The following is a 55118-nucleotide window of genomic DNA, read 5'->3' on the forward strand; positions in this document are numbered from 1 at the left end:
TGTTTCAGTCGGAGGAAAGTCTATCAGTAAAGAGAATGAGAGATCAAAGTGGTCATTTTAATTGAGCTGGATAACGGACATTTCAATTGAGCCTTGACAAATATGAGATCAGAAGAAATCTGGCATCTTATGGGCATCGTTGGCGTTGGCCTGAATGCTAATGACCTCTGAGTGTGTCTTCTCAAGTGCTGCTATCATCACGCTGATCGTCTCACAGTGCATGGCTTACCGTTTTGCCCTGTTGATATAAGCCTGTAAACCCTCAGCAAGAAAATCAAACACCGTTTTACAGGCCCGGCTTTGGCGTAAATCCTCATGCATCACCAGCCAGGTGTCCAGATGAAACGCAAAGTAATCAGGAATTATGCGTGGACACTGGGATCCTGATGGTACAACGATGACCACAGCTATAAAGCACGTCGCGGAGCATGCCGGTATTAAGGCGAAGGTGAAGTCATTTCCATGGTGGCTGGTTTCTGCAATGAGTCCGTTTAACACCACGCTGCGTGAAATGCGGGAGATGCGCTATCTCTGGGAGCAGACAATAGAGATGGATAATTCAAAACTGATCGCCTTTTTAGGTCATGAACCGCAGACCCCCCTTACCGAGGCCGTGCGTTCTACATTAGCAGGCCTGGGGTGTATTTAACATAACCTGCACGTTTAGAAAAGGTTGAAAGACATCTGATATACTTCAGCTTTTGAAAAACGCTGCCGTAAGCAAATGGAAATTGAATTAAATAAGAGTGTTAAAGAGAGAGTTTTCCATGCTGTCATTTTTGAAGTGACGGCCAACGTTGTCATCGCGCTGTCTCTCGCCAGGCTGATGAACGTGTCGGTACTCCAGTCAGGCTCATTGTCCGTGATATCCGCCCTTACCGCCACGGTCTGGAATTTTATTTTTAATAAGCTCTTTGACTCCCTGCAGAAAAAACATCAGTTTCAGCGCACATTTCTCGTTCGCGCAATCCATGCGGTTGGTTTTGAAACGGGACTTATCATCTCCTTAATCCCTGTGGCAATGGTTATGCTGAACCTGACCGTGGCTGAGGCATTTTTTGTTGAGATTGGTCTGGTGCTGTTTTTCCTGCCCTATACGATGCTGTTTAACTGGCTTTACGACTACCTGCGCTGGACGTTCGTTAGACGGAAACGTACGGCGTTATAGCTATAGTAGATCAATGTAAAAAATGAAGAGGAAGAAAAATGCGAAGTCTCCTGGCTAAAGGAATTTGTCTTGCGTTAGCGTTGTCCGCCGCCGGGACGGCGCTGGCCGCTCAGAAAGAGAGCCATGACGACAAGCTCAACGGGATAACCATTTTCGCTCAAAAAGAGTCTCAGGGAAGCCAATGGGACAGTACAACGGGCGAAGCAAAATATATGGTCAGCTATAAAGTTACGCTTGATAACGCGTCGGGTAAAAGTATTGAACCGGGCAAAGATAATAAGATGTGTTTCTTCCTGTTTGATAAAAACGGAAAAACATTTATGAGCACCGGCATTGAGCTTGAGATGTTGAAAAAATACAACCCGCGGGACAACAGAACAGGATTGGTCTATTTTTCCAGCTCAAACCCTGCCGTTTTAAATATGCCATTTGTCCGCTTCGGCATCGGAAAAGACTGCATAAATTGATGACTGTCACATTGACACGTTCTTTCGTATGTTCGCCCCACTCTCCTTCTATACTGGTTATCTCTCCATCTCATAAAGGAAGAAACCATGTTCGATCATGTGAAATTCGGCGTCAGTGATTATGAAAAAAGTAAAACCTTCTTCCTCCATGCGCTTAAGCCGCTTGGTGTAGAACTCATTGATGAAGGCACGCCAGACTACGGTGTCGAAATGAGTTCAGGCGACGTTTCGCTTTGTCTTTTTCAGACAAATGATAAACCTGCTCCTCTGCATCTGGCGTTTGTGGCCGACACGCGCCAGCAGGTCGATGCATTTTACCATGCCGCCCTGCGCGCCGGCGGACGTGATAACGGCGGGCCGGGGTTGAGGTCATACGGTGAAAATTACTATGCCGCGTTTGTCATTTCGCCTGATGGCCATAATATCGAGGCGGTGTGCCATGCGCCGGAAAGTCTGTAGCTCAGCCCTTCTCTCAGAAGCGATTAAATGATCTGTTATGCATCTTTTTGCACGATAATGCACGAAAGAGTTTCATAACGCGGCCTCAATCCCGTATGGTATCGGTAGTAAACGTGCAACTTCATGCAATAACACTGACAGAGGTACCTATGACACAACAGCTAATTTTAATTGCCGGCCCCTATCGCAGCGGAACCGAAGGCGTTCAGGCACGTATTGATGAGAATCTGGCGCGTCTCGAAAGCGCAGCACTAGCCGTTTACCAGCGGGGTCACATCCCGGTCATTGGTGAATGGCTGGCTTTGCCGTTGGCAAAAGCCGCAGGATCGAAAGCGGTTGGTGATGAAATCAGTGAAGCGATGCTGTACCCCGTTGCTCACCGGCTAATAGCTAAATGTGATGCCATTTATCGTATTGCCGGTCCGTCTAAAGGTGCCGATATGGACATTGAGGTTGCCCGCAAATATGGCCTGAAGGTTTATACCGCACTTGAGAACATTCCTGAGGCTTAAGGCAGTCCGCCAGCCAGCCTGTGCTCACAGGCTGGCTATCAGAGAGTGACACTCTCTGAGGTCAACACGACGGATACTCCCTTTTCCGATACCGCGCGGATCCACTCCTTATCGGTATTGTCTTCCACGACGATGGTATTCACCGATGACACATCGCCAATCACAAACGAAGACGCTGTGTTGATCTTTTCAGGAGAAGCCAGCACAACCGTCTCCGCGGCTCTGCCGGAAAATGCACGTTTGATGCACGCTTCTTCGAAATCGCCGGTTGTCAGCCCCGCCTCAGGATGGATCCCGGTCACGCCCATAAAGAACAGATCTGCATGAATATTTTCGATGCCTTCGATGGCCGCAGCGCCGACCGCAACAATGGAGTGCTTATACAAGCGACCGCCGATCAGAATCACCTCGATGGACGGATGATCCACAAGCCCCAGGGCGATGCTCGGACTGTGCGTAACCACCGTGATGCGCAGATCTGGAGGGAAAAGAGTAATCAGCTCCGAAGTAGTCGTGCCACCGTCAACGATCACCACCTGGCCTGATGAAATCAGCTGCGCGCCTTTGCGGGCGACCCGTTTTTTCGCATCCATTTTCACGGATTGCCGTTCGGCAAAGGGAGCAATAGCAGAAGATGACGGCAGCGCGCCGCCGTGAACGCGCTGCAAACGCCCTTCTGCCGCCAGCTCGCGCAAATCACGCCTGATGGTGTCTTCAGAGACATCAAAGAACATGCTGAGCACTTTTGACTGGACCTGGCCTTCGGTGCCGAGCTTTTCGAGGATCAATTGTTTTCGCTGACTGGTGAGCATCATGAATTCCTGATATTGCATGTTTTATCTTGAAGATGCACGATAATGCTGTTTATGATAATTACTCTACGTAAGGAGAAACAAACGTGCAATCAAAACGTGCAGATGTGCGCATCATTGACAGTGAAACCCTGTCAGATAACTGGTACAACCTTAAAAAGTACACCTTCGACCTGCAGCGCCGTGACGGCGAATGGCAACGACAGCAACGAGAGGTCTACGACCGTGGCAACGGCGCGACTATTCTTCTCTACAACCGTGAGAAAAAGACGGTGATCCTGACGCGCCAGTTCCGCTTCCCTGTCTTTATCAACGGCCATGAGGACAATCTAATCGAAGCCGCTGCGGGGTTGCTGGACAACATGGATCCCGAGAGCCGCATCAAAGCAGAAGCGGAAGAAGAGACAGGATTTCAGGTTTCGAGCGTGCAGAAAATCTTTGAAGCCTATATGAGTCCAGGCTCCGTCACGGAAAAACTCTATTTTTATCTTGCCGAGTATCAGCCAAAAGACAGAACCGGCGCAGGCGGCGGGATCAAGGCTGAGGGAGAAGATATCGACGTGCTGGAAATGACGCTTGAAGAGGCATTATGCGGCATTGAAACAGGCAAGATTGTCGACGGTAAAACCATCATGCTGCTTTATCATATTGCTCTGAAAGGCATTATGTAGCCTGCGGGTTAAAATCCTGATTTGAATCTGGGTCGGTACGCTTGTGCAATACTCAAATGCAAAGCGGAAAACCTCCTAAATTTTGCAGCCTACTATATTTAGTTAACGATCTCGGGATTTGACAAAATCTTCAAAAATTCACTGAGTCATCTGCATTTTCCATTAGAAATGCCACACGTTCGCCAGGCTACCAGTTGAGGTAGCCTGTCTTATCTGTTGGCTGGATTAAAATGCGACTCGCTACAGATAACGAAGCATATTATACTTGCTCCTCCATTCGAACAGGAGGCAGCAACTCACGTGAAGGATACATATTACAGCGACATAACGATCAATACGCTAATTCAGAGTGAGCTGGACGCGTTTTTTGAGGATTTCAATGGGATCGTCTTCGCCTACGCCATTATGAACAAGAAAGATCCTTCACAGATGCGGATAATCAATAACAGCCCCGAGTGGTTTGATATCTACCTCGACAGAAAATACCAGTTCATTGACCCTGTTATCATTCGGGCTTTGCGCTGTGTTGAAGATTTTTTCTGGGAAAGTGATGTCATCCTGTCTGATGGTTATAACCTGACGCGCATTTTCAACGAAAGCGTCCAGTATGATATCTACCAGGGGCAGACGTTCCCTCTGCATGACTATCTTAATAATCTTGTCGTCTTATCCGTCATCAGTCCTAAGCATTCTGGTATTGATATAGAAAAATATCGGCCACAATTTCTAAGCTTCCTTGTTCAACTGCATCAGAAGACACTCAATCTCTATAGCCAGCATCAACAGAAAAAGAATGTTTTTCTGTCGCCACGTGAGAGACAAATCCTTAAATGGGTCAGCGCCGGGAAAACCTACGCAGAAATTTCTGTTATTTTGTCTATTGCTGAACGCACCGTAAAATTCCATATGGGGAATGTAATGAAAAAACTCGGTGTGAATAATGCCAGACACGCAATTAAACTTGGAACAGAACTACGATTACTGGACGACTGAGCCTCAGCCACTGGTTATAAGTGGCGTAAATGCTCCAGCATTTCGCGAAGCCAGTGACTGGATTTATCTTTTCTAATAATGTCTTCAATAATGTTGATACTGGCAGGCATAAATATATAGTAAATAACCTCTCCTTTTTCAGACAAGCCGCGTTGAATAACTTCAACTTTCCAGTTTGCATGGCGAAAAATGGCATACATACCACGACTGACTACTGCATACATTCCATGATATTTATTCTTAATGCAATAAATATTCATCGCAAGAAACAATGCCTTACTGGCGGGCACGCCCTGCAGACTTGAGGAGTCTCGTCTTTCTTTATCTAAAAATAAACGGCTAATTTCACAGCAGGGAACATCTGTCGGTAAAATAATGGTTTCGGCAAAATAATTGTGAAAAATTTCACTTATCATTGTCGGATGCGTCGAATTAATGAATCGCGCGCCGCATAACAACTCTCCCTCATACATACCCAACAAGTATGTCGTGTTTGGGTTGTCAAATTGATCCTTTTCCATATCTTCAACGCATTCAACTTTCCAGTCGAGTCGGTCCCGAAAGGTTTTTCTCCTGAGTCGGAAGAGTTCGCGGGCTAATGCTGACGGTAAATCATCGTAATCATGCAAAAAAAACTCAATAACAGAATTCATTGCTCTTATTCCTGATAATAACACCTGAAACTATTATCCCCTGTCTTTTAGGACAGCTTTCATTGTGCATGGTATTCCTTATACTTGAAAAGTACCCGGCCACTAAGTCCTCGTGAAACTCAGTGGCCAGGAGGTCAAAGACCTACGAAACACCAGGGATATATCCATTCATGATTATCTAATATTTATAGTTTCGGGTACAGAGCGTAAGAAGCACTTAGCCGATAAAATATTAAAAAACGATAATTATAAAATAATTACAATTAAAGTATTGCCCCTTAAGAATTTAAGGGGTAATATTCCCTTTTTCTTATTTTTCCCCTATTATCTCTGTTCTTACTGCTGTGCTACTCTTGCAGAAGCATGCTAAACGGAGTACCAAAATGGCCGACTGGAATCCTTCTCTTTACCTGCAATACGGCGCGGAAAGAACGCGTCCTGCCGCAGAACTGCTCGCCAGAATTCCTCTGGATGAGGTCTCCACCATCGCTGATTTAGGCTGCGGGCCGGGAAACAGCACCGCGCTGTTGAAGCATCGCTGGCCTTCGGCGCACATTACCGGGGTCGACAAATCCCCTGCAATGCTCGAGGAAGCAAGAGCCGCATTGCCTGGCTGCCATTTTGTTGAGGCCGATATCCGCCAGTACAAGCCTGGCCAGCCGCTGAGCCTGATTTATGCCAACGCTTCGCTGCAGTGGGTTCCTGACCACTACGATCTCCTTCCTCATCTCGTTTCTTTGCTCACGCTTAACGGCGTATTAGCGATCCAGATGCCTGACAACTGGCTTGAACCCACTCACGTAGCGATGCGTGAAGTGGCGCTGGAGCAAGACTACCCTGACCGCGGCCGTGAACCTCTCCCGGGTGTGCATGCCTATTACGACATCTTGTCGGAGGCGGGCTGTGACGTGGATATCTGGCGGACAACCTATTTCCATAAAATGAGCTCGCACCAGGCCATTATTGACTGGGTAAGTGCCACCGGCTTGCGTCCGTGGCTGCAGGAACTGAACGAGAGTGAGCAGAAACGTTTCCTGAAACGCTACCATGAACTGCTGGAAGAGCAGTATCCGCTCCAGGAAAATGGGCAGATACTGCTCGCTTTTCCGCGGCTATTTCTCGTAGCGCAACGCCAGCCCTGACGGGTTATGACCTGGCTTCTTTCAGCAGCTGCTGAATGATCTTTTCCTGCTGCGCATAATCTCCTTCGCCAAAGGCGGTATAGCGTAGCTGGCCTTTGGCATCGAAATAGTAATGCGCTGGCCAGTACTGGTTCCCGAAAGCGTTCCAGATTTGATAGTTGTTATCCGTCACCACCCGATACGGCAGCTGCCATTTCTCCACCGCGGTTTTTACCGACGAAAGCGGCTTTTCCCAGGGATATTCCGGCGTGTGAACCCCAATCACGACCAGCCCCTGAGACTGATACTTCGTGGCCCAGTCTTTCACATGGGGAAGCGTATGCTGGCAGTTAATGCAATCCCACGTCCAGAAATCAATTAATACCACCTTCCCTCGCAGAGATTCAGACGTGACAGGGTCACCGTTTATCCACCCTGTTCCCCCGCTTAACGAAGGCAGCTGGCTGCTGGGCTCTGTCATCACGACCGGCCGGAGCTTCACCGGCGCGGCTGTGGGTTTCGCCATCGTCAAAAGTGTTGTCTCCAGACGATCCGCAACGCCGTTTGCTCCTTTCAGAAGCGAAGTCATTCCTGTCGCGTTAAATACGACTGCCGCCAGCATCGCCACGCCAGCCCCCTGCCGCAGCCTTTCCATCAGCGCCGATTTTGCTCTTAACGGCGCAATCAGCGTGCGGCCGCCGAAAACGAGCAGGCTCAGCATCAGCGCGCATCCGCTGCCGTAGGCCGCCAGCAGCGCGCCCGTCGTAATGGCCGAATGGCCCGCGATATTAATGCTGAAAATGGCGCCCAGTATGGGACCGGCGCAGGGAGACCAGAGCAGCCCCACCGCGAGCCCGGCCAGAAAAGCCGATGCCATACCGCGCGTTTGCCCGCTTCGGGTGTTCAGGACATTTCCCGCGCTGACGGCCGGACCCGCAATACGCTGGGCGAATGACGGAAAAATTAAGGCCAGCGCGGCCGTGGCCAGAATGACTAGAGCGATCCAGCGCCCGACGATGGTTGCCTCTGCGATCCACTCGCTGGCGACGGTGACGGCCATCGCCACCAGGGTGAACATCACGATCATCCCCGCGAGCAGGGCCAGAATATGTCGTCGCTGTCCCTGAAAACCGGCGAACAGGAGCGGAATAACCGGGAGAGTACATGGGCTGAGCAGGCTTATCACCCCGCCCAGAAAAGCGATTACCAGAAACATAGACACCTCACAATACAAGTCCTGCGACGCTGCAGTGAGGCTATTTCATCGTGCGGATGTGTTCAGGATATGTGTAAAAAAGCAGGTTTTGTCTGACTCTGTATCACCCAGGCCGGGAGATACAAAGCCGTACAATTAACGGCGCGGTAGCGTAATGGAGACATCCAGTCCGCCTCCGGCCCGGTTCGTCAGGTTGAGCTTTCCTTCAAGCTGAGCGGTGAGCTGCGCGGCAATCGCCAGTCCGAGTCCTGTTCCGCCGGTATCGCGGTTGCGCGATGTTTCCACCCGGTAGAACGGCTGTAAAACCGCCTCAAGCTCGGCTTCAGGGATCCCCGGCCCGTCGTCCGTGATGTGGATAACCCCCTCCCGGTCAGACGAATCATCGATGGCTATTACAGCGCGTTCGCCGAATTTGAGCGCGTTATCCAGCAGGTTAGTCATCACCCGGCGGAGCGCCTGGGGACGCGTAACGATTGGCAGCCGGGCATCGCTTGCCTGAAACTGCACGTTTTTACCGATGTCCTGATAATCGCAGGCGATGCTGTTGACCCAGGCGTTTAGCTCCAGCTTCAGCGGGGTCTCTTCCAGCGATTCTGATGACCGGGCATACGCAATCCCCTCCCGCACCAGACGCGTCATGTTATCAAGGTCGTTCAGAAGCTTGTCGCGAAGTTCTGGTTCCCCTGCCATTTCGACACGGAGCTTCATGCGGGTAATCGGGGTCTGGAGATCGTGAGAAATGGAGGCCAGGATCTGCGCGCGCTCCCTGAGATAAGACTGAATGCGTGCCTGCATTGCGTTGAAGGCATGCGCTGCCCGCTGCACCTCAAGCGGACCTTTCTCCGTCATTGGCGTGCTGGCCGCCGGATCCAGCGAATCCACCGCGCGGGTAAATTGTGAAAAAGGCCGCACCACCTGCCGCACGGCAATCCAGGCGCACGCAGCCAGCAGCAGCAGCTGCAGAATCAGCACAACGGGCAACCAGCTGGCGACCGGCGGCATGCGCGGGATCAGGTCAATGGTCAGCGGCGCGCCGTCGCGCAGCGTCAGATGCGCCTGGATGTGTGAAACGGCACCAGGGACGGCGGTGAAGCTGAGCGGGTACTGTGTCGCGAGCGTCGCTTTTAAGGTTCGGATGGCGTCCTGCGAACGCCTATCCGTCGGCGCGTTGCCGGGCTCTCCCGGCCCCAGAATATAGCGATAGTTACCCCGTTCGAGGCGCGGAAGCCAGGCCGCGCGTTCGCTGGCCGGTAAGCGGTCTAAAATGGCGACGCTGGTTGCGACGTCGTTTTCCAGATTACCGAGCATCACCGTTCTGGCGCTGTGCATTCGTTCAATCATGACCAGCGTCAGGCTCAGGGCGTTGGCCAGCAGCATGCCGGACAGCACGACGAGCAGCAAGCGGGCAAGCAGCGAGCGTGGCCAGAACCTCATTCGTTAGCCTCTTTGATGCTGACCGGCATCGTAAAAACGTAGCCTTCGCTGCGCACGGTCTTGATATAGGCGGGCGTGCGGGCATCTTCGTTCAGGCGCTGACGGACCCGGCTAACCAGCAGGTCGATAGAACGTTCAAACAGCTCGGCGTCGCGCCCCTGCGTGAGGTTGAGCAGCTGATCGCGGGTCAGCACCCGCTGAGGATGGTCAAGGAAAACGCGCAGCAGGCGATACTCCGCCCCGCTGAGCGCGACGATCACCCCTTCCGGATCGATTAAGTGACGTGCAACGGTATCGAGCTGCCATTCACCGAACATCACCAGCCGCCCGGCTTCTGTCACCTGCAGATTGGGCGGCATCGTGCGAAAACGTCGTAAAATCGCTTTGATACGCGCCAGCAGTTCGCGGGCGACAAACGGCTTCACCACGTAGTCATCCGCGCCCATCTCCAGACCCAGGATCCTGTCCGTCTCCTCATTGCGGGCCGTCAGCATCAGGATGGGCAGATCTTTATATTTCCCGACGCGTAGCTCTCGACACAGCGTAAGGCCGTCGTCGCCGGGCATCATGACATCCAGCACCACCAGGTCGATATGCTGTTTATCCAGCACGACGCGCATCTCTTTACCGTTGGCCGCGCCCGTCGCGCGATAGCCAGACTTACCGAGATAATCGACAATCAGTTCACGAATATCCCTGTCGTCATCGACGACAAGGATATGATCAATATGCTCCACCGAAATCTCCAGACCGAAGGTTAACGTACTGAAAATAGCACATTTCAGAGCTTGTCCGCGTCAACGACGGCCTTGACGAAATCCTGCGGATCTTCCTGAGGCGGATTGTGCCCCACGTTTGCCCCGAAGGTGCGGTGCTCATATTTACCGGTAAATTTACCCGCGTAGGCCTGCGGTGCCGGATGCGGCGCGCCGTTGTTCCCACCTTCGATGGTGATCGTTGGAACGGTGATATTCGGCAGCGTGGCCAGTTTCTGCTCGTAGCTGTCGTATTTACGCTCGCCTTTTTCCAGCCCTAAACGCCAGCGATAGTTGCTGAGCGTCACGGCGACGTGATCCGGGTTATCGAGGGATTTGGCGCTGGCGTTAAAAACAGCATCGCTAAATTTCCAGTCAGGCGAGGCCTGAGACCAGATTAAGCGCGCGAAGTCATGCGTGTTTTTGGCATAGCCCTCAGCACCGCGCGCGGTGGCGAAATAGAACTGATACCACCACTGCTGCTCCGCTTTTGGCGGCAGCGGCTGTTTGCCAATCTGCTGGCTGCTGATGAGATACCCGCTCACCGACACCAGTGACTTAACGCGCTCTGGCCACAGCGCCGCAACGATATCCGCCGTACGAGCGCCCCAGTCATATCCTGCAAATACCGCCTGCTTAATATTCAGGGCATCCATCAGGTTCACAATATCTTTCGCCATGGCTGAAGGCTGGCCGTTGCGCGGCGTTTTGGCTGACAGGAAGCGCGTGGTGCCGTAGCCGCGCAGAGAAGGCACAATCACCCGATAGCCTTTTGCCGCCAGCGCGGGCGCAACGTCGGCGTAGCTGTGAATATCGTACGGCCAGCCGTGCAGTAAAATAACCGGCTGGCCATTTTTCGGGCCGATGTCGACATAACCGACATTCAGATCGCCGGCGTTAATTTGCTGTGGATGATCAAAGGCTGCCGCGAAATTTGTACCGGTGACTTCAGCCTGACAGGACATCACGGTGCCAAGAGAAACGGTCAGTGCGAGAGTTGAGTATGCGAATTTGCTAAACATGTTGGTATCTCCGGTTGAGTACAATTCACGGGGATATAACAACACGGCAATGTATAGCGGATATGTGCGAAAGCGGGTTTATTGCAAGCCTGTGTATGTATCCGGGACGCAGATACAGTGTGATACAAACACAGGCGTTGTCGCCTTAAAGGGAGAGGCGATAGCGGACGTAATCGTCAGCTTGACCGTATTTGTCATAGAGTTTACGCGCCGGGTTATTCTCACGGGTGACCCAGTACAGTTTTGACCACCCTTCGCGCTTGCCTTCCTCAATCAGAGCATCAATGAGCGCCTTACCGGCTCCCGCCCCGCGTTCTTCGGCATCAACAAACAGATCTTCCAGGTAGCAGACGGGGGCCGTTGACCAGGTTCCTTCATGCAGAATGCACATCGCGAAACCGATGACCTTTTGGTCCTTCTCGACCACCCGGCAGAACATCCGGGAATGCGCTGAGAGCGCCCTTTCCCATGTCGATGCGGTGACGGATTCCTCGAGGTAGCAATCATAAAAATGGGTATAGCCATCCCAAAGCGGTCGCCATTGGGAGTAATCGTCTTCGCATAGAGGTCTTACCGTGACAGCCATGTGTTCCTCACATTACAAATCGATCGCCATTTCGAAACAGCGTAAATCAGCCCCCGCCATACGCGAGTGATGATAGGTTTCGCTCAGCGTCACAAACCCCAGTTTCTGATAAAACGACTGGGCGTTAGGCGTTGCATCCAGCCTCAGGCGGGCTATCCCCCGGCTGCGGGCCTCATTTTTTAGCGCCTCGATAATCCGGGTCGCCATGCCTTTACCGGATGCAGCGGGCAAGGTGAATATCGCCTCCAGACAGTGGGTATCCAGATCCAGATAGCCGGTTGCCGCAATATCACCCTTTTCATCTTCCACCACGTAAAAAGGGTATTCAATGACCATCTGCCGATAGCGTTCTGGCATAAGATCCGGTGTCCAGCGCGCAATGACGTCGGCGCCGTAGCTGGTTTTACAGCCGTGACGAATCGCCTGATTGCGAATATTCCAGAGTATTTCGGCTTCCTGCGGGTTAGCTTTTCGTAAAGTCATACCCCCCCTTTAACGGCTTTTTAGTCGCATTTCCCGTGCCAGTCTGGCAAGACGCTGAGTACGACAATAGAGCGTAAACAGCACAAAGCCTCTGCTGTTCATAACCATCCGACAAAGTAACAGCGCGGATGATGCGATGACCAGTGGCCAAAGACCTCCGTCATGAGAAAACAGGAGATATAGCCCCTGAATAAGGGTCGCTATCAATAGAATGATGAACAATGCCATAAAGCTCAACAATCCAGACGTCTTACCTCGAGCCAGGAGTACGCTTATCACAATGAGTGCGCCTGTCATCGTCAATGATGGTACGAAAAAGCTCAATGCATGATGTAAAGGTGACAACCCCTGCAATGCGCTGAGAAAAGGCAGAAGGTTTAACGCAAACGCCACTAAAAAAAGAGGTAACAGCACCGCTACCGGATAAGGATTTTGACGCGGAAGCTCGCTGAGAGGACGCGAAAAATACCGTTCCAGCTCTGGCGTGGAATGATTAAAGAGACGGGTATCACGATGAGCAATAGCCTCCTCTATCTCTTTGCCATGCTGCAGGAGATCCTGGAAAACCTGTCCGGTTAAAAGAGACACAAAACTCATCAATATTTCGCCATTAAAGAAATGATGTCCATTTCTGGTAGGTAATAAACCCAGCGCGCCTCAACTGAATGTGATAGAGATGAAAATACCAGAACACAAACAAAAGCATAACGCTTAAATATGGAGATCAGCGGATGACGATACCGACGCTCACGACAGAACGCTTACTGCTAAAACCTCTGGTTGCTGAAGATGCGGCCCAGATACAAAAGCTTTATCCGCGCTGGGAGATTGTCCGCTATATGGTCTCTTCTGTGCCCTGGCCCTACCCGGACAACGGCGCAGAGAACTATGTCAACAACGTGGCGCTGCCGGATATGGCAAAAGGGATCGCCTGGTTCTGGAGCATCCGTCGTCGCGAGGTTCCGGATGAGTTGATGGGTATTATCTGTTTGTATGACGTCGAAGATAACAACCGTGGATTCTGGTTGGCCCCGGAGTTTCAGGGCCAGGGATACATGCGCGAGGCCAGCATTGTCGCGACTGATTTCTGGTTTAATACCCTAAACAAACCCGTATTGCGCGCGCCGAAAGCCGCCGCCAACAGCCGCTCCCGGCGTATTTCAGACAGTAGCGGCATGCGGCTTATCAGAACGGAACAAAAAGCCTACGTCAGCGGCATGCTGGATTCTGAACTGTGGGAAATCACCCGCGACGAGTGGAACGCCCGTCAGGTCAGCTGATAATGCTTATCCGGCATCAGCCTTTCCGGAATGTTCTCTTCATCGTTCATCTGCAGCAGATCGCGTTCCATCATGTTGCAGATGGCGTCCAGGGGCAGATCGTTATCTTCTGTGCCGAACGGGTCTTCCAGCTCTTCCGCCAGGGTGTCCAGCGAGATAAAGGTGTAGGAGATCAGCGCCGAGACAAAGGGCGTCATGTAGTGCAGATCCACAACCAGCGCGAACGGCAGCATGATGCAGAACAGATATACCGTGCGGTGCAAAATCAGCGTATAGGCAAACGGTACCGGCGTTGTCGCAATACGCTCGCATCCGGAAAGGACGATGGACATATCGTTCAGACGGTTGTTCAGGCTGTGGAACAGGATGTCTGAAAGCTGGCCGTTTCGCCGCCGCACGGCCAGCCACTCCCCCATGATCAGTAAAATACGGTTCGCCGGCGAGTTGGCGCTCATCACGTGGCGTAAATCATCCGAAGCAAGATAGCGAGAGAGCTTTTCGGCGTTCAGCTCCCGGCGCAGGGTCATACGCAGACAGTTGGCAAAAGCTATCTGCAGGCGAACAAATTCCCCCAGATGCTTATCGTCAGGCAAGGTGTTTTTTACCTCGCGAAACAGCGAGCGTGCCGCTATCATCAGCTGCCCCCACAGCAGGCGAGCCTCAACGTAGCGTGAATAACAGGCGTTGTTTCTGAAACCGAGAAAGATAGCGATCGCCACGCCGAGAATGCTAAATGGCGCCACGGTAAATTTGATGCCCAGCGAGGTATACCACGGCAGCATCAGGATAACGGCGATAGAAAGCAGGAAGTTGAGCAGCAATCGGGTATAGATCTTAGGCAGTACCGAACCGTGCCAGACAAAAATCAGTTGTAGCCAGTGCTGTTTAGGACGAACAATCATAGTGAGTTTCAAGCAGGAAAAGAGCGTGACTATTAAACGTGATCCCCCTCACGGTTGCAAGCATGTTAACGGAACATTGAATTTTATGACCTGTTTAGCGATAACCGCACGGTGCTGCATGTGGTTTTAAAAAAAGAGCAAATAGTATGTTGTAACTAAATTAAGATGTAATTAAACCCGGCCGAAGCCGGGTGACGTCATTAGCACAGGGGTTTCACCGCTGCGCGCATTCCCTTCAGGAGAATGGCGTCAAGATCCAGTGTGACCTGGTCGACAAGTCCGGAGACCTGCGTGAGATCCTGTTCCCAGTGCTCGCTCACGCTCAGCACAGATTGCACCAGCTCACGGGTGCTCAACTGCTGGTCGCGATGCTGTGCCCACAGCTGCTGATAACGTTCCAGCCAGAATGCATCATCCTGTACCGGGTAGTTTTCCCCGTTACGCTCCCCGTGATAAAACGCTATCAATCCAGCCAGCGCAAACGTCAGACGCGCTGGCAATTGTCCGCTTGCCTTCTGCCCTGCCAGCAGCTGCGGCAGGATGCGGGTACGGTATTTTGTCATGCCGTTGAGCGCGATGGAGAGCAGCTGGTGTCTGATGTAAGGGTTGCGAAAACGCCCAGTTACCGCGCTGGCGAAAGATTCCAGCTCGTCACGCGGCAGATCGAGGACAGGAATAATCTCCTGATAAATCGCTTTTTCGACAAACGCGCAGATCTCTGCATCATTCATCGCCTCGCCCACCGTATCCAGCCCGGCCTGGAATGCCACCGGCACCAGCGCCGTATGCGCGCCGTTCAGGATAGCGACTTTGCGCTCTTTGTAGGGCCTGATGTCGTCGACAATCAGCACGTTTAACGGGTACTTATCCAGACGGAGTTCCTGAGCAAGGGATGCCGGCCCCTGGATAACGAACAGATAGAAATGTTCAGCCGTATCCAGGAACCCATCGTGATAACCCAGTTCAGCCTCCAGCGTGGCCGCTTCGTCGCGCGGGTAACCGGTCACGATACGGTCGACCAGCGTAGAGCAGAAGCTGTTGGCGTCATTTAGCCACTGAATAAAGGCCGCAGGCAGGGCCCACTCCCGGGCATAGCGCAGGACGAGTTCGCGCAATGCGTCACCGTTGTAATCAATCAGCTCGCACGGAATGATGATCAAGCCTTTATCCGCTGCACCGTTGAAGTGGCTATAACGCTCAAACAGCAGTCGAGTTAGCTTCGCCGGGTAGCTCACCGCAGGGGCATCGTCGAATCTGTCCCCCGCGTGGTAGCTGATACCCGCTTCGGTGGTGTTCGAGAAAACAAAGCGCATGTCCGGATTGTGCGCCAGTTTCAGGAACGCATCATACTGGCCGTAGACGTCGATCTCCCGGTTAACCGAGCGGATTAGACGGCTCTCGCTCACCGCTTCGCCCTGCCCGTTCAGGCCGCGAATGATTGTGGTATAGAGACCATCCTGAGTGTTCAGCGACGGCGGGAAGTCGCTCTGAATAGGACGAACGATAACCACTCCGGCGTTAAGATCGGTATGTTCATTTAGCAGGTCAATTTGCCAGTCGACAAACGCACGCAGGAAGTTGCCTTCACCAAACTGAATAATGCGTTCCGGGTATTGAGCACCGGGAAAATCACGACGGTTGAGCGTGTTCACAAGAGGGTTCCTTTTATGATTAGTCATACAGCCTGATAAGATTGGTACGATAACTTATCAAAACTTAACGACCAAAAACCCTGTTTTGATCAATCCACGGTGTAGTTGTACAAAATAATCATAAGAACTTATAGAACACGGAGGTGGCCGTCATGGCGCCGTCCGGCATCAGGGCATAGCGCGGGATCTCCCCCACCTTTTGCCAGCCGGCGCGCTGGTAGAACGTCTCGGCGCCGCTGCCGGTGGAGGTATCGAGCACCAGAACCGAAATATCTCTGGCCCGCGCCTCCGCTTCAAGCGCTTCCATCAAGGCCATCGCGGCACCTTTCCGGCGCGCTTTCTCGTGAACCAGCAGCTTCGCCACATCGGCGCGATGCGGCTGGTTTTCCGGCTGGTCGACGATCAGCTGCACCGTTCCGATGACGCCGTCCTGCGGGTCGATACTGGCCAGCACGAGGCGCTCGTTGCGCCCTACGCTTTCAGCGATGCCGCGCCAGAACGAACGAGCCTTATCCAGACTAAAGGGAAGTATAAAGCTGACGGATGCCCCGCCGCTCACACAGTTTTCGAGGATCGCGGCCAGCGCATCAAGATGGGTGAGAATGTCGTCTCGGGTGAGGTTTTTAATTTGCAGTGAGGTATTCATTGTTTTTCCTTACGTTGAATACCGTCACTGTGCATTTAACATCTTCTTAACGCAAACGGATCGGACATACGCTTTTGTTATGTTACCGGGCGCGCTGGCGCTGCTGTTTCATGGCATACATCTTTTCATCGGCATCTTTTAACCACTGCTGCAGGTCGTTGCCGTTATGATCGAATTCACTGAGCCCCCACGAGAAATGGAGAGACCAGGGATGTAGCTTGCGGGCGTTATAGTTTTCTACCTGCTCGGCAAGATACTGCATGGCAATCCAGGCGCCCTGCTCATCCGTATCCGCGAACAGCACGGCGAACTCGTCCCCGCCAAAACGCACCAGCAGATCCGCCTCACGGAAAGAGGCGCGCATCAGCTGCGCCATCGCTTTCAGCGCCTTATCCCCCTCTTCATGCCCGAAGCGATCGTTAATTTCCTTAAAGCGATCCAAATCCAGCCAGCCGAGCGTGAGCGGCTCAGCGCGACGTCGGGCAACGGAAAGCGTGAACCGCACGAGCTGATTAAAGCCCCGACGGTTGAATAACCCGGTTAATTCATCCGTGGTCGCCGCGCTGATGGCAGCAAATTCATCCTCTGCCAGCGCGCCAAGGTCCCCCAGCACGGCGAGGTCGGCGGCAGAAAACTCGCGTGGAGCGTAATCAATCAGGCACAGCGAGCCAACGCTTGCGCCGTCGCGCAGGCGCAGCGGGAAGCCCGCGTAAAACCGCACGCGAGGCTCACCGGCCACCAGCGGGTTATCCGCAAAGCGATCGTCCTGAAGCATATCCCCCACCACCAGCGGCGCTTCGGTGAGGATCGTATGCCCGCAAAATGAGATATTACGCGGAACGCTTCCGGGTGCCTGACCGTCGGCCGACTTAACGATCAGCGAATGCTCATCAATGAGATTGACCATCGCCAGCGGCACCTGGAAGAAGCGTTTTGCCAGACGCGTTAAGCGGTCAAACGCCGGGGAGCTGTCGATCTCAAGCAGACCTGATTCTCGTAGCGAGTTGAGTCTGTCTGTTTCATTTTCAGGGGTTGCAGGTGCTTTCATAATGTCTCCTGACGTAAAGCGTTACTAAAAGCGTAGCTTAAACAGAGACATTGTCAGTGTTCTGACGTCCTGTTAAGCCGCTTACTATTCACGTCAATGCCTTATGACGATTAACGCAGCTATGTTTCACTCCCGGAGGGCGCGGCAATCTGCTCGTCCGCCACCCGGGCGCTGGTACGGTTTCGACCCGCTTTTTTGGAACGATAGAGATGATCGTCCGCTTCGGCCATGAGCTTGTTGAAGACCTCGGTCAGCTGCCAGGACTCAGCCTTTCCGCTGCCGAGGCCAATGCTGACCGTCAGATAGAGCGTCTGGTGACACCATGTAAAAGGATGACTGGCAACGGTGGATCGGATACGTTCAGCCAGTTCAAAACCATGCTGCGCGTCGCCTGAATTGACCACCACGGCGAACTCTTCCCCGCCCATGCGCGCCACCATGCCGTCTTCACCGACGACCTGCTGAACCTGTCGGGCAAACGACGCCAGCACGCGATCTCCGCACTCGTGGCCGTAGTTATCATTAATGCTCTTGAAATAATCAATATCCAGCAGCATGACGGTCAGAAAACGCGTATGCCGGTGCGTCTCTTCATGCTTTAACGCCTCATAAAGCCCGGAACGCGAGTAGACGTGCGTTAAAAAGTCATAATCCGCCCTCAGTGAAACCTGGCGGATCAGGGAATTAATCGCCGCCATGCTGACGGAAACCATCACCGGACAGATCGCCATCGTGGCGATCCCCAGCCGGGCTGAAAACATCATTGGCGTCGTAAACGGCGTCGCCACGGCAATATTAATAATCGAGTTGGCGACCAGAATAATTTCAGTGGCGCCCGTGATAAACGTCAGCAGACAGGTCGCAGGCAACGAGTAACGAACCGCACACCAGATAAGCGCAGGCAGAGGAAACGAGAGGCTCCCCGCTCCGCCAATCACCACCGACGCGATCACCGAGACGATCAGCGCAATCACCGGCAGCAGCTGCTCCAGACGTAGCCTGAGCTCACGCCCGGGCATGCGTAACGTGAGCATACAGGGCACAACAAGCACGCCGGTTGAGAACTGCTCGCTAAACCAGTCGGCAAACAGCGGCCAGAAGGTATGACTGTCAATCCCGACCGACCCTACAGCGCCGAGCAAGGCGCAAAGCAGCGCGGCAATCAGACAGTAGTTAAACAGGCGTAATGCGTTAAGCGGATCGGGGGTTTTCTTCATCAGCCGCTTGTCGCGCTGAACCAGCACGGCGACGACGACGATAAAGATCATGTTTGACAGGTTGATCACCACGGAGGCCATACCCCAGTTGGTCGTCACCGCGTCGTACAACAGCATCGCGACATAACATACCGCATAGTAATGCAGGCGATTCAGGTAAACATAGCGGGCGAAAATCCCTGCCATGACGCCGTTCAGCGGCCAGAACAGCGACAGGGCCTCAACGAGCCGTAATTCCGCGCCCACAAAATAGAATAAGGTTGTAAGGATGAAGATCGTCGCTGCATTTCGCAGCGGCGTGTCAACCTGGAACGGCCTGAAAGCGGTAAGAGCAGAACGCATTAAATATCATTCCATATGAAAGCTTATGGCAATTATTGCGGTCGTCAGCATGATCGGGACTAACTTGGGATGCATCTATAACACAAATACCACGGGAGTATAACTCGTCAAATTTAGGCGTTCATCTGCAGCACCAGCCAGTGGTGGATGACGCTGACGATATAATTTTGTTGCTGCGCCGTGAGCGTTACGCCCTGTGGAATGTTATGCCATTTTGCCAGACAGCCCCGGCAACAGGTTGCGGTGGCATGCTGGGCGATAAATACCGGGTGACCGCGCATGGGCGTCTGTTTACCGTCGTTGGCGGGGTGCGCGGGCGCAAGGCGCTTTTCGACAAAATCCCCGGCGTGCCGATCAATGGTTTCAGGGCCTTTGTCCCAGCAGTACTGTCTTTCCTTATCGCCTAAGCGAAAGCGCGAGCGAAATGTCGATCGCGCCAGGCGGGAAAAGAGAGGATCCAGATCGGACATCAGTATACGGAACGTCCCAGACGCTGGGTCAGTTTCTCCAGAACCGCCACGCCGGCAAGGGAATTTCCCGTTTCATCCAGTTCCGGGCTCCAGACGGCTATCGCCATTTCATGCGGCACAATCGCCACGACCCCGCCGCCGACGCCCGATTTAGCAGGAAGCCCAACGCGCCAGGCAAACTCACCGGCGTTTTGATACATCCCGCTGGTGGCCATCAGCGCGTTAACCTGCCGGGCCTGAAGCGGAGAAACCACCTCCTGATCGAGATGCGGCGCGTGCCCCTGGTGCGCAAGGAACAGGAACGTCTGGGCCAGCTCAACGCAGCTCATTTTCAGGGCGCAGTAATGGAAGTAGTTTTGCAGCACGGTCGCCACGTCGTTGTGGAAATTACCGAAGGATTTCATCAGCCACGCGATAGCCGCGTTACGGGCGGAGTGTTCAAACTCCGAGCGTGCCACCACCGCATCATAGGCAATATCGTCAACGCCAGAGAGCTGGCGAACAATCTCCAGCATTCGCTGACGCGGTGCGCTGAGGCGGCTTTGCAGCATATCGCAGACCACCAGCGCCCCGGCATTGATAAAGGGATTTCGCGGTTTACCCTGTTCAATCTCGAGCTGAAGCAGCGAGTTAAAAGGCTGGCCGGAAGGATCTTTACCGACACGCTGCCAGATCTCTTCTTCTTCATACTGGCGCATCGCCGCAACCAGACTCAGCACTTTCGAAATGGACTGAATGGAAAAACGCTCAGTCGCATCGCCTGCCTGGTATCGCTGTCCGTCGATGGTACAGATAGCAATCCCCAGCTTATTCCCGCTCACCGAGGCAAGGGCCGGAATATAGTCGGCAACCTTCCCCTTTCCAATTAACGGACGAACCTGCGCCAGAATCTCGTCCAACATCTCATTATGGATGACCGCAGCCACACTTTGCTCCTTGCCCTCAGGCTAAAACGGGCTGCGAGTATAACAGAGGCTTATGTATTGCGTCAGGCGCTAAGACGAAAACGCGAAACGGCCTGCAATAAAAGATCGGATTGCTTTTGCAGCCGCTCAGAGGCATCCGAGGCGTCTGAGACCAGCAGGTCCGTCTGACGGGAGACCTGATTCAACGCCTGAAGCTGGCGCGTCATCTGGTGAATACTGTCTCCCTGGCTGAGCGTGGCGGTTGAGATCTCATTAAGCAAACTGCTTAAATTCCCCACCAGACCGGTGACCTGCTGCAGATTCTCTTCCATCAGGTTAACGGCACGGGAACCGTCTTCAATGCCCCGCAGCGAACGGTTGATCAGCTCCTGAATGGTCTGCGTCGAGTGGCTGCTTTTTCTGGCCAAAAGCCCGACTTCCCTGGCGACGACGGCAAAGCCGCGCCCCTGGTTTCCGGCATGGGCCGCCTCGATGGCGGCATTCAGCGCCAGGATGTTGGTCTGAAACGCCACGCTGTCGATCATCGCCACGATCCCGCGCATCTCAGAAGATCGGTCGACGATCGCCTGCATAGACGCATTCACGGTAGACATCATTCGGTCGCCGCCCACGGCCGCCTGACGCGCCTCATCGGCCCGCGAGCTGGCGAGCCTGGCATAGCCGGTATTCCCTTCCACATGGCTTTCCAGCGCCGCAATATGCGCCGTCACATCCTCAAGCTCTTTTGCCTGGCGCGCTGACTGCTGATACAGCTTCTGGTTACCCTGCGCAAGGGAGTCAATGTTCTCCACCATCGTTGCGGTGGCATGGCTGACCTGCGTCACCAGCTGCTGCAGACCGTGCTGCATAGTCGCAATGCTGTCGCTAAGCTGACCTATCTCCCGGTTAAAGCGCATGACGTTCGGCGGGGTGCCGGAGAGATCCCCTGCCGCCAGCCGGTTAATATGCGCTATCAACCGACGTAGCGGCGTAATCACCCATCTGGACATGCCGAACCAGACGACAGCCGCGATGGCAAGCAACAGCACCGGCGCAAACAGGAACAACGTTTGCAGGCCGGTGAGCTGCGCCATTAAGCTCTGACGCCCCTGCATGGCCTGCTTCTCGCTTGCCTGCTGATAGCGCGCATAGTTGTCGTTAAAATCAGACTGAAACGCCTGAGCCGGTACGGCAAAAAACGCGTCGATGGTGTTGGTCTTAATCAAACCTTCAGCCTGCTCGTTGATCGCGCCGTAAAAAAGCTGATAGCTGTTCACCAGGGCGTCGTCTTTCGGCGGATTCAGCGCCAGCCAGGCCTTCCACGCCTGCTGAGAAACCGCCAGCGCCTTTTGCGCATCATCCATCAGGCTGTGCCAGCTTCCGTCGGAGCCGGTCTCTTTATCCTGCATAAACCAGACGCCGGACCGGTTGAGCAGGTCGCTTGCCGCCAGCAGGGAAACACGGGCCAGATCCAGCTTGCTCTGCTGCTGCCAGGCGAGAAGGTTTTGCTGCTCGTTGCGCTGGGCGTCGTTCAGGGAAGCGTTAAGCAGGAATGAGGAGGAGAGCTGCAGCGCGGAGAAAAGGCCAATAATGCAAAAGATACCCGTCAGCAGGCCAAAGTGACGAGGGGTGAGACGCTGCGCAATACGGCGAAAAATTTGCGTTATGTTCATAATTATCTTCATTAACAAGGCGTTAGACGCGTGCGAGTCTACGAAATGAAAATGACAGAACCATTGCAGATAAATGACAACGGCCCTCCTGATGAGGGCCGAAATCACAGGCGGGCGATAAATTACACGCGATCCTTCCAGACCGTCTGAACGTTGCAGAACTCGTGCAGCCCAAAGTGGGAAAGCTCGCGGCCAAAGCCGCTTTTCTTCACGCCGCCGAAGGCCACGCGCGCGTCGCTGGCGCTAAAGCCGTTGATAAACACCCCGCCGCACTCCAGTTCGCGGGAGAATTTATCCGCCAGCGCTGCGTCAGCGGTGAAGACGGTAGCGGACAGGCCAAAGTCGCTGTCGTTGGCAAGCGTCAGGGCGTGCTCCGCGTCTTTTGCTACCGTAACGGTCGCGACCGGACCAAACAGTTCCTGGCGGAACGCCGTCATCGACGGGGTGACGTTGGTCAGCACGGTTGGCGCGTAGTAATTGCCCTCTCCGCTGATTTTCTCTCCGCCCAGCAGCAGCGTTGCCCCTTCGGCCAGGGTGGCCTGCACCTGCTGATGCAGCTCATCGCGCAGGTCAAAACGCGCCATCGGGCCCAGGTAGTTCTCTTCTTCTTCCGGCGCGCCCATCTTTAACGCGGCGACGGCGTCGACGAAGCGGCGGGTAAAGGTGTCTGCAATCCCCGCTTCCACAATGAAGCGTTTGGCCGCCGCGCACACCTGTCCGGTATTCTGATAGCGACCCGCCACCGCCGCCTTCACAGCTAGATCCAGATCGGCATCGTTGAGAACGATAAACGGGTCGGAGCCACCCAGCTCAAGAACGCATTTTTTCAGCGCGGCTCCTGCCTGCGCGCCAATGGCCGCACCGGCACGCACGCTGCCGGTGACGGTCACCGCCGCAATACGGCGATCGTTAATCGCCTGGCTTACGCCGTCATTGGTGGCGTTCACCCAGCCGAATACGCCTTCAGGGAAACCGGCATCCGCAAAGATCTGCCCAATAAGATCCGCAGAGCCGAGCACGTTTGGCGCATGCTTAAGCAGATAGCTGTTACCTGCCAGCAGGATCGGCACCGCGCCGCGCAGCACCTGCCAGAGCGGGAAGTTCCAGGGCATTACCGCGAGAATCGGCCCCAGCGGACGGTATTCAATAACAGCGTTGTGGTTTTCCACCAGCGTGGGTTCCGCACGCAGCATCGCCGGGCCATGCTCGGCATACCAGTCGCACAGACCGGCGGATTTTGCCACTTCAGCCCGCGCCTGCAGGATGGGTTTCCCCATTTCACGGGAGATGGTCTGCGCCATCTCTTCCGCGCGATTTCGCAGCGCGGCGCCGAGATCCCGCAGCTTCTGCGCCCGATGGGACACGCTTTCGCGTCGCCACTGGCGATACCCCGCGTCTGACTGATAAATCGCGCGTTCAACCTCTTCCGGCGTCGCCCAGGCGAAGGCACCGAGGGTTTCCCCCGTTGCCGGGTTAACGGACAGGGCATGTGTAGCAGATGAATATTTCATGATGTTCTCCACGCATTTCGGTTGATTGATTGTGGCTCACTCTGCTATTTCTTAAAAATGAATAATACTAACCACCTTATTCACGAAACGAGAATGCTATGGACTTAACCCAGCTTGAAATGTTTAACGCCGTCGCGCTGACGGGCAGCATCACCCAAGCGGCGCAGAAGGTGCATCGCGTGCCGTCTAACCTGACCACCCGCATCCGCCAGCTGGAAGCCGATCTTGGCGTTGAGCTGTTTATTCGTGAGAACCAGCGTTTGCGCTTATCCCCCGCCGGGCATAACTTCCTGCGCTACAGCAGGCAGATCCTCGCCCTGGTGGATGAAGCGCGCATGGTCGTCGCGGGTGATGAGCCGCAGGGGTTATTTGCCCTCGGCGCGCTGGAAAGCACCGCCGCCGTACGCATTCCCGAAACGCTGGCGCAGTTTAACCAGCGCTATCCGCGCATTCAGTTTGCCCTTTCTACCGGGCCTTCCGGGACGATGATTGATGGCGTACTGGAGGGCACCTTAAGCGCCGCCTTTGTCGACGGGCCGCTGTCGCACCCGGAGCTGGAGGGCATGCCGGTCTACCGGGAAGAGATGATGCTGGTCACGCCTGCCGGGCACGCGGAGGTCGCCCGCGCTACGCAGGTCAGCGGTAACGACGTTTACGCCTTTCGCGCGAACTGCTCGTACCGTCGACATCTGGAAAGCTGGTTTCATGCGGACAGAGCGACCCCCGGCCGCATTCATGAGATGGAGTCCTACCACGGCATGCTCGCCTGCGTCATTGCGGGCGCGGGCATCGCGCTGATGCCGCGCTCGATGCTGGAGAGTATGCCGGGACATCATCAGGTTGAAGCCTGGCCGCTGGCGGAAAACTGGCGCTGGCTTACAACCTGGCTGGTGTGGCGGCGCGGGGCGATGACCCGCCAGCTGGAAGCGTTTATAGCGCTGCTAAACGAACGTCTTCAACCAGCGCCTTCTCCATAAACAGGCTGAGCGGATCGTCAGCGTACGGGGCAAACGCCGGCCGCAAATCATACCCGCACTGCTCGTACAGGCGAACCGCGGCGCGCTGTTTGATGCCCGTCTCCAGCCTTACCGTGTGGCAATGACGGCTCAGGGCCTCATCTTCCAGGGCGGCCAGCAGCGTTTCACCCAGATGCTGCCCGCGATGGGCCGGATCGATATAGACCCGCTTCATCTCCCCCGTTCCGTCGCCGTTGAGCACGATGGCGCCGCAGCCCACGGCGTGCAGCTGCTGGTCACGAATGACCATCAGGATCAGCGAGGCTTCCGGCAGCGCGGACAGGTCGAGAAGATGATTGCTTTCGGCGGGATAGAGCTCGCTCTGGTAGCGGTCAAGCGCCGCGATCAGGTTGAGAATGTCCGGATGACGTGCAGATTCAGAGGTAATGGAATACATGGCAGGCTCCTTGCTGTTTTTATATCAACATAGCTCAGGCCTGCCGGGGTGGTTCATAGTATTAACTTATAGCGCGTCACTCGGCTAGCGCAGGAAGATTCGCCCTTTCAGATACAGGGTAGCCTGGCCGCCAATCAGCACGCGGTCGCCCTTCAGCTCGCAGCGCAGATCCCCGCCACGGTATGACACCTGGCGGGCATTGAGTGACGTTTTGCCCAGCTTTTCGCTCCAGTAAGGGATCAGCATGCTGTGGGCGGATCCGGTGACCGGATCTTCCGGCACCCCTTCGCCCGGACAGAAGAAGCGGCTGACGAAGTCATACTCTTCTCCCGGGGCCGTCACGCAGACCATTTTATCCAGCGGAAGCATGGCCCCAATATCCGGCGTTAACGCTTCAACCTGCTGCTGGCTCTCCAGCACCACCATGTAATCGCGTCCGACGCGCACCTCTTTTGCCGCGGTGATGCCCAGCGCGCTAAACAGCAGCGCAGGTGGGTTCTCGACAACCTCCGTCGACCACGCGGGGAAGTTCAGCGTCAGCCAGTCGCCGCTGCGTTTGACGGTCAGCTCGCCGACAAAGCGCGTGGTGAAGATGATTTCGGTATGCGGGTAATCAAGGTATTCGAAAATGACGTGCGATGCGGCAAGCGTAGCGTGACCGCAGAGGTTAATTTCATCCAGCGTGGTAAACCAGCGCAGCTCAAACCCACCGTCGGTGCGCACGAAAAAGGCGGTCTCAGACTGGTTATGCTGCTGTGCCATTTTGAGCAGCGTCTCGTCCGGCAGCCACTCTTCCAGAGGACATACCGCTGCGGCGTTGCCGCCAAAGGTTTTATCGCTGAAGGCATCCACCAGATAAAAATCAATTTCCTGCATTGTCTCTTCCTCTCTTGTTATGGGTTTTTAGCGCAGAAAAACTGTGCCTTTCAGATAAAGCGTGGCCTGCCCGCTCATCAGCACGCGCGAACCTTTCAGCTCGCAGCGTACGTCGCCGCCGCGCGCTGAAACCTGACGGGCAAACATCGTGGTTTTGCCCAGCTTTTCGCTCCAGTAAGGGATCAGCATGGTGTGCGCGGAGCCGGTGACCGGATCTTCCGGGACGGAAACGCCCGGTGAGAAAAATCGGCTGACAAAATCATATTCCCCCTCACCGCGCGCCGTAACGCTCACCTTATGCTCGCCTGGCGTCATCGCCGAGAAGCGTGGCGCAAGCGCTTCAACCTGCTGGCGATTCTCCAGAACGATCAGCCAGGCGCGCCCTTTACGGGCTTCAACGTAGCGGCTGATACCCAGCGCCGAGAGCATCTCCGGCGGGGGTGTCTCCTGATGGGTTGGACATGCCGGGAAATCCAGCGTCATCCACTCCCCCTCCCGGCTGACCGTCAGGCGGCCAGAGGCGGTATCAAAGTGGATCCGCGAATCCGGGTAATCCAGCTCGGTAAACAGCACGTGCGCGGCCGCAAGCGTAGCGTGGCCGCAGAGATTGACTTCGGTAAGCGTGGTAAACCAGCGTAGCTCAATGCCCCCTTTACTGCAGACGAAAAAAGCCGTCTCCGACTGATTATGCTGCTGCGCCATTTTCAGCAAGGTCTCATCGGGTAACCATTCCTTGAGCGGGCAAACGGCGGCCGGATTGCCGCCAAATGAGGTATCGCTGAACGCATCTACCAGATAAAAATCAATCTCCTGCATTGTCTTACCGCCTGTTTTTATTGTGTTGTTCTTTTATATTCAATGAAAACGGCGTTCCCGGCTACCGCTTTCATAAGGTAAATATTGAGATCTGCGTCACATAATGGTTGAGTTTTCGCCGTTCAACGTTTTAAGATCGTCTCCTCTTCTTTTCAGCAACGAATCTCCGACATCCCTATGACAACGAACACAGTTTCCCGCAGGGTTGCGTGGCTACGCGTGGTCACGCTGGCTATTGCCGCGTTTATTTTTAATACCACAGAATTTGTTCCGGTTGGGCTGTTGTCTGACATCGCTGAAAGTTTCCAGATGGAGACGGCGCAGGTGGGCATTATGTTGACCATCTACGCCTGGGTAGTGGCGCTGATGTCCCTGCCGTTTATGCTGCTGACCAGCCAGATGGAGCGGCGCAGGCTGCTGATCGGTCTGTTTGTGCTGTTCATCGCCAGCCATGTCCTGTCGTTTATGGCGTGGAATTTTACGGTGCTGGTCATTAGCCGCATCGGCATTGCCTTTGCCCATGCGGTGTTCTGGTCGATCACCGCGTCGCTGGCTATTCGTCTCGCTCCGGCAGGGAAACGCGCCCAGGCGCTGAGCCTGATTGCCACCGGTACCGCACTGGCGATGGTCCTGGGTCTGCCGATTGGCCGCATCGTGGGGCAATACTTCGGCTGGCGTACGACGTTCTTCGCCATCGGTATGGGCGCACTGGTTACGCTGGTATGCCTGATTAAGCTGCTGCCCGCGCTGCCCAGCGAGCATTCCGGCTCGCTGAAAAGCCTGCCGCTGCTGATGCGTCGCCCGGCGCTGCTGGGTATCTACCTGCTTACCGTCATTGTGGTGACGGCCCATTACACGGCGTACAGCTACATTGAACCTTTTGTGCAGGTGGTAGCGGGCTTTAGCGCCAGCTTTGCCACCGTCCTGCTGTTGATCCTCGGCGGAGCGGGCATTATTGGCAGCGTGCTGTTCGGTAAGCTGGGTAACCGGCATGCGTCGACGCTGGTGAGCTGCGCTATCGGTCTGCTGCTGGCCTGCCTGCTGCTGCTGATGCCTGCCGCAGGCAGTGAAAGCCATCTGGCGATCCTCAGCCTGTTCTGGGGCGTGGCGATCATGATTATTGGTCTGGGCATGCAGGTGAAGGTCCTGGCCCTGGCACCGGATGCAACGGACGTCGCCATGTCGCTGTTCTCAGGGATTTTCAATCTGGGGATTGGCGCGGGCGCGCTGGTGGGAAATCAGGTAATACTGCACGTATCAATGTCGGCGATTGGCTATCTTGGCGCCATTCCGGCTCTGGTGGCGCTGATATGGTCGGTGCTCATCTTCCGTAAATGGCCGGTGGCGCTGGAAGAGCAGGGTCAGCACGGGTGAGCCTTCTTGCCGGGTGGCGGCTTCGCCTTACCCGGCAATCACATCAATGATAGGTCTTAATAATTTCCAGCACGCCGTTAATAATAAACTGCACGCCCATACAGACCAGTAAGAAGCCCATCAGCCGGGAAATCGCCTCGATACCACCCTTGCCTACCCAGCGCATAATGGCGCCAGAACTGCGCAGCGACGCCCACACGATAACCCCGATAATCGCAAAAATCAGCGGTGGCGCAACCGTCAGCACCCAGTCCGGGAAGGTTGCGCTGTCACGCACCGTCGAGGCGGAGCTGATGATCATCGCGATGGTACCCGGCCCCGCCGTGCTCGGCATGGCAATCGGCACAAAGGCGATATTCGCACTCGGTTCGGTTTCCAGCTCTTCCGATTTGCTGGCCGCTTCCGGCGACTCATGCGCTTTTTGCGCCGGGAACAGCATGCGGAAACCGATAAAGGCCACAATCAGCCCCCCGGCGATACGCAGGCCAGGGATGGAAATCCCGAAGGTGTTCATCACCACCTGTCCGGCATAGTAAGCCACCATCATGATGGCAAACACATACACCGAGGCCATCATCGACTGATGGTTGCGCTCGGCGCTGTTCATATTCCCTGCCAGCCCGAGGAACAGCGCCACCGTCGTTAACGGGTTAGCCAACGGCAGCAAGACCACCAGCCCAAGGCTGATTGCTTTTATTAAATCCAACATAGTGCGTTGTCGTCCTTATCCATATTTAACACAGCAATTATAGGGTGAAAGTGTGACATTGAGCCATGGGCGCAACGCAACGATTATTTCCGTCCTGGAAAGATAACTCACAGTTATCTATATGATTTGAAAGACCTCAAAAAAAGTTCATGAAACGTTTTAGCAATTCGTGGCATCGGATGACTCATTCAGTTGACTTATACTTGCCTGAGCAATAATATCTGCCGTGACTAACTACTTGCCAGGGCAACCATTGTGAAAAGCACCAGTGATATCTTTAACGACGTTGTTCCGCTGGGTCGTCTTATTCATATGGTAAATCAGAAAAAAGATCGCCTGCTCAATGACTATCTGTCACCGCTGGATATCACCGCAACACAGTTCAAAGTGCTGTGTTCCATTCGCTGCGAAGTGTGTATTACACCGGTTGAGCTGAAAAAGGTGCTCTCTGTCGATCTGGGCGCGTTAACCCGCATGCTCGATCGTCTCGTCTGCAAAGGATGGATAGAACGAAGCCCTAACCCGAATGACAAACGCGGCGTACTGGTGAAGCTAACCAGCGATGGCGCGGCCATGTGCGAGCAATGTCATCAATTAGTAGGACAAACACTGCATCAGGAACTAACAAAAAACTTAACGGCAGATGAAGTGGCAACCCTTGAGCTTTTGCTCAAGAAAATACTGCCGTAAACAGAAAAAGAGGTATGACGATGTCCAGACGCAATACTGACGCTATCACCATTCATAGCATTTTGGACTGGATCGAAGATAACCTGGAATCGCCGCTCTCCCTTGAAAAAGTGTCAGAGCGTTCAGGTTACTCCAAATGGCACCTGCAACGGATGTTCAAAAAAGAGACCGGTCATTCATTAGGTCAATACATTCGCAGCCGCAAGCTGACGGAAATTGCCCAGAAACTGAAAGAAAGCAATGAGCCGATCCTTTATCTGGCGGAGCGTTACGGATTTGAATCGCAGCAAACCCTGACGCGTACGTTCAAGAACTATTTTGACGTGCCGCCTCATAAGTACCGAATCACCAGCGTGCCGGGCGAATCCCGCTACCTGTATCCGTTAAAACACTGTAGTTAATCATCGCCTGTAAAGACGTAACCGAGGAAATCATGAAAGTTACCGCCTCCGCCGCCCTCGCCTTGCTGGTGCTGTTCTCCAGCCAGACCTTCGCGGAGCAAACCCCTCGTGCAACGCAGCAAAATAATCCTGATACGATAATTTTGCCGTCCGCACATGACCAGTCGCCTTATGATTTCAATCATATGGGTGCTGGTAGCGACAAATCCGACGAATTAGGCGTGCCTTATTATAATCAGCACGGCCTCTGATTCGTTTTTGCCCCGCAGACGCGGGGCTTTTTTTATGCCTTTCTTACCCGCGTCGCCCAACGAACCCGCAGACCAAACACGTTGATATACAGCCCGGCCATGATCAGCACGGCGCCAAACAGCTGCAGCGCGCTTAGCGTTTCACCCAGCAAAATCGCTGCGCTGGCCAGTCCCACCACCGGCACCAGCAGGGATAACGGTGCAACACGCCAGGTTTCATAGCGCCCCAGCAGCGATCCCCAGATCCCGTAGCCCACAATGGTGGCGACAAAGGCCAGATAGACAAGAGAAAGGATTGTGGTCAGATCGATTTCAACCAGACTGTTCAGCATCACATCCGGACCATCCAGAATAAACGACGCCGCCAGAAACGGGATTATCGGGATCAGCGCGCTCCAGACCACCAGAGACATCACCGCCGGACGCGCCTCGTGCTGCATAATCAGCTTGTTGAAGATATTCCCGCAGGCCCAGCTCAGCCCCGCCGCCAGCGTCAGCATAAAGCCGATCAGCGCCACATGCTGACCATTCAGGCTGGCTTCAATGAGCACCAGCACGCCGAATACCGCCAGCGTAATGCCCGCCAGCTGTTTGCCCTGCAGACGTTCACCAAATACGAAGGCGCCGAGAATAATGGTAAAGAACGCCTGCGCCTGTAAGACCAGCGAGGCCAGACCGGCCGGCATACCGAACTTGATGGCGCAGAAGAGAAACGCGAACTGGCCGAAGCTGATGGTCAGACCGTAGCCCAGCAGCAGATTAAAGGGGATCTTTGGACGCGCCACAAAGAAGATGGCCGGGAATGCGACCAGCAGAAAACGCAAACCGGCCAGCATCAGCGGCGGCATGTTGTGTAACCCCAGCTTGATGACCACAAAATTCAGCCCCCATACTACGACCACCAGCAACGCCAGCAGTCCGTCTTTACGCGTCATACCCTGCCCCTGAATTATTAATTATTTGTTAACAGTTCAAGGTAACAGAAAAAAGCGGGCGGCGAGAAGATCATTAATTCTGGCAGGCAGCTGAAGCACTTAGGGATAAATCAGGTGCTATACAAGCCCCTTATGTCGTGATACTCCTTTTAGGACACAACATAAAAAGCATAAGCAACTGTCGGGCAGGAATATGAAACCATCTCTCAGGCGCTCAACCGCAGCGCTGCTGGCATCGTCATTGTTATTAACCATTGGTCGGGGGGCAACGCTGCCGTTTATGACCATTTATCTCACGCGCGTCTACAGCATGAGCGTTGAGAATATTGGTTATGCCCTGACGATTGCGCTGACCATCGGCGTAGTGTTCAGCCTGGGATTTGGCATTCTTGCCGATAAGTTTGATAAAAAGCGCTACATGCTGATCGCGATCGTGGCCTTCATCGCCGGATTTGTCGCGATCCCGCTGGTCGATAACGTCACGCTGGTGGTGCTGTTCTTTGCGCTGATCAACTGCGCCTATTCCGTCTTTTCGACGGTGCTGAAGGCCTGGTTCTCCGACGTGCTCACCACGAGCCAGAAAGCGCGCGTCTTCTCGCTTAACTACAGCTTCCTGAACATTGGCTGGACGATCGGGCCGCCGATTGGCACCCTGCTGGTGATGTACAGCCTGCAGCTGCCGTTCTGGCTGGCGGCCTTCTGCGCCGCGCTGCCGCTCGGATTCATCCATTTCTTCGTGCAGAAAAGCGTTGCGCTGGATACCGCCGAGGAGAAGATGCCCTGGCAGCCGTCGGTGCTGCTGAAAGACCGCGCGCTGTTCTGGTATACGCTCTCTGGCCTGCTCGCCTCTTACGTGGGCGGATCGTTCGCCAGCTGCATTTCGCAGTATGTTCTGGCCGCCCACGCCGATAGCGATTTTGCGCAGAAGGTCGTTGCCGTGGTACTGCCCGTCAACGCCGCCGTGGTGGTGACGCTGCAATATGCGCTGGGCCGCAAGATCTCTGCCAGCAATATTCGCCCGCTGATGACCCTCGCCACCCTGTTTTTTATCGTGGGGCTGGGGGGATTTATGGTCTCTGGAGAAAACCTGGTTTACTGGGGCATCGCTGCCGCCATATTTACCCTGGGTGAGATTATCTATGCACCGGGCGAATATATGCTGATCGACAACATTGCCCCGCCGGGAATGAAGGCAAGCTATTTCTCCGCTCAGGCGCTGGGCTGGCTCGGCGCGGCGGCAAACCCGATGATCACCGGTATTATTCTGACCAACCTGCCGCACTGGTCGTTATTTGTCATCATGATGGTCGCCATCGTCATTGCGTGGCTGATGATTTTGCGTGGGATGAGCGTGAAGGCGTGGTGCGAGTCACCGAAGGTGGCGTAGCGCTTCCAGGCCGGGTGAGGCGTAGCCGCCACCCGGCAATAAAGCATCAGTGGTGCAGCATTTCTTCTACCACCTGCTCTTTGTACATCTCATTCGGATAATAGGTCGGCCAGTTATCCATCTCTTTCAGCAGCGCCTCGTGGGAGGTGTTGCCCATGAAAATGTGGAAATGGGAAGAGGCCTTCGGCGCGATGGTGTGGTCGCTGAACTGAACAAACTTCGGCGCCTTGCTGCCGGCGTCCTTACATTCAAACAGATAGCGAACGCCTTTTTTGCCCGATGCGTAGGTCAGTATTTTGTAGCCGCTGTAATCATACTGACAGCGGCTGACCGCTTTGCCTTTATGAAATTCCATCACGTTATTTTCGATGCCGATGGCATCCACGTCCGTTGCATATCCCTTACGGTAGTACGCTTTCACCTCGTCATAGGTTTTGCTTTTGTCCTTCTGCGCTTTCTGTTTAAACACCGGATCCAGCGAACCGTCCAGCAGGAATGGATAGACCGACTGCCAGGTCCCGTCCCAGTCTGACAGCGCTCTGTCCTTGACGTCCTTATCCTCAAACACGCCGTTTGCCGCCCGCTGTTCCGCTTCGGTCATCTGATGGCCGTGCGAGTGAGCAAACAGCTGGCCGCTGACCAGCAGCGCCCCCAGAGTCATGGCAAATTTTCCAATATGTGCAGCCAAAGTAACGCCCTCATTCCGTTTTATAAGAATGAGAATGTTATAATATAACATTTCAAATCGCAACCAGGCCGCGCACGCCCTCCTGCTCCATGTTTTCGCCTCGCCCGCGCTGGATAATGGTGCCGCGGGACATCAGCAGGTAGCTGTCGGCCAGCTCGGCGGCAAAGTCGTAAAACTGTTCGACAAGCAGGATCGCCATGTCGCCTCGGTTCGCCAGGGTGCGGATCACCTGTCCAATCTCTTTAATCACCGACGGCTGTATGCCTTCGGTCGGTTCGTCCAGAATCAGCAGCTGCGGACGGCTCGCCAGGGCGCGGCCAATCGCCAGCTGCTGCTGCTGTCCACCGGAGAGATCGCCCCCGCGGCGATGCTTCATCTCTTTAAGCACCGGAAACAGCTGCCAGATCTCATCCGGGACCTGCTTCGCCTCGCGGGCGGAAAATCGTGATAGCCCCAGCAGGAGGTTCTCCTCCACGGTCAGGCGCGGGAAAATCTCGCGGCCCTGCGGGACGTAAGCCACGCCAGACTGCACCCGCTGGTGCGGCCTGCTGTGGGTGATCTTTTTACCCTGCCAGATGACCTCCCCGGTTTTCGCCGGGATCAGCCCCATCAGACACTTCAGCAGCGTGGTTTTCCCGACGCCGTTGCGCCCCAGCAGGCAGGTGACTTCTCCGGTGACGGCCTCAAAACTCACGCCGCGCAGGATATGGCTGCCGCCGTAATACTGATTCAGTTCGTTAACCTGTAACATCATCGCTCCTTAGCGCCCCAGATAGACCTCAATCACCTGCTCGTTGGCCTGCACCTCGCGAAGCGAACCTTCCGCCAGCACGCGTCCCTGATGCAGCACCGTGACGTGGTCGGCGATAGTCTCAACAAAGCCCATGTCGTGCTCCACCACCATCAGGGAATGCTTACCCGCCAGCGTTTTGAACAGCTCGGCGGTGTATTCGGTTTCCGCGTCGGTCATCCCGGCGGCCGGTTCATCCAGCAGCAGCAGGTGCGGGTCCTGAACCAGCAGCATACCGATCTCCAGAAACTGTTTTTGCCCGTGCGAAAGCAGCCCGGCGCGGCGGTCGCGCTCGCTGCTAAGGCGCAGCAAAACCAGCATCTCATCGATTCGGTCGCGCTGTTCACCGTTGAGTTTTGCCCACAGGCTCGCCCAGACGGATTTATCGGTTTTCATGGCGATCTCCAGGTTTTCCCACACCGTCAGCGCTTCAAAAACCGTGGGCTTCTGGAATTTACGCCCGATCCCCTGGCGGGCAATGGCCGCAGGCTCCAGCGCGGTCAGGTCGATGGACTGATCGTAAATCGCCCTGCCGCTCTTTGGCCGCGTTTTGCCGGTGATGACGTCCATCAGCGTGGTTTTACCAGCGCCGTTAGGGCCAATCACGCAGCGCAGCTCGCCCACGCCGATATTCAGCGAGAGATCGGTCAGGGCCTGAAATCCATCAAAATTGACGTTAATGGCCTCAAGCTGCAGCACCGGGTCGGTCTGTTCACGGTAACGATCGCCCGGCAACTGGCGGGTAAATAACCCTTCGGCTGGCTGCATTATTTCTCTCCCTTTCGAAACAGACCGTAGACGCCGCGCGGTAAAAACAGCGTGACGGCGATGAAAATCAGCCCCAGGAACAGCTGCCAGTATTCCGGCATCGCGACGGTGAAGAAACTCTTGGCGCCGTTTACCAGCGCCGCGCCAATCACCGGCCCGACCAGCGTGCCGCGCCCGCCCAGCGCCACCCAGATCGCGGCTTCAATCGAGTTGGTCGGCGACATTTCGCCAGGGTTGATAATGCCCACCTGCGGGACATACAGCGCCCCCGCCAGGCCGCACAGCACGGCAGAAAGCGTCCATACCAGCAGCTTGAACCCGCGCGGATCGTAGCCGCAAAACGTCAGGCGGTTTTCGGCGTCGCGAACGGCGGTCAGGATGCGCCCAAACTTGCTCTTCGCCAGGGCAAATCCGGTGCCCAACGCCAGAATCAGCAACAGCACGGTCGCCAGAAACAGCGCGATACGGGTGGTCGTTTCCGTCACCGAAAACCCAAGCAGCGTGGTGAAGCCGGTAAAGCCGTTATTGCCGCCAAAACCGGTTTCGTTGCGAAAGAACAGCAGCATGCCGGCATAGGTCAGCGCCTGGGTCATAATCGAGAAATAGACCCCTTTGATCTTTGAGCGGAAGGCGAACCAGCCGAACACCAGCGCCAGCAGGCCCGGTACCATCACAATCAGCACCAGCGCCCAGGCAAAATGCTGGGTTCCCCACCAGAACCACGGCAGTTCGCTCCAGGAGAGAAACGACATAAACGCGGGAAGACCTTCACCCGCGGCCTGGCGCATCAGGTACATGCCCATCGCGTAGCCGCCCAGGGCGAAGAAGATACCGTGCCCGAGAGAGAGCATCCCGGCGTAGCCCCACACCAGATCCAGCGCCACCGCAACGATGGCATAGCAGAGGATCTTGCCAATCAGCGTCAGCATCCAGGTTGACAGCGCCAGCGGATGCGTCGCAGGCAGTAAGGCGAAAAACGGTAATATCAGCAGACACACCACCAGCAGGCTGCCTGCAAGTTGCGTTGTGCGCGGCGCTTTGCGCGCCAGCGTTAAGGTCAGCGGCTGGCTCATCAGTCAATCACCCTCCCTTTCAGCGCAAACAGCCCCTGAGGGCGTTTCTGAATAAACAGCACGATCGCCACCAGAATCACGATCTTGCCCAGGACCGCCCCCATCTGCGGTTCAAGAATTTTATTGAAAATACCCAGACCAAACGCCGCGGCCACGCTGCCTGCCAGCTGCCCTACGCCACCGAGAACGACCACGAGGAAGGAATCAATAATGTAGCCCTGACCCAGCTCCGGCCCGACGTTACCGAGCTGCGATAGCGCCACGCCGCCTAACCCGGCAATCCCTGATCCAAGCCCAAACGCCAGCATATCGATGCGACCTGTCGGTACCCCGCAGCAGGCGGCCATGCTGCGGTTCTGCGTCACCGCGCGCACGTTCAGCCCCAGACGGGTTTTATTCAGAATGAGCCAGGTAAAGAACAGCACCAGCAGCACGAAGCCCAGCACCACGATGCGGTTCCACGGCAGCGTCAGGTTGGCAAAAACCTGCACCCCGCCGGACAGCCATGCCGGGTTGGCCACCTCCAGGTTCTGGGCGCCAAACGTCATGCGCACCAACTGGATGAGCATCAGGCTGATCCCCCACGTTGCCAGCAGCGTTTCCAGCGGGCGACCGTACAAATGGCGGATCACGGTGCGCTCCAGCACCATTCCGATGCCCGCCGTCAGGCAGAACGCGACCGGAAGCGCGATAACGGGATAGAGCGCCAGCCACTGTGGCGCAAGCCCGGCCATTGCCTGCTGCACCATCCAGGTGGCATACGCCCCCAGCATCAGCATCTCGCCGTGCGCCATATTGATGACGCCCAGCAGGCCGTAGGTGATAGCAAGCCCCAGCGCCGCCAGCAGCAGCACCGACCCCAGGGAGAGCCCCATAAACGCCTGGCCCAGCAGATCGCCCCACATCAGTCGATGCTGGATCTGGCTAAGACTCTCCTGTGCGGCGGCGCGCACCCCGGCATCCGGCTCTGTCTGTGCCTGGGTAAACGGGGTAAGTCTGGACTCAACGTCCGGATCGTCGGACTGCCCTAATAATTCGACGGCCTTGCGGCGCACCTCTGCCTGCGGGCTGGAGAGCTGGAGATTCGCCACGGCCAGTATTAGCGCCTGACGTGCCACCGCGTCCGTTTCATCGTTTACCCGCTTTTCCAGAAAAGCGAGCATTCCGGGCTGGGCATCCCGCTGAAGCTGACGAGCTGCCGCCCGCCTTTCGGTGACACTGTCACTCACAAGCTGATGCGTAGCGATGGCCGTGGCGGCCAGCACGCGCAGCCGGTTGGTCAAACGAACGGCTTTGGCTGCCCCTTCGATCGACTTAGCGTCACCGAGCGACACCATTTGACCGCTGCGCTGCGCAAAGGCGTGCTTTTGACTGTCGGTATAGAGATTTTCTTTTTGCAGTGCCTGCAGCAGCGGCAGCCTCGCGGCGTCCGGCGCGGCGGCCCACTGCGTCAGCAACTCCGCCTGCTGGCTGCGGCTGGCGGCAACAAAACGATCGGCATCCGATGCCTGCGCCATCCCTGGCAGCAGTCCGGAAAGCCATACAAGAGCGATGAACATGCGCATGGCGTTCATGACGTTTCTCCCTGGTGATGGCTTAGTTGCTGGCGGTTTTCATCGGCTGGTCGGGCTTTTTATCGTTTCCGGCGATGAACGGGCTCCACGGCTGGGCGCGCACCGGCTGTTCCGTCTGCCACACCACGTTGAACTGACCGTTGCCTTCGATTTCGCCGATCATGACCGGCTTATGCAGATGGTGGTTGGTGGCATCCATGGTGAGCGTGAAGCCTGACGGCGCCTTAAAGGACTGGCCGGCCATCGCCGCACGCACTTTATCCACGTCGGTAGTACCCGCTTTTTCCACCGCCTGCGCCCACATATGGATCCCCACGTAGGTAGCTTCCATCGGGTCGTTGGTCACCACGGTATCGGCATTCGGTAGCTTGTGCGCTTTGGCATAGGCTTTGTAATCCGCCACGAAGGCCTGGTTGGTCGGGTTATCCACGGATTCAAAGTAGTTCCACGCCGCGAGGTTGCCAACCAGCGGTTTGGTGTCGATCCCGCGCAGCTCTTCTTCTCCCACGGAGAACGCCACCACCGGCACGTCGGTCGCCTTCAGACCCTGGTTAGCCAGCTCTTTGTAGAACGGAACGTTGGAATCGCCGTTGATGGTCGACACCACGGCGGTTTTACCCCCCGCAGAGAATTTCTTGATGTTGGCGACGATGGTCTGGTAGTCGCTGTGACCAAATGGGGTGTAAACCTCCTCGATGTCCTTATCCTCCACCCCTTTCGAATGCAGGAACGCGCGCAGGATCTTGTTGGTGGTGCGCGGGTAGACGTAATCGGTTCCCAGCAGGAAGAAGCGCTTCGCCGCGCCGCCGTCTTCGCTCATCAGGTATTCCACCGCCGGGATGGCCTGCTGGTTCGGCGCCGCGCCGGTATAGAAGACGTTTGGCGACATCTCTTCGCCTTCATACTGCACCGGATAGAACAGCAGACCGTTCAGCTCCTCGAAGACCGGTAGCACGGATTTGCGCGATACCGACGTCCAGCAGCCAAATACCACCGCCACTTTATCCTGACTTAACAGCTGGCGCGCCTTCTCGGCAAACAGCGGCCAGTTTGAGGCGGGATCCACCACCACCGGCTCCAGTTTTTTACCCAGCACGCCGCCTTTCGCGTTGATCTCGTCGATGGTCATCAGCGCGACGTCTTTCAGCGGCGTTTCGGAGATGGCCATGGTGCCGGAAAGAGAATGCATGATCCCCACTTTGATGGTATCGGCCGCCTGCACGCCAAAACTCATTCCCATCGCCACGACGGACGCAGATAACGCAAAGGCTTTTAATAAGGTACGACGCTGCATATTTTCACTCCTGAAAAAGAACGCTGTGCGAAAACGTCCGTTACGGCGTGGACGCGGAAAAAAATGTGTCAGCGAAGCAGGAGCAAAAAGGATGCCAGAATGAAGGAAGCGCTATTTCAGGAGGGGGAACGCAGGATGTAAAGAGAACGCCTCAGAATGGCACAGCGCTGCACTTTTATAATGCAGCGCTGTGGAAGAGGCTTTACCAGACTTCGCTGGCGATCTGCGTGACCAGACGGACTTTGTCCCACTGCTGGGATTCACTCAGGCTGTTGCCCTCTTCGGTAGAGGCAAAGCCGCACTGCGGGCTGAGGCATATTTGCTCTTTTGCCACGTATTTCGCCGCCTCTTCCAGACGGGCTTTAATCCCCTCCGGGTTCTCCAGCTCACCGTTTTTCGTGGTGATAAGGCCGAGCACCACCTGCTGCTTGCCCGGGCGAATGAAGCGCAATGGCGCGAAATCACCGCTGCGGTCGTTATCGTATTCAAGGAAGAACGCGTCAACGTTGACCGTCCCGAACAGCACTTCCGCCACGGGCTCATAGCCGCCTTCGGAAATCCAGGTTGAACGGAAGTTACCGCGGCATACGTGCAGGCCGATGGTCAGATCTTCCGGCTTGCCTTCCAGCGCCTTGTTCAGGACGCGGGCATAGATGCGTGCCAGCTCATTGGCATCATCGCCGCGCTCGCGGATCTGACGGCGCTGGTCGTCCGAACACAGATAGGCCCAGACGGTGTCGTCCAGCTGCAGGTAACGGCAGCCCGCGTCGTAAAATGTGCGGATGGCGTCGCGCCAGGTGGTCGCCAGATCGTCGAAATAGTCATTTAGATCCGGGTACACCGTCGCATCGATGTCTTTGCGCCCGCCGCGGAAATGGAGCACGCTTGGGCTGGGAATGGTCATCTTCGGCTGAGCATCGCCGCTGATGCTTTTCAGGTAGCGGAAATCTTCAAGCATCGGATGGACGCCAAAGCCCAGCTTGCCGGTCACGCGCACGCCGTGGGCTTTAGTTTGTACCCCGTTGAACTGAATGCCCTGCTGCGAATCGTAACGCTCAACGCCCTGCAGACCGTCGAAGAAGTCGAAGTGCCACCAGGCACGACGAAATTCACCGTCGGTGACCACATGCAGGCCGCACGCACACTGCTGCTCAACGACGTGGCGGATGGCATCATCCTCTACCGCGCGAAGCTGTCCGGCGTCAATTTCGCCGCTGGCGAACTTCAGGCGAGCCTGTTTGATGGCATCCGGGCGTAAGAAACTGCCGACTACATCGGCGCGGTACGGGGCATGGTGTCGTTGCATGAAAATCTCCTCAGTCTGCCGGCGATAATTGCCAGCAGTGATAATTCATCATTTGAAGCTTTAGACTTCTGGATGTCTAAATGTCCAAAAACAATGTCATACCTCACTGGTGCCGGCAAACGAGAAAATTTCACGGGTGTTGAAAAAAATTCATCTTCACAGCGTGACGGCGGTTTCACTGCTGGCAAAGGCGAACTTTTCATCCTCCCATCCGGTGATCCCCCCGAGCATGATTTTGACCGGCAGCCCGAGGCGCGCCAGCTTGAGCGCGGCTCTGTCCGCGCCGTTACAGTGCGGCCCTGCGCAGTAAACAACGAACAGCGTACCTTCAGGCCATTCGGCCATGCGCTCAGCGGTCATCTGGTTCCGCGGCATATGCAGAGCGCCCGGCACGTGACGGCGGGCAAACTGCTCCGGGCTCCCCACCACGTGCAGCAGCACGAAGTCCTGCTCATTATTGGCGATGGCATGATGCACATCCGCGCAGTCGGTTTCAACGCTCAGGCGGCGCAGAAAATGGGTAACGGCTTCCTGCGGCTCGGCAGCCGGAAATTCAGTAACATAGCTCATGATCCTTCCTCATCTTTGGCGTTTGTGTTAACACTACTCTATCCACAAATTCAGCCCGTGAATGCGTTCGCTTATGCCAGAAAACAGCAAAAAGATGACAAACTTAAGACAAATTGCCCGCCCGCAGGTGGTGGTGCTGGCATATGACGGTCTGTGTACCTTTGAGTTTGGCGTGGCGGTGGAGATCTTCGGCCTGCCGCGTCCCGAGCTGGGCGATGAATGGTATCGTTTTGCCGTGGCGAGCGTGGACAGCGGTGAACTTCGGGCAACAGGCGGGATCCGCATCGTTACCGATGGTGATTTAAGCCTGCTTGCGTCTGCGGACCTGATTGTGGTTCCCGGCTGGCGGGGGATAGATTCACCGGTTCCGGATGCGCTCTGCGAGGCACTACGCCAGGCCAGCGCGCGAGGATGCCAGCTGTTCTCCATCTGCTCGGGAGTGTTTGTGCTGGCCGCAACGGGGCTATTGAACGGCCGCAAAGCCACGACGCACTGGCGCTACATTGACGCGCTGAAAGTCCGCTACCCTGACATCGACGTGGTTGAGGATGTACTCTACCAGGACGAAGGCGATATTCTGACGTCCGCTGGCAGCGCGGCGGGAATCGATCTCTGTCTGCACGTTGTGCGGCGGGATTATGGCATGGAAACAGCAAACAGCGTGGCGCGTCGGCTGGTCATTCCCCCTCACCGGGATGGTTCACAGCCACAGCAGCTGACCCGCCCGGTGGCGCAGCTGCGGGAAAGCCAGCGTCTCGGCCAGCTGTTTGATTTTCTGCACACGCATCTTATCGAGGCGCACAGCGTCGACTCCCTCGCGCGTCGGGTCGGAATGAGCCAGCGCACCTTCCTTCGTCGCTTCGAAGCGGCAACGGGGACGACGCCCGCACGCTGGTTAATCAATGAGCGCCTGCTGAGAGCAAAAGATTATCTGGAAAGCAGCCGGTTAAGCATCGACAGCATCGCTGAACAGACCGGGTTTGGTCAGGCGTCGACACTGCGTCATCATTTTCGCCAGCAGTTCGCACTTTCCCCGGCTCAGTATCGTAAACAATTTTCACGTCCGGGTTACTGCACGCTGAGGCGTCAGTTTAAGGGTTACACTGGCACACGGAGCACCTGATGGTCACTACACACGTTTTTATTGCGGTCAGTCTTGATGGTTACATCGCCCGACAGAATGACGATATCGACTGGCTGCTGCAGCGCGACGATCCGGCGGAAGATCATGGCTATGAGGCGTTCATCGCGGACAAAGACTGCATCGTGATGGGACGAGGGAGTTATGAGAAGGTACTGACCTTTGACGCATGGCCTTACGATCGTCCCGTGCTGGTGCTCTCGCGACGACTGGCCGATACGCCCGTGCCGGAGGCGCTGAGGGGCAAAGTGCAGTTTTCATCCCGGACGCCAAAGGAGGTGCTGGACGATCTCGCTGCGCAGGACGTACATCGCGTCTATCTTGATGGCGGACAGGTGATACAGTCGTTCCTGCGCGAAGGACTGGTAGCCGATATGGTGATCACGACCGTACCTGTACTGCTCGGGGAGGGAAAACCGCTGTTCGGAACGTTGTCCCGGGATATTGATTTGACCCTGGTATCAAGCCGCAGCTTCCCTTCGGGCCTGGTGCAGTCGCATTATCGCCTGACGCTATAACCCTATCGCGACGGTCTGCGCAAAAAAAACCGCCAAAAAATGGCGGTAAATGCTTGCATGGATAGATTTGTGTTTTGGTCTCTACGTCCCGACACTCCATGGCCGGGCAGCGGATCTCACACAATCTAACACCTGTTGTCTTAACGAACGCTAAACAACCTTATTAACCAGTATGGGTATTGATCTGCAAATAACGCATAAGGCCCTGCTCAGCGCTCTGTTTTGCATCGTCATTAATGGCTTCCAGATAAAAGGAGCGAGCGACACCATAAGGTGCTTTTTCAGAGGGATACACCGCAAACTGGAATGTTTTTCCTCTCGCCTGATGAGTGCAGTCTAATTCCCAACGCTGATCGTTCACTTTTTTGCTGGCGCAGGCAACTCTACCATAATCGCTGGTTAAATAAGAACCCACGCGAATTTCTGCAGATTGAATATATTCTGGTTCGTCATTACCTGCATAACGAACCCCTGCAGCGGCTCCAACAGCCACTGCCAGAAGCGCAAGCGCTATTATTTTTTTCATTTATAAATGACCTGTTCCTTAGCCTAAGATTACTATTATATAAGATTAATCCGTAATGCATACCTCCAATTGTGGACCAGAAATGGTAGTTTACAAAGATTCAGATGTTTTTAGGAACTGTCCTAACCGCTATTTCGAACGAACATTATTTGACATTTTCTTTGCGCTAATTTTAATTTTTGAATAATAACCCTAAGAAATAATCGACATGATTATTCCGCATTGTTTTTCAGCGGTGAAACCATGATAAAAAAAGGGTTATCTTTCGTCATGCTTATTTGTGCGCTGTTTTCAGGCCAGCTTATGGCCGGACACAAAGGACACGAATATTTATGGGTCAAGAATGTAGGGCATCAGCTTCGTCATGAAGCCGACAGCGATGAGTTGCGAAGCGCTGCAGAAGAGTCGGCGGAGGGTTTGCGCGAACACCACCTGTGGCAGAAGTCGCGCAAACCGGACACGCACGTTCGGTAATTAGCTGCCCTTGCGTTTTGGCAGGGTTTTCATCAGATCGTCCGGACTGACGGACGCCACAATACTGCCGGGCTGCGGCATTTTGAAGATGTGGTTTTTCATCTTGCCAATCACATGCATTTCGCAAGGACGGCAGTCGAACTTGAGAGTCAGAACTTCATCGCCGTTTACCAGCTGCATGGGGGTTGCCTTCCAGCTCTTAATATTCCCTTTTGCCTGCTTAGGACACAGGTTAAACGCAAAGCGCAGGCAGTGCTTGGTGATCATCACCGGCACATCGCCCTTCTCTTCATGCGCTTCATAGGCTGCGTCGATCAGCTGCACGCCGTGGCGATGATAGAATTCACGCGCTTTATGGTTATAAACGTTGGCCAGGAAGGATAAATGTGTCTCCGGGTATACGGGTGCAGGAACGGCTTCCGCTTTTCGGCAAGCGCGCGGATACTGCGCCAGGCGCGCGGCATCCAGCATCTCTGCCGTTTCACGGCGGAACTGGTTAAGCAGGCTGTTCGGCACAAACAGCGCGTCCGGCAGATTCACTTCGATAGCGCGCGCGTAGTAAATCGTCTGGCCCAGCTTCGCCACCCCATCCTTCAGGTTGTTGAGCGCTTTTTCCGCGTTGTTTGCCACCTCGAAAAGGCCGTCGAGAGTATGCGTCACGCTGATGCCGTCTTCACAAGTCATGGTCAGAATCAGCTGCTCTTCCCAGCCGCCCAGCTCAATATCCACGGCGATACGACGTTCGCTGGAGGTTTTCAGCAGCGCCTGCTGCCAGTTATGATCGAGGTTACGGTTAAGCGCCGCGTTCGGCCGCGCCTTGTAGAGATCGGCGGGCATTTCATTCGGCCAGATGCGGTAGCGGTTCTCGCCGGTTTTCTCGACCGTATTGGCACGGAAGCCCACGACCTCACGCTTAATCATCACGTTAAGGCCATCGCCGTTCGCCAGCGGTTCCGTCACTTCGACATCAAGGTGATCTTTCGCCACTTTCAGCACTTCGCCCACCGGTAAACCGATAAACTTCGGTGAGTCGAACGCGCCGATATCCCCTTTACGGGCATTCACAAAATAGTCCGTGCTGCCACGGTGGAACGTTTTGTCCGTCGACGGAATAAAGAAATGCTCGGTGCGGCCGGCCGACGCGCGCGCCAGGTCGCCGCGATCTTCGATAATGGCGTCCAGCATCTGGCGATAGTGCGCGGTGATGTTTTTCACGTAGCTCATATCTTTGTAGCGCCCTTCAATCTTAAAGGAACGCACGCCCGCGTCGATCAGCGCGCCCAGGTTGGCCGTCTGATCGTTATCCTTCATGGAAAGCAGGTGTTTTTCGAACGCCACAACGCGGCCCCGATCGTCTTTCAGAGTATACGGCAGACGGCAGGCCTGAGAACAGTCGCCGCGGTTGGCGCTGCGGCCCGTCTGCGCGTGGGAAATGTTGCACTGACCGGAGTAAGCCACGCACAGCGCACCGTGGATGAAGAATTCAATCGTCGCGTCTGTCGCCTGGTGAATATCGCGGATCTGATTCAGGTTCAGCTCTCGCGCCAGAACGATCTGCGAAAAGCCGACGTCGGAGAGAAACTTAGCCTTCTCGACCGTGCGGATATCGCACTGGGTACTGGCATGCAGTTCAATGGGCGGAATATCCAGCTCCAGAACGCCCATGTCCTGAACGATCAGGGCATCCACCCCGGCCTGGTAGAGATCGGTAATCAGACGTTGCGCAGGCTCCAGCTCATCATCATGCAGAATGGTGTTCAGGGTCACGAACACTTTCGCCCCGAAACGGTGGGCGAACGGCACCAGTTCAGCTATATCGCTCAGGCTGTTGCTGGCGTTATGGCGGGCACCGAAGCCAGGGCCGCCAATGTAGACGGCGTCAGCGCCGTGAAGGATCGCTTCACGGGCAATGGCGGCGTCGCGGGCCGGGCTTAAAAGTTCAAGATGATGGGATTGCAGGCGCATACTTCGTCGTTATCCGTTATGGTCAAAATGGCGGCTATTGTAGTCAGAAGTATGCGTCAGCGAAACAGTTTTGCGTAGCGTCAGCGGGGATAATGAATCAGGGAGTGAAAATGCACCGTCCGGTCGCTGCTGTTGCGGTAGGCGTGCGGTTTATCGCCGGCGAAACGGACGCCCGAATCGGCAGAAATCGTCTGCCACGTGCCGTCAAGCTTCATCTCCAGCTCGCCGCTGACCACCACCACATGTTCAATCACCCCGGCCTCATGCGGCGTGGATTCACTGAGCGCGCCGGGTGCCAGGGTAATGGAGAAATAATCAAACCCGAGCGTCTCGTCCCACGGAAAGAGCGGTTTGACCACCATCGCCTGCTGCTGCGGGTCAAACACCGCCTGCCGGTCCGCCTCTGGCGTGATGAACGCGGAAAACGGCACGTTCAGCCCGGTGGTTATTTTCCACAGCGTCGACACCGTCGGGCTGGATTCATTGCGCTCGATTTGCCCCAGCATCGCTTTTGACACGCCGGTCTCGTCCGCGAGCTTCGACAAACTCCAGCCGCGCGCCTGGCGCAGCGTTTTCAGCGTTGTTGCAAGGTGTAGTGTGATGTCCATGGTCCCTCCTGATGGCGATCAGCATACCACTTGTACGCTATAGCGCACAGTGTTACCTTATATCGGACGTTATAACGCACAACGGAGTTTTTATGCGCCCTTCCTCTCACCTTGTTCCAGTCGCACTGGCTGGATTTGTCGCCGTGCTGGTCGGTTACGCCAGCTCGGCCGCCATCATCTGGCAGGCCGCCGCGGCGGCTGGTGCCAGTGCACAGCAGATCGCAGGCTGGATGACCGCGCTGGGGATTGGAATGGGCGTCAGCACGCTGGCGCTTTCCTGGTGGTACAAAGCGCCGGTGCTGACCGCCTGGTCAACGCCCGGCGCGGCGCTTCTCGCCACCAGCCTGCACGGCGTGACGCTGCCGGAAACGATCGGCGTGTTCATCTTTGCTAATGCGCTCATTTTACTTTGCGGCATCACCGGGCTCTTCGCCCGTCTGATGAGGCTGATCCCCCATTCGCTTGCCGCCGCCATGCTGGCAGGCGTGTTGCTGCAGTTTGGCCTGCACGCGTTTGCGCACCTGGAGGGTCACTTTCTGCTGTGCGGCAGCATGATTGCGGCGTGGCTAATAGCAAAAGCGCTGGCGCCGCGCTATGCCATCGTGGTCACGCTGCTGGTCGGCGGTATCGTGGCATGGGCGGGAGGTGACGTTGTCACCGATAAGCTCGCGTTCTCCCTAGTGATGCCCGAGTTTATTGCGCCCACGTTCACCTTCACCAGCCTGGTGAGTATTGGCGTGCCCTTCTTCCTGGTCACCATGGCATCGCAAAACGCACCGGGGTTCGCCACGATGAAGGCCTCCGGTTACCCGCTGGCGGTCTCGCCGCTCATCATCGTTACGGGAGCGCTGGCGCTGCTGTTTTCCCCTTTTGGCGTCTTTTCTATCTGTATCGCAGCCATTACTGCCGCCATTTGTCAAAGCCCCGATGCGCACCCGGATCCCGCAAAACGCTGGCTGGCGGCCATCGCAGCCGGAGGATTTTATCTGCTGGCGGGGATTTTCGGCGGCTCGATTACCGGGCTGATGGCCGCTCTGCCGCTCAGCTGGATCCAGACGCTCGCCGGTCTGGCGCTGCTGGGCACCATCAGCGGGAGTTTATATCAGGCACTGAGCCACGAGGCGGAGCGCGACGCGGCCATCGTCACGTTCCTGATGACCGCGAGCGGCGTCACGATCCTGGGCATCGGTTCGGCATTCTGGGGGCTGGTGCTGGGCGGCGTGTGCTATGCCCTGTTTTCACGCGCTCGCCGCGCGTAGCTGCGAAGGCGTCATGCCCGTCGCGCTGCGAAAGCGGTTGCTGAAGTGGCTGGCGGAGTTAAACCCGCAGGCAAGGGCGATGTCCGTTAGCGGCGTCGCCGTGTTCTGCACCAGCGCCTTCGCTTTTTCCATTCTTCTCTGCATCACGTACTGATGCGGCGCCAGCCCCGTCGACTGGCGGAACATGCGGGCAAAATGGTATTCGCTGAGGGCGGCCTGCGCCGCCAGTTCAGCCAGCGTCAGGGGTTGCCCGAGGTTCTCTTCAATAAAGGCCAGCACGTTGCGCAGCACGAATGGCGATAGCCCGCCGGTGACGACCGGCAGCTTCCACTGAACGTTAGAGTAGTTTTGCAGCAGATGGGTCAGGAGCAGCGTAGAGGCCGTGCTCAGGGTGAGCTGGTTGGCGTGCTGCTGCCAGTCGCAGCCGAGTAAAAACTGGCGATACAGCGCGGTGATCTTCGGATCGCTACCAAAAATGCGCTCGTCCAGCGTCAGCGAAAGCGGGCGCTTGTCCCAGATCTTTTCCCCCACGTCGCGCAGGTGTTCATCGGTGCAGTACAGATGCACAAACGACAGGTCATCACGGATATCCCACGTCGATTCGCTCTCTTTTGGCATCAAACAGAAGCGGTCCGGCCCCCCACCGTTCTTCCAGCCGCCCGGCGTTTTTTGATAGCTTTCGTAGCCATCCGCTACGTACAGGCTCAGGGTATGGTGGTTACTTTTTACCGTTATCGTATCTTGCTTGTTGTACCACGCTGCCAGCTGAATGCCCGAATTCAGCGAGACGGTTTCCCGCAGGACCGCATTCTGTTGGCAAAGCGTTTCAAAGGTATCGTAAGCGTGAGACATGACCGTAAGCGCGTGATTGACTGGAATATCAGTCTAAGAAGAGTTGTCTCTCGTTGCCAGCCCCCGGGAAAGAAAAAAGCGCAAGATTTTGCAAGTCGACCGCAAGCCGGTGAAAGCCCCTGACCGATCTCGGCGCCATACTGCGGGCTTCCGTGGTTTGAGAAGAGAAAAAGTATGAACGCATTATTATACGGACTGGTGGTGGTCATCTGGGGAACCACCTGGATTGCGATTTTCCTGCAGCAGGGTCCCGTAGCGGCGCCCGTCTCGATTTTCTGGCGTTTCGCCGTCGCCAGCCTCACGATGATGGTGGTGTTAATCGCCCTGCGCCGTCTGCGCAAGCTGGCGCTGCGGGATCACCTTTTTTGTATCCTCCAGGGATGCTGCGTTTTCTGCTTTAACTTCTGGTGTTTTTACGCCGCAGCCTCGCACATCAACACCGGGCTGGAATCGGTGATCTTCTCCATGGCCGTGCTCTATAACGCCATTAACAGCTTTATTTTCTTCGGGCAGCGCCCGCCCGCGCGTTTCTGGACGGCGGCGGCGCTGGGCCTGACTGGGATCGTCACCCTCTTCTGGGACGATCTGCTGGCCAGCGGCTGGAGCGCGTCGCTCCTGACCGGGATTGGTCTCTCCGCGCTCGGCACCTACGGCTTCTCGCTGGGCAATATGATCAGCATGCGTCACCAGCGCAGAGGACTTGAAACCATGACCACCAACGCCTGGGCGATGCTCTACGGCACGCTGGTGATGGGCTGCATTGCCCTGTTCAGAGGCGACAGCTTCGCGCCAGAGTGGACCGTCAGCTACGTTGGCGCGCTGCTCTATCTGGCTGTATTTGGTTCGGTGATTGCGTTTGGCGCCTATTTCACGCTGGTGGGACGCATCGGTCCGGGCAAAGCGGCCTACAGTACGCTGCTCTTCCCGCTGGTGGCGCTGACCATCTCCACGGTGTATGAAGGCTACGTCTGGCATATCAACGGTATCGTGGGATTAGTGCTGATTCTGGGGGGAAATATGGTGATGTTTACCAAACCAGAAACCTGGTTCAGACGCTTACGAATGGCGTAAATAAAAAGGCCTGCATTACGCAGGCCGTTTTATTTTATTTCGCGGTCTTTTTCACATCAAACATGGTGGCGTCCGTCGCCATGTCATCAACTACCTGCTTCAGCGTCGCAAAGGTCATCGGCGTACTTTCGTTGTTCAGATCTTTACCTTCGCCTTTACGCACCACCTTCATGACCGGTTTGTTGGTGGCCGCATCGATCAGTTCTCCTTCAAAGAAGAGATGCGTATCCATGGTGCGATGCCCGGTTGCCATCTGCGTACCCGCTACTACCAGCGCGACCGGCACCACTTCATAGAACTGCAGACCCTCTTTCTGCGAACTCACCCCGGTAATTGCACCGCGGAAAATCAGGCTGTGTTTACCCGGCGTGGTCACAATTGGCTTACGGGTACCAATAGCGGTTTTCATTTTGTTATTGGTGTAATTCAACAGCTCATCAAGCGTTTTTTGACCAATTTGTGTGGTCGGTTTAGGCGCAGGATAATAAGTAATCGGCGTCCAGAGAATACTGTCGTAATTAGCTTCGTTATAAGAAGGATCAACCCAACGCAGCGTTGGTTTACCCGTCGCAGACGTCGTCTGCTGCAAGCCGGAATAGTCTTTTAAAAAGCCAGAATATTGTTCGGGAGCCGCAACTTTTGAAGAACAGCCCGCCAACGCCAACAGACCAGTAAGCACTGCAACTTTAAAAAAAGTTTGAGTACGCATGATAGTTTTCCATGTTATCTGCAAGTATGCATTTGAAGTTATAGCAAAAGACCGATGGGTTTGTTGTGACAAAAAATGATGCGGAGAGCACAAATTGCGAAAAGACTGCCCGGAGGCGTGCCGGGCAGTGAAAAATTACTGATTTATATCCAGTTGCCAGAACAGATGTTTGCCAAACGGGTCAATTTCATAGCCCGTCACCTCCTTGCGCACCGGTTCGAAAATGGTTGAATGCGCAATCATCACCGCCGGCATTTGATCATGCATCATTTGCTGAGCCTCTTTATACAGCGCCACGCGTTTATCGCGATCGGTGGTTGATTTTGCTTCCGCAATAATTTTATCGAAGGGCTTGTAGCACCATTTCGCCGAATTTGAGCCACCGTTTGCCGAGGTACAGGTAAATAGCGGACCAAAGAAGTTGTCGGGATCGCCCGTTGCGGTCGTCCAGCCCATCAGCGCGGCCTGGTGTTCCCCGCCCTTCACGCGCTTAAGGTATTCGCCCCACTCGTAGGTGACGATTTTGGTCTGTACGCCGATTTTCGCCCAGTCGGCCTGAATCATCTCAGCCATGCGTTTCGCATTCGGATTGTACGGACGCTGCACCGGCATCGCCCACAGGTCGACGCTCACGCCGCTGGCAAAACCGGCCTCTTTCAGCAGCGCTTTCGCCTTTTCAGGATCGTAATCGTAATCCTTAAGCTCGCTGTCTGCGCTCCAGACGCCCGGCGGCAGCAGGTTCTTCGCCGCAGTGCCGGTGCCGTGGAAAACCGCATCAATAATGGCCGGCTTATTGATGGCCATCGCCAGCGCCTGACGGACTTTTACGTTATCCAGCGGCGGCTTTTGGGTATTGAACGCCAGAAAGCCGGTATTCAGTCCGGCTTTGCTCATCAGGTTGATGTCCTTGTTCGCCTTCATGCGCGGCAGGTCCGCCGGGTTCGGGAACGGCATCACCTGACACTCGTTCTTCTCGATTTTGGCAAACCGCACGGAGGCATCCGGGGTGATGCTAAACACCAGCCGATCCAGCTTCGATTTCCCCTGCCAGTAGTCGGCAAACGCCGTAAACAGGATCCGCGAATCCTTCTGATACTGCGCCAGCTTAAACGGCCCGGTGCCTATAGGCTCCATATCCACCTTTTCCGGCGTGCCCGCTTTGAGCATCGCGTCGGCATACTCCGCGGACAGGATCGAGGCAAAATACCATGCCAGATCGGCGACAAACGGCGCTTCCGGGTGCGCCAGGGTAAAACGCACGGTGTGGTCATCGACTTTATCAATGGCGGTAATCAGGCTGCCGAACTCCAGGCTTTCGAAGTTGGAGTAGCTGCCGTTAGAGACGTTGTGATAGCGATGATTCACGTCTTTTTGCCGCATAAACGAGAAGATCACGTCATCGGCGTTAAAGTCGCGGGTCGGCGTGAAGGATTTATTGCTCTGGAACTTAACGCCCTTACGCAGATGGAAGGTGTAAACCTTGCCGTCCTCGCTCACCTCCCAGTGCTCCGCCAGGCTCGGCACCAGCTCCGTGGTGCCGGGTTTAAAATCGACCAGCCTGTTATAGACCGGTACGGCGCTGGCGTCCACGCTGGTTCCCGAGGTGTATAGCTGAGGATTAAAATTTTCCGGCGATCCCTCGGAGCAATACACCAGCGTTTTCGCGGCGACGGTGGAACTGACCGTGAGTGCAGCAAGCGCCAGCGTTATAGTTGTGAGTTTGCTTTTCATCATTTATTCCTGTCTTTTTAATTCGACGGCTAATTAATTCTTTTGCCATTTCATAAATAACATTAAAGTGATGTGGCAAACACCCGAAAAATAAATAAGGAACAAATCACTATGGGCTCGCCGCTTTCCAGACAATTAACGCACCGTTTTTTCCGCTATCTCGCCATCACCAGCCAGAGCGATCCCAAAGTCAAAACCCTGCCCTCAACGCCGGGCCAGCACGACATGGCGCGGGAGCTGGCGCAGGAGCTGGCACAGCTGGGGTTAGACGATATTGTGATTGATGAATTCGCCACGGTAACGGCGGTAAAAAAAGGCAACGTGCCCGGCGCGCCGCGCATCGGCTTTATAACCCATATTGATACCGTGGACGTGGGATTATCACCGGATATTCATCCACAAATATTAACCTTTACCGGTGAAGATCTCTGTCTGAATAAAGAGAAAGACATCTGGCTGCGGGTTAAAGAGCACCCTGAAATTCTGGCGTATCCGAATGAGGAAATTATTTTCAGCGACGGAACCAGCGTATTGGGCGCGGATAATAAATCGGCGGTTACGGTGGTCATGACGGTGCTGGAAAACCTGACGGCAGAGCATCAGCACGGGGATATCGTCGTGGCATTTGTGCCTGACGAAGAGATCGGCCTGAACGGTGCAAAAGCGCTGGACCTTAAGCGCTTTGACGTCGACTTCGCCTGGACCATCGACTGCTGCGAGCTGGGGGAAATTGTCTACGAAAATTTTAATGCGGCGGCGGCTGAAATCCGCTTTACCGGCGTAACGGCGCACCCGATGTCCGCCAAAGGCGTGCTGGTGAACCCCCTGCTGATGGCGACTGACTACATCAACCATTTTGACCGCCAGCAAACGCCAGAGTGCACCGAGGGGCGTGAGGGCTATATCTGGTTTAACGGCATTCAGGCCGGGCAAAACGAGGCCATTCTTAAGGCCAATATCCGCGACTTTGACAAGGACAGCTTTGCCGCCCGCAAGCAGCAGATTGCCGACGTAGCCGCGCTGGTTGCCGCCCGGTATCCAACGGCCAGGGTGGACTATCGCATTGAAGATACCTACAGCAATATCAGCAATGCGATTGATGAAGACCGGCGCGCTATCGATCTGATGTTCGAAGCGATGGAATCGCTCGGCATCACGCCGAAGCCGACGCCCATGCGCGGCGGCACCGACGGCGCGGCGCTCTCGGCAAAAGGGCTGCTCACGCCGAACTTCTTCACCGGCGCGCATAACTTCCACTCGAAGTTTGAATTCCTGCCGCTGTCGTCGTTCGAAGCGTCTTACAACACGGCCCTGCAGATCTGCCTGCTGGCCGCCCGTTAAGCGGGCTTGCGCGCCAGCATCGTGGCAAAGCGCAGCTTGATGCGGTTGCCGTTTTCGTCGGTGCGGTGCAGTTCGCCAACGTCTTCGTTGTATTTGAGCAACTCCCAGCCTTCGTAGTAGTTGCTCAGCTCACCGCTTTTGAACGCAAACGGGAAGCCAACAGTGCACGGGTAATCTGCCGTGTCCATCGCGGCAACAATCAGGTTGTAGCCGCCGGGCCTGGTGCAGCGCTGCATGTTGGCGATAAGTCCCGGGATGGTTTTTGACTCCAGGAACATCAGCACCACGGTGGAGAGAATGAAATCGTACTCGTCGTCAAAACTCAGGTTGTTGAGATCTTTAATCGCCGTGTGGAGGTTATCGATCCCTTCTTCCGCCTTAATGCGCTCGATATTATCGATGCTCATCGGGTTCTTATCCCATGCGGTGACATCGTGGCCGTTAGCTGCAAGATAAAGGCTGTTGCGGCCGTTGCCGCAGCCCAGATCCAGCGTTTTACCGGGTTTCACAATCTCCGCGCTGTACAGCACTTCTGAATGGGTACGGGTTAAGCCATATTTCTCTGTGAAGTAATTCTCATCGACAGTCATTGTTTTCCTGCGTTCTCATAAAGTGAAAGTGCATCCTGGATGCTATTTTAAGGCGTTTACCGTCTGGTTGCCAGCCGCTCGAAAATCGAAAAATTTGCTACGTTTAGTGAAGACGCTTATCAGAGAAATAAAGATGAACAAATATCGCCTCAGCGACGAAACCCGCATCTGGCAATGGAAAAACGGCGACACTACCCGCTCCGTCACGCTGCGGCAGATTATCGCCACGGCGGACTTTAACGACGTGACTGTCGGGACGAGAGGCGGCTGGATTGACGATGAACGCGCCCTCGCGCAGGACGGCGACTGTTGGATCTACGACGAAAACAGCGTGGTGTTCGCCGGAGCGACCGTGTCCGGCAACGCGCGTCTTACCCTGCCGTGCGTCGTGAGCCATGATGCCCGTATCGGTGACAGCTGCTGGCTGGACGGCGCAGAGGTCAGCCACGGGGCGCGAATAAGTGACAACGTCACCATTCAGCAATCCTGCGTAAGGGGCGAGTGCCATCTCTACGGCGACGCCCGCATTTTGCACAATAGCGTTATCATTGCCGCCAAAGGGCTGACGCCGGACCGTGACCAGATCCTGCAAATCTACGATAAGGCGACCGTCAGCCAGTCGCGCATTGTGCACCAGGCGCAAATCTACGGCGAGGCGATGGTGAATTTTGCCTTTGTCGAGCACCGCGCCGAAGTCTTCGACAACGCGATCCTCGAGGGAAACGAACTCAACAACGTGTGGGTGTGCGACTGCGCAAAGGTCTATGGTAACGCCCGCGTGATTGCCGGCTTTGATGAAGATGCCATCCCAACGGTGCGCTACAGCTCGCAGATTGCGGAGAATGCCGTGGTCGAGGGAAACTGCGTCATCAAGCACCACGTTCTGATTGGCGGTCAGGCCTGGCTGCGCGGCGGGCCGATCATGCTGGACGATAAGGTGGTGATCCAGGGACGCGCGCGGATCAGCGGGGATGTGCTCATCGAGCACCGGGTTGAAATCACCGATGATGCGGTCATCGAAGCCTTTGCCGGGGAGAGCATTCACCTGCGCGGCGAAAAGGTGATTAACGGCGACCAGCGCATCACCCGCACCCCGCTGCTGGGGGCGTTATAGGGCGTAGATCTTCCCGTAGATGTTCACATCGTCAAAGCGACCGTTCAGGTATTCCGCTTCCCGCAGGCACCCTTCCAGCGTAAAACCGTTGCGTACGGCAACGCCGTTGCTGTGCTGATTCGCCACCCGACACTTGATCACAAAACGGCGGATCTCCCCGCGTTCAGCGTAGTAGCTCATAAACGCCTGCAGTGAGCGGGAGAGGATCCCCTGCCCCTGGTGGCCTTCATCCAGCCAGTAGCCGATGTACCCGGTCTTGTTCATCGGTTCAATCGTGTTGAACGACAGCACGCCAACCAGCGCATC

General features: G+C 55.4%; 61 protein-coding genes and 1 pseudogene (1 of these 62 running past the window's edge). 22 read left to right on the forward strand and 40 right to left on the reverse strand.

What is annotated here, in order from left to right:
• Positions 1 to 225: 225 nt before the first annotated feature.
• Positions 226 to 369 (reverse strand): annotated as a pseudogene (locus ACMWLG_RS07405) (LysR family transcriptional regulator); the annotation flags it as partial.
• A gap of 28 nt (positions 370 to 397) precedes the next feature.
• On the opposite strand from ACMWLG_RS07405, the gene ACMWLG_RS07410 reads away from it, so the two are divergent.
• From ACMWLG_RS07410 to ACMWLG_RS07430, 5 genes are all read left to right on the forward strand, one after another.
• The gene (locus ACMWLG_RS07410; protein ID WP_223825975.1) at positions 398 to 649 is read left to right on the forward strand and encodes a hypothetical protein; all 252 of its coding nucleotides are present in this window, start codon (positions 398 to 400) and stop codon (positions 647 to 649) included.
• Positions 650 to 724: 75 nt separating this feature from the next.
• The gene (locus tag ACMWLG_RS07415; protein ID WP_045399337.1) at positions 725 to 1168 is read left to right on the forward strand and encodes a PACE efflux transporter; all 444 of its coding nucleotides are present in this window, start codon (positions 725 to 727) and stop codon (positions 1166 to 1168) included.
• A gap of 38 nt (positions 1169 to 1206) precedes the next feature.
• Positions 1207 to 1635 carry a DUF4354 family protein gene (locus ACMWLG_RS07420; RefSeq protein ID WP_045399334.1) on the forward strand — a complete coding sequence of 143 codons (429 nt, stop codon included), beginning with the start codon at positions 1207 to 1209 and terminating at the stop codon, positions 1633 to 1635.
• An 87-nt stretch (positions 1636 to 1722) separates the two neighbouring features.
• Positions 1723 to 2094, forward strand: coding sequence for a VOC family protein (locus ACMWLG_RS07425; RefSeq protein ID WP_023311812.1), 372 nt, complete (start codon positions 1723 to 1725; stop codon positions 2092 to 2094).
• A 149-nt stretch (positions 2095 to 2243) separates the two neighbouring features.
• Positions 2244 to 2606, forward strand: a complete 363-nt coding sequence (locus tag ACMWLG_RS07430) for a DUF4406 domain-containing protein (RefSeq protein ID WP_045354998.1) — start codon at positions 2244 to 2246, stop codon at positions 2604 to 2606.
• A gap of 38 nt (positions 2607 to 2644) precedes the next feature.
• Here the strand turns inward: ACMWLG_RS07430 and ACMWLG_RS07435 are convergent, their stop codons facing one another.
• Positions 2645 to 3418, reverse strand: coding sequence for a DeoR/GlpR family DNA-binding transcription regulator (locus ACMWLG_RS07435; RefSeq protein ID WP_045399329.1), 774 nt, complete (start codon positions 3416 to 3418; stop codon positions 2645 to 2647).
• A gap of 86 nt (positions 3419 to 3504) precedes the next feature.
• Between ACMWLG_RS07435 and ACMWLG_RS07440 the strand changes: the two genes are divergently transcribed.
• Entirely contained in the window at positions 3505 to 4089 is a 585-nt protein-coding gene (locus ACMWLG_RS07440) for an NUDIX domain-containing protein (RefSeq protein ID WP_045399327.1), read from the forward strand.
• Positions 4090 to 4389: 300 nt separating this feature from the next.
• On the forward strand, positions 4390 to 5082 hold the full coding sequence (locus ACMWLG_RS07445) for a helix-turn-helix transcriptional regulator (RefSeq protein WP_045620698.1): 693 nt from the start codon (positions 4390 to 4392) through the stop codon (positions 5080 to 5082).
• Positions 5083 to 5096: 14 nt separating this feature from the next.
• Here ACMWLG_RS07445 and ACMWLG_RS07450 read toward each other — a convergent pair whose 3' ends face one another.
• Positions 5097 to 5735 (reverse strand): acyl-homoserine-lactone synthase, encoded by a 639-nt coding sequence (locus ACMWLG_RS07450; RefSeq protein ID WP_047064252.1) that lies wholly within the window; start codon positions 5733 to 5735, stop codon positions 5097 to 5099.
• A 383-nt stretch (positions 5736 to 6118) separates the two neighbouring features.
• Between ACMWLG_RS07450 and tam the strand changes: the two genes are divergently transcribed.
• A complete protein-coding gene (gene tam / locus ACMWLG_RS07455; protein WP_045399320.1) occupies positions 6119 to 6877 on the forward strand; it encodes a trans-aconitate 2-methyltransferase in 759 nt (252 codons plus the stop codon).
• A 4-nt stretch (positions 6878 to 6881) separates the two neighbouring features.
• Here tam and ACMWLG_RS07460 read toward each other — a convergent pair whose 3' ends face one another.
• The 7 genes from ACMWLG_RS07460 to ACMWLG_RS07490 form a co-directional block, all read right to left on the reverse strand.
• Positions 6882 to 8072, reverse strand: coding sequence for a cytochrome c biogenesis protein/redoxin (locus ACMWLG_RS07460; protein ID WP_045399317.1), 1191 nt, complete (start codon positions 8070 to 8072; stop codon positions 6882 to 6884).
• Between the two features lie 135 nt (positions 8073 to 8207).
• On the reverse strand, positions 8208 to 9506 hold the full coding sequence (locus ACMWLG_RS07465; protein WP_045399314.1) for an ATP-binding protein: 1299 nt from the start codon (positions 9504 to 9506) through the stop codon (positions 8208 to 8210).
• Complete coding sequence (locus ACMWLG_RS07470; RefSeq protein WP_045399311.1) at positions 9503 to 10243, reverse strand: response regulator; 741 nt, start codon at positions 10241 to 10243, stop codon at positions 9503 to 9505. The genes ACMWLG_RS07465 and ACMWLG_RS07470 overlap by 4 nt, the downstream gene beginning before the upstream one ends.
• Positions 10244 to 10287: 44 nt before the next feature.
• Complete coding sequence (locus tag ACMWLG_RS07475) at positions 10288 to 11283, reverse strand: alpha/beta fold hydrolase (protein WP_045354983.1); 996 nt, start codon at positions 11281 to 11283, stop codon at positions 10288 to 10290.
• Positions 11284 to 11428: 145 nt separating this feature from the next.
• Positions 11429 to 11869: a GNAT family N-acetyltransferase gene (locus ACMWLG_RS07480; protein WP_045399307.1), complete on the reverse strand. Its 441-nt coding sequence runs from the start codon at positions 11867 to 11869 to the stop codon at positions 11429 to 11431.
• A gap of 12 nt (positions 11870 to 11881) precedes the next feature.
• Positions 11882 to 12352, reverse strand: a complete 471-nt coding sequence (locus ACMWLG_RS07485) for a GNAT family N-acetyltransferase (protein ID WP_045399303.1) — start codon at positions 12350 to 12352, stop codon at positions 11882 to 11884.
• 9 nt (positions 12353 to 12361) lie between these two features.
• Complete coding sequence (locus ACMWLG_RS07490; RefSeq protein WP_045399300.1) at positions 12362 to 12949, reverse strand: hypothetical protein; 588 nt, start codon at positions 12947 to 12949, stop codon at positions 12362 to 12364.
• A 134-nt stretch (positions 12950 to 13083) separates the two neighbouring features.
• Between ACMWLG_RS07490 and ACMWLG_RS07495 the strand changes: the two genes are divergently transcribed.
• Positions 13084 to 13632, forward strand: coding sequence for a GNAT family N-acetyltransferase (locus ACMWLG_RS07495; RefSeq protein WP_045354973.1), 549 nt, complete (start codon positions 13084 to 13086; stop codon positions 13630 to 13632).
• On the opposite strand, the gene ACMWLG_RS07500 is transcribed toward ACMWLG_RS07495, so the two are convergent.
• The 9 genes from ACMWLG_RS07500 to sad all read right to left on the reverse strand — a co-directional run bounded on the left by ACMWLG_RS07500 (position 13620) and on the right by sad (position 23998).
• On the reverse strand, positions 13620 to 14534 hold the full coding sequence (locus tag ACMWLG_RS07500) for a bestrophin family protein (RefSeq protein WP_045399297.1): 915 nt from the start codon (positions 14532 to 14534) through the stop codon (positions 13620 to 13622). The two genes, ACMWLG_RS07495 and ACMWLG_RS07500, sit on opposite strands and share 13 nt — an antisense overlap.
• Positions 14535 to 14734: 200 nt before the next feature.
• Complete coding sequence (locus ACMWLG_RS07505) at positions 14735 to 16186, reverse strand: tagaturonate reductase (protein ID WP_045399294.1); 1452 nt, start codon at positions 16184 to 16186, stop codon at positions 14735 to 14737.
• A 118-nt stretch (positions 16187 to 16304) separates the two neighbouring features.
• Positions 16305 to 16832: a GNAT family N-acetyltransferase gene (locus ACMWLG_RS07510; RefSeq protein WP_045399290.1), complete on the reverse strand. Its 528-nt coding sequence runs from the start codon at positions 16830 to 16832 to the stop codon at positions 16305 to 16307.
• 82 nt (positions 16833 to 16914) lie between these two features.
• Positions 16915 to 17880, reverse strand: coding sequence for a sensor domain-containing diguanylate cyclase (locus tag ACMWLG_RS07515; protein ID WP_023311795.1), 966 nt, complete (start codon positions 17878 to 17880; stop codon positions 16915 to 16917).
• 119 nt (positions 17881 to 17999) lie between these two features.
• Positions 18000 to 19439, reverse strand: coding sequence for a GGDEF domain-containing protein (locus ACMWLG_RS07520; protein WP_045399287.1), 1440 nt, complete (start codon positions 19437 to 19439; stop codon positions 18000 to 18002).
• A gap of 113 nt (positions 19440 to 19552) precedes the next feature.
• Positions 19553 to 19909 carry a DUF4186 domain-containing protein gene (locus tag ACMWLG_RS07525; RefSeq protein ID WP_045399285.1) on the reverse strand — a complete coding sequence of 119 codons (357 nt, stop codon included), beginning with the start codon at positions 19907 to 19909 and terminating at the stop codon, positions 19553 to 19555.
• The gene (gene glsB, locus ACMWLG_RS07530; RefSeq protein WP_023311792.1) at positions 19909 to 20835 is read right to left on the reverse strand and encodes a glutaminase B; all 927 of its coding nucleotides are present in this window, start codon (positions 20833 to 20835) and stop codon (positions 19909 to 19911) included. The genes ACMWLG_RS07525 and glsB overlap by 1 nt, the downstream gene beginning before the upstream one ends.
• Positions 20836 to 20897: 62 nt before the next feature.
• A complete protein-coding gene (locus ACMWLG_RS07535; protein ID WP_045399282.1) occupies positions 20898 to 22487 on the reverse strand; it encodes a methyl-accepting chemotaxis protein in 1590 nt (529 codons plus the stop codon).
• A 122-nt stretch (positions 22488 to 22609) separates the two neighbouring features.
• Positions 22610 to 23998 carry a succinate-semialdehyde dehydrogenase gene (sad, locus tag ACMWLG_RS07540; protein WP_045399278.1) on the reverse strand — a complete coding sequence of 463 codons (1389 nt, stop codon included), beginning with the start codon at positions 23996 to 23998 and terminating at the stop codon, positions 22610 to 22612.
• Positions 23999 to 24096: 98 nt separating this feature from the next.
• Here sad and ptrR point away from each other — a divergent pair, with 98 nt between their 5' ends.
• The gene (gene ptrR, locus ACMWLG_RS07545; protein ID WP_045399275.1) at positions 24097 to 24975 is read left to right on the forward strand and encodes a putrescine utilization regulator PtrR; all 879 of its coding nucleotides are present in this window, start codon (positions 24097 to 24099) and stop codon (positions 24973 to 24975) included.
• On the opposite strand, the gene ACMWLG_RS07550 is transcribed toward ptrR, so the two are convergent.
• The 3 genes from ACMWLG_RS07550 to ACMWLG_RS07560 form a co-directional block, all read right to left on the reverse strand.
• Positions 24929 to 25411: a GNAT family N-acetyltransferase gene (locus tag ACMWLG_RS07550; protein WP_029741250.1), complete on the reverse strand. Its 483-nt coding sequence runs from the start codon at positions 25409 to 25411 to the stop codon at positions 24929 to 24931. The two genes, ptrR and ACMWLG_RS07550, sit on opposite strands and share 47 nt — an antisense overlap.
• Positions 25412 to 25495: 84 nt before the next feature.
• A complete protein-coding gene (locus ACMWLG_RS07555; RefSeq protein WP_045399271.1) occupies positions 25496 to 26287 on the reverse strand; it encodes a PhzF family phenazine biosynthesis protein in 792 nt (263 codons plus the stop codon).
• 27 nt (positions 26288 to 26314) lie between these two features.
• A complete protein-coding gene (locus ACMWLG_RS07560; RefSeq protein WP_039262486.1) occupies positions 26315 to 27103 on the reverse strand; it encodes a PhzF family phenazine biosynthesis protein in 789 nt (262 codons plus the stop codon).
• 177 nt (positions 27104 to 27280) lie between these two features.
• On the opposite strand from ACMWLG_RS07560, the gene ACMWLG_RS07565 reads away from it, so the two are divergent.
• On the forward strand, positions 27281 to 28477 hold the full coding sequence (locus ACMWLG_RS07565; RefSeq protein WP_045399264.1) for a sugar transporter: 1197 nt from the start codon (positions 27281 to 27283) through the stop codon (positions 28475 to 28477).
• A 43-nt stretch (positions 28478 to 28520) separates the two neighbouring features.
• Here ACMWLG_RS07565 and ACMWLG_RS07570 read toward each other — a convergent pair whose 3' ends face one another.
• Positions 28521 to 29186 carry a MarC family NAAT transporter gene (locus ACMWLG_RS07570; protein ID WP_023311775.1) on the reverse strand — a complete coding sequence of 222 codons (666 nt, stop codon included), beginning with the start codon at positions 29184 to 29186 and terminating at the stop codon, positions 28521 to 28523.
• A 255-nt stretch (positions 29187 to 29441) separates the two neighbouring features.
• Here ACMWLG_RS07570 and marR point away from each other — a divergent pair, with 255 nt between their 5' ends.
• The 3 genes from marR to marB are packed head-to-tail and all read left to right on the forward strand — an operon-like array spanning position 29442 to position 30528.
• Positions 29442 to 29876, forward strand: coding sequence for a multiple antibiotic resistance transcriptional regulator MarR (gene marR / locus ACMWLG_RS07575; RefSeq protein ID WP_008502236.1), 435 nt, complete (start codon positions 29442 to 29444; stop codon positions 29874 to 29876).
• Positions 29877 to 29896: 20 nt separating this feature from the next.
• Complete coding sequence (gene marA, locus ACMWLG_RS07580) at positions 29897 to 30277, forward strand: MDR efflux pump AcrAB transcriptional activator MarA (RefSeq protein WP_008502237.1); 381 nt, start codon at positions 29897 to 29899, stop codon at positions 30275 to 30277.
• A gap of 32 nt (positions 30278 to 30309) precedes the next feature.
• Positions 30310 to 30528, forward strand: coding sequence for a multiple antibiotic resistance protein MarB (marB, locus tag ACMWLG_RS07585; protein WP_023311774.1), 219 nt, complete (start codon positions 30310 to 30312; stop codon positions 30526 to 30528).
• Positions 30529 to 30560: 32 nt separating this feature from the next.
• On the opposite strand, the gene eamA is transcribed toward marB, so the two are convergent.
• Positions 30561 to 31463, reverse strand: coding sequence for an O-acetylserine/cysteine exporter (gene eamA / locus ACMWLG_RS07590; protein WP_045399261.1), 903 nt, complete (start codon positions 31461 to 31463; stop codon positions 30561 to 30563).
• A gap of 193 nt (positions 31464 to 31656) precedes the next feature.
• Between eamA and ydeE the strand changes: the two genes are divergently transcribed.
• Positions 31657 to 32850 carry an efflux MFS transporter YdeE gene (ydeE, locus tag ACMWLG_RS07595; RefSeq protein ID WP_045354945.1) on the forward strand — a complete coding sequence of 398 codons (1194 nt, stop codon included), beginning with the start codon at positions 31657 to 31659 and terminating at the stop codon, positions 32848 to 32850.
• 46 nt (positions 32851 to 32896) lie between these two features.
• Here ydeE and zinT read toward each other — a convergent pair whose 3' ends face one another.
• From zinT to ACMWLG_RS07635, 8 genes are all read right to left on the reverse strand, one after another.
• On the reverse strand, positions 32897 to 33538 hold the full coding sequence (zinT, locus tag ACMWLG_RS07600; RefSeq protein WP_045399385.1) for a metal-binding protein ZinT: 642 nt from the start codon (positions 33536 to 33538) through the stop codon (positions 32897 to 32899).
• A 52-nt stretch (positions 33539 to 33590) separates the two neighbouring features.
• Positions 33591 to 34289, reverse strand: a complete 699-nt coding sequence (gene urtE, locus ACMWLG_RS07605; protein WP_045399259.1) for an urea ABC transporter ATP-binding subunit UrtE — start codon at positions 34287 to 34289, stop codon at positions 33591 to 33593.
• A 9-nt stretch (positions 34290 to 34298) separates the two neighbouring features.
• Positions 34299 to 35096 (reverse strand): urea ABC transporter ATP-binding protein UrtD, encoded by a 798-nt coding sequence (gene urtD / locus ACMWLG_RS07610; RefSeq protein ID WP_045620243.1) that lies wholly within the window; start codon positions 35094 to 35096, stop codon positions 34299 to 34301.
• Entirely contained in the window at positions 35096 to 36169 is a 1074-nt protein-coding gene (urtC, locus tag ACMWLG_RS07615) for an urea ABC transporter permease subunit UrtC (RefSeq protein WP_045354943.1), read from the reverse strand. Before urtC ends, urtD begins: the two co-directional genes overlap by 1 nt.
• The gene (urtB, locus tag ACMWLG_RS07620; RefSeq protein ID WP_045399255.1) at positions 36169 to 37743 is read right to left on the reverse strand and encodes an urea ABC transporter permease subunit UrtB; all 1575 of its coding nucleotides are present in this window, start codon (positions 37741 to 37743) and stop codon (positions 36169 to 36171) included. The genes urtC and urtB overlap by 1 nt, the downstream gene beginning before the upstream one ends.
• Before the next feature lie 22 nt (positions 37744 to 37765).
• Positions 37766 to 39037: an urea ABC transporter substrate-binding protein gene (gene urtA / locus ACMWLG_RS07625; protein ID WP_014883816.1), complete on the reverse strand. Its 1272-nt coding sequence runs from the start codon at positions 39035 to 39037 to the stop codon at positions 37766 to 37768.
• A gap of 202 nt (positions 39038 to 39239) precedes the next feature.
• Positions 39240 to 40343 (reverse strand): cobalamin-independent methionine synthase II family protein, encoded by a 1104-nt coding sequence (locus ACMWLG_RS07630; protein ID WP_045399251.1) that lies wholly within the window; start codon positions 40341 to 40343, stop codon positions 39240 to 39242.
• Positions 40344 to 40499: 156 nt separating this feature from the next.
• A complete protein-coding gene (locus ACMWLG_RS07635; RefSeq protein WP_045399249.1) occupies positions 40500 to 40913 on the reverse strand; it encodes a rhodanese-like domain-containing protein in 414 nt (137 codons plus the stop codon).
• 73 nt (positions 40914 to 40986) lie between these two features.
• Between ACMWLG_RS07635 and ftrA the strand changes: the two genes are divergently transcribed.
• Both ftrA and ACMWLG_RS07645 read left to right on the forward strand, forming a co-directional pair.
• Complete coding sequence (gene ftrA / locus ACMWLG_RS07640) at positions 40987 to 42036, forward strand: transcriptional regulator FtrA (RefSeq protein ID WP_045399246.1); 1050 nt, start codon at positions 40987 to 40989, stop codon at positions 42034 to 42036.
• The gene (locus ACMWLG_RS07645; protein ID WP_045399241.1) at positions 42036 to 42572 is read left to right on the forward strand and encodes a dihydrofolate reductase family protein; all 537 of its coding nucleotides are present in this window, start codon (positions 42036 to 42038) and stop codon (positions 42570 to 42572) included. The genes ftrA and ACMWLG_RS07645 overlap by 1 nt, the downstream gene beginning before the upstream one ends.
• Before the next feature lie 163 nt (positions 42573 to 42735).
• On the opposite strand, the gene ACMWLG_RS07650 is transcribed toward ACMWLG_RS07645, so the two are convergent.
• Positions 42736 to 43098 (reverse strand): hypothetical protein, encoded by a 363-nt coding sequence (locus ACMWLG_RS07650; protein WP_045354937.1) that lies wholly within the window; start codon positions 43096 to 43098, stop codon positions 42736 to 42738.
• A gap of 243 nt (positions 43099 to 43341) precedes the next feature.
• Between ACMWLG_RS07650 and ACMWLG_RS07655 the strand changes: the two genes are divergently transcribed.
• Entirely contained in the window at positions 43342 to 43572 is a 231-nt protein-coding gene (locus ACMWLG_RS07655) for a DUF2554 family protein (protein WP_023311760.1), read from the forward strand.
• Here the strand turns inward: ACMWLG_RS07655 and ACMWLG_RS07660 are convergent, their stop codons facing one another.
• Together ACMWLG_RS07660 and ACMWLG_RS07665 are read right to left on the reverse strand one after the other, a co-directional pair.
• Positions 43573 to 45537, reverse strand: a complete 1965-nt coding sequence (locus ACMWLG_RS07660; RefSeq protein ID WP_045399239.1) for a peptidase U32 family protein — start codon at positions 45535 to 45537, stop codon at positions 43573 to 43575.
• Between the two features lie 80 nt (positions 45538 to 45617).
• Complete coding sequence (locus ACMWLG_RS07665; protein WP_045399237.1) at positions 45618 to 46145, reverse strand: helix-turn-helix domain-containing protein; 528 nt, start codon at positions 46143 to 46145, stop codon at positions 45618 to 45620.
• Between the two features lie 92 nt (positions 46146 to 46237).
• Between ACMWLG_RS07665 and ACMWLG_RS07670 the strand changes: the two genes are divergently transcribed.
• On the forward strand, positions 46238 to 47404 hold the full coding sequence (locus ACMWLG_RS07670) for a benzoate/H(+) symporter BenE family transporter (RefSeq protein ID WP_047064260.1): 1167 nt from the start codon (positions 46238 to 46240) through the stop codon (positions 47402 to 47404).
• Here ACMWLG_RS07670 and ACMWLG_RS07675 read toward each other — a convergent pair.
• Positions 47384 to 48256 (reverse strand): helix-turn-helix transcriptional regulator, encoded by an 873-nt coding sequence (locus ACMWLG_RS07675; protein WP_045399230.1) that lies wholly within the window; start codon positions 48254 to 48256, stop codon positions 47384 to 47386. The genes ACMWLG_RS07670 and ACMWLG_RS07675 overlap by 21 nt on opposite strands.
• Before the next feature lie 174 nt (positions 48257 to 48430).
• Here ACMWLG_RS07675 and ACMWLG_RS07680 point away from each other — a divergent pair, with 174 nt between their 5' ends.
• On the forward strand, positions 48431 to 49327 hold the full coding sequence (locus ACMWLG_RS07680; protein ID WP_045354932.1) for a DMT family transporter: 897 nt from the start codon (positions 48431 to 48433) through the stop codon (positions 49325 to 49327).
• A 34-nt stretch (positions 49328 to 49361) separates the two neighbouring features.
• On the opposite strand, the gene ACMWLG_RS07685 is transcribed toward ACMWLG_RS07680, so the two are convergent.
• The gene (locus ACMWLG_RS07685; protein ID WP_023311690.1) at positions 49362 to 50036 is read right to left on the reverse strand and encodes a DUF3313 domain-containing protein; all 675 of its coding nucleotides are present in this window, start codon (positions 50034 to 50036) and stop codon (positions 49362 to 49364) included.
• Positions 50037 to 50171: 135 nt separating this feature from the next.
• Positions 50172 to 51767, reverse strand: coding sequence for an ABC transporter substrate-binding protein (locus ACMWLG_RS07690; RefSeq protein ID WP_045399225.1), 1596 nt, complete (start codon positions 51765 to 51767; stop codon positions 50172 to 50174).
• A gap of 111 nt (positions 51768 to 51878) precedes the next feature.
• Between ACMWLG_RS07690 and pepT the strand changes: the two genes are divergently transcribed.
• A complete protein-coding gene (gene pepT / locus ACMWLG_RS07695; protein ID WP_045399223.1) occupies positions 51879 to 53108 on the forward strand; it encodes a peptidase T in 1230 nt (409 codons plus the stop codon).
• Here the strand turns inward: pepT and tehB are convergent.
• Positions 53105 to 53698, reverse strand: coding sequence for a tellurite resistance methyltransferase TehB (tehB, locus tag ACMWLG_RS07700; RefSeq protein ID WP_045399220.1), 594 nt, complete (start codon positions 53696 to 53698; stop codon positions 53105 to 53107). The two genes, pepT and tehB, sit on opposite strands and share 4 nt — an antisense overlap.
• A 133-nt stretch (positions 53699 to 53831) precedes the next feature.
• Here tehB and ydcK point away from each other — a divergent pair, with 133 nt between their 5' ends.
• Positions 53832 to 54812 (forward strand): YdcK family protein, encoded by a 981-nt coding sequence (ydcK, locus tag ACMWLG_RS07705; RefSeq protein WP_045620238.1) that lies wholly within the window; start codon positions 53832 to 53834, stop codon positions 54810 to 54812.
• Here the strand turns inward: ydcK and rimL are convergent.
• On the reverse strand, positions 54807 to 55118 hold the 3' portion of the coding sequence (gene rimL / locus ACMWLG_RS07710) for a 50S ribosomal protein L7/L12-serine acetyltransferase (protein ID WP_045399215.1). 237 nt of this gene lie beyond the right edge of the window; only the last 312 of its 549 coding nucleotides appear in the window; the start codon falls outside the window, past its right edge — the gene reads right to left on this strand; its stop codon occupies positions 54807 to 54809. The genes ydcK and rimL overlap by 6 nt on opposite strands.

The sequence above is a fragment of the Enterobacter sp. 01-M-02-SI-ECC genome (assembly GCF_047530595.1).
GTDB lineage: Bacteria > Pseudomonadota > Gammaproteobacteria > Enterobacterales > Enterobacteriaceae > Enterobacter > Enterobacter cloacae_M.

Coding starts and splice junctions, on each gene's coding strand:
- ACMWLG_RS07665 (WP_045399237.1), bottom strand. CDS start 46,145: ATGGACATCACACTACACCTTGCAACAACGCTGAAAACGCTGCGCCAG.
- ACMWLG_RS07515 (WP_023311795.1), bottom strand. CDS start 17,880: ATGAAAGCACCTGCAACCCCTGAAAATGAAACAGACAGACTCAACTCG.
- pepT (WP_045399223.1), top strand. CDS start 51,879: ATGGGCTCGCCGCTTTCCAGACAATTAACGCACCGTTTTTTCCGCTAT.
- ACMWLG_RS07415 (WP_045399337.1), top strand. CDS start 725: ATGGAAATTGAATTAAATAAGAGTGTTAAAGAGAGAGTTTTCCATGCT.
- ACMWLG_RS07535 (WP_045399282.1), bottom strand. CDS start 22,487: ATGAACATAACGCAAATTTTTCGCCGTATTGCGCAGCGTCTCACCCCT.
- eamA (WP_045399261.1), bottom strand. CDS start 31,463: ATGACGCGTAAAGACGGACTGCTGGCGTTGCTGGTGGTCGTAGTATGG.
- ACMWLG_RS07495 (WP_045354973.1), top strand. CDS start 13,084: ATGACGATACCGACGCTCACGACAGAACGCTTACTGCTAAAACCTCTG.
- ACMWLG_RS07475 (WP_045354983.1), bottom strand. CDS start 11,283: ATGTTTAGCAAATTCGCATACTCAACTCTCGCACTGACCGTTTCTCTT.
- ACMWLG_RS07675 (WP_045399230.1), bottom strand. CDS start 48,256: ATGTCTCACGCTTACGATACCTTTGAAACGCTTTGCCAACAGAATGCG.
- ACMWLG_RS07500 (WP_045399297.1), bottom strand. CDS start 14,534: ATGATTGTTCGTCCTAAACAGCACTGGCTACAACTGATTTTTGTCTGG.
- ydeE (WP_045354945.1), top strand. CDS start 31,657: ATGAAACCATCTCTCAGGCGCTCAACCGCAGCGCTGCTGGCATCGTCA.
- marB (WP_023311774.1), top strand. CDS start 30,310: ATGAAAGTTACCGCCTCCGCCGCCCTCGCCTTGCTGGTGCTGTTCTCC.
- ACMWLG_RS07680 (WP_045354932.1), top strand. CDS start 48,431: ATGAACGCATTATTATACGGACTGGTGGTGGTCATCTGGGGAACCACC.
- ACMWLG_RS07570 (WP_023311775.1), bottom strand. CDS start 29,186: ATGTTGGATTTAATAAAAGCAATCAGCCTTGGGCTGGTGGTCTTGCTG.
- ACMWLG_RS07555 (WP_045399271.1), bottom strand. CDS start 26,287: ATGCAGGAAATTGATTTTTATCTGGTGGATGCCTTCAGCGATAAAACC.
- ACMWLG_RS07485 (WP_045399303.1), bottom strand. CDS start 12,352: ATGACTTTACGAAAAGCTAACCCGCAGGAAGCCGAAATACTCTGGAAT.
- tehB (WP_045399220.1), bottom strand. CDS start 53,698: ATGACTGTCGATGAGAATTACTTCACAGAGAAATATGGCTTAACCCGT.
- ACMWLG_RS07560 (WP_039262486.1), bottom strand. CDS start 27,103: ATGCAGGAGATTGATTTTTATCTGGTAGATGCGTTCAGCGATACCTCA.
- ptrR (WP_045399275.1), top strand. CDS start 24,097: ATGGACTTAACCCAGCTTGAAATGTTTAACGCCGTCGCGCTGACGGGC.
- ACMWLG_RS07510 (WP_045399290.1), bottom strand. CDS start 16,832: ATGAATACCTCACTGCAAATTAAAAACCTCACCCGAGACGACATTCTC.
- ACMWLG_RS07435 (WP_045399329.1), bottom strand. CDS start 3,418: ATGCTCACCAGTCAGCGAAAACAATTGATCCTCGAAAAGCTCGGCACC.
- ACMWLG_RS07425 (WP_023311812.1), top strand. CDS start 1,723: ATGTTCGATCATGTGAAATTCGGCGTCAGTGATTATGAAAAAAGTAAA.
- ACMWLG_RS07660 (WP_045399239.1), bottom strand. CDS start 45,537: ATGCGCCTGCAATCCCATCATCTTGAACTTTTAAGCCCGGCCCGCGAC.
- ACMWLG_RS07410 (WP_223825975.1), top strand. CDS start 398: ATGACCACAGCTATAAAGCACGTCGCGGAGCATGCCGGTATTAAGGCG.
- urtD (WP_045620243.1), bottom strand. CDS start 35,096: ATGCAGCCAGCCGAAGGGTTATTTACCCGCCAGTTGCCGGGCGATCGT.
- ACMWLG_RS07635 (WP_045399249.1), bottom strand. CDS start 40,913: ATGAGCTATGTTACTGAATTTCCGGCTGCCGAGCCGCAGGAAGCCGTT.
- urtC (WP_045354943.1), bottom strand. CDS start 36,169: ATGAGCCAGCCGCTGACCTTAACGCTGGCGCGCAAAGCGCCGCGCACA.
- ACMWLG_RS07630 (WP_045399251.1), bottom strand. CDS start 40,343: ATGCAACGACACCATGCCCCGTACCGCGCCGATGTAGTCGGCAGTTTC.
- ACMWLG_RS07465 (WP_045399314.1), bottom strand. CDS start 9,506: ATGAGGTTCTGGCCACGCTCGCTGCTTGCCCGCTTGCTGCTCGTCGTG.
- marA (WP_008502237.1), top strand. CDS start 29,897: ATGTCCAGACGCAATACTGACGCTATCACCATTCATAGCATTTTGGAC.
- ACMWLG_RS07685 (WP_023311690.1), bottom strand. CDS start 50,036: ATGCGTACTCAAACTTTTTTTAAAGTTGCAGTGCTTACTGGTCTGTTG.
- tam (WP_045399320.1), top strand. CDS start 6,119: ATGGCCGACTGGAATCCTTCTCTTTACCTGCAATACGGCGCGGAAAGA.
- ftrA (WP_045399246.1), top strand. CDS start 40,987: ATGCCAGAAAACAGCAAAAAGATGACAAACTTAAGACAAATTGCCCGC.
- ACMWLG_RS07525 (WP_045399285.1), bottom strand. CDS start 19,909: ATGTCCGATCTGGATCCTCTCTTTTCCCGCCTGGCGCGATCGACATTT.
- ydcK (WP_045620238.1), top strand. CDS start 53,832: ATGAACAAATATCGCCTCAGCGACGAAACCCGCATCTGGCAATGGAAA.
- ACMWLG_RS07550 (WP_029741250.1), bottom strand. CDS start 25,411: ATGTATTCCATTACCTCTGAATCTGCACGTCATCCGGACATTCTCAAC.
- ACMWLG_RS07480 (WP_045399307.1), bottom strand. CDS start 11,869: ATGGCTGTCACGGTAAGACCTCTATGCGAAGACGATTACTCCCAATGG.
- urtB (WP_045399255.1), bottom strand. CDS start 37,743: ATGAACGCCATGCGCATGTTCATCGCTCTTGTATGGCTTTCCGGACTG.
- ACMWLG_RS07690 (WP_045399225.1), bottom strand. CDS start 51,767: ATGAAAAGCAAACTCACAACTATAACGCTGGCGCTTGCTGCACTCACG.
- ACMWLG_RS07645 (WP_045399241.1), top strand. CDS start 42,036: ATGGTCACTACACACGTTTTTATTGCGGTCAGTCTTGATGGTTACATC.
- urtA (WP_014883816.1), bottom strand. CDS start 39,037: ATGCAGCGTCGTACCTTATTAAAAGCCTTTGCGTTATCTGCGTCCGTC.
- ACMWLG_RS07450 (WP_047064252.1), bottom strand. CDS start 5,735: ATGAATTCTGTTATTGAGTTTTTTTTGCATGATTACGATGATTTACCG.
- ACMWLG_RS07670 (WP_047064260.1), top strand. CDS start 46,238: ATGCGCCCTTCCTCTCACCTTGTTCCAGTCGCACTGGCTGGATTTGTC.
- ACMWLG_RS07420 (WP_045399334.1), top strand. CDS start 1,207: ATGCGAAGTCTCCTGGCTAAAGGAATTTGTCTTGCGTTAGCGTTGTCC.
- urtE (WP_045399259.1), bottom strand. CDS start 34,289: ATGTTACAGGTTAACGAACTGAATCAGTATTACGGCGGCAGCCATATC.
- ACMWLG_RS07650 (WP_045354937.1), bottom strand. CDS start 43,098: ATGAAAAAAATAATAGCGCTTGCGCTTCTGGCAGTGGCTGTTGGAGCC.
- ACMWLG_RS07565 (WP_045399264.1), top strand. CDS start 27,281: ATGACAACGAACACAGTTTCCCGCAGGGTTGCGTGGCTACGCGTGGTC.
- ACMWLG_RS07460 (WP_045399317.1), bottom strand. CDS start 8,072: ATGTTTCTGGTAATCGCTTTTCTGGGCGGGGTGATAAGCCTGCTCAGC.
- sad (WP_045399278.1), bottom strand. CDS start 23,998: ATGAAATATTCATCTGCTACACATGCCCTGTCCGTTAACCCGGCAACG.
- ACMWLG_RS07490 (WP_045399300.1), bottom strand. CDS start 12,949: ATGAGTTTTGTGTCTCTTTTAACCGGACAGGTTTTCCAGGATCTCCTG.
- ACMWLG_RS07520 (WP_045399287.1), bottom strand. CDS start 19,439: ATGCGTTCTGCTCTTACCGCTTTCAGGCCGTTCCAGGTTGACACGCCG.
- ACMWLG_RS07430 (WP_045354998.1), top strand. CDS start 2,244: ATGACACAACAGCTAATTTTAATTGCCGGCCCCTATCGCAGCGGAACC.
- ACMWLG_RS07655 (WP_023311760.1), top strand. CDS start 43,342: ATGATAAAAAAAGGGTTATCTTTCGTCATGCTTATTTGTGCGCTGTTT.